The organism is Micromonospora sp. CPCC 206060 (assembly GCF_036906895.1).
GTDB lineage: Bacteria > Actinomycetota > Actinomycetes > Mycobacteriales > Micromonosporaceae > Micromonospora.
Map to the genome: position 1 here is coordinate 114,034 of NZ_JBAKHU010000005.1, position 57,126 is coordinate 171,159.

54 protein-coding genes (2 of these 54 cut by a window edge) are annotated in these 57,126 nt (G+C 72.3%); 31 read left to right on the forward strand and 23 right to left on the reverse strand.

Translation table 11 applies throughout. The features are described 5' to 3' along the window. The 4 genes in view from V6U90_RS07040 to V6U90_RS07055 are tightly spaced (at most 13 nt apart) and all read left to right on the forward strand, a layout consistent with a single transcriptional unit that may run on beyond the window. Positions 1–1,177: the 3' portion of a nitrite/sulfite reductase gene (locus tag V6U90_RS07040; RefSeq protein WP_334432350.1), read on the forward strand. Its footprint begins 545 nt before the window's first position; the window shows 1,177 of its 1,722 coding nt (coding positions 546–1,722); the start codon falls outside the window, past its left edge; its stop codon occupies positions 1,175–1,177. A gap of 13 nt (positions 1,178–1,190) precedes the next feature. Then, on the forward strand, positions 1,191–1,355 hold the full coding sequence (locus tag V6U90_RS07045) for a hypothetical protein (RefSeq protein WP_334432352.1): 165 nt from the start codon (positions 1,191–1,193) through the stop codon (positions 1,353–1,355). After that, the gene (locus V6U90_RS07050; RefSeq protein WP_334432354.1) at positions 1,352–2,116 is read left to right on the forward strand and encodes a phosphoadenylyl-sulfate reductase; all 765 of its coding nucleotides are present in this window, start codon (positions 1,352–1,354) and stop codon (positions 2,114–2,116) included. Before V6U90_RS07045 ends, V6U90_RS07050 begins: the two co-directional genes overlap by 4 nt. Continuing rightward, a complete protein-coding gene (locus V6U90_RS07055) occupies positions 2,098–2,883 on the forward strand; it encodes a sirohydrochlorin chelatase (RefSeq protein WP_334432356.1) in 786 nt (261 codons plus the stop codon). The genes V6U90_RS07050 and V6U90_RS07055 overlap by 19 nt, the downstream gene beginning before the upstream one ends. A 294-nt stretch (positions 2,884–3,177) precedes the next feature. On the opposite strand, the gene V6U90_RS07060 is transcribed toward V6U90_RS07055, so the two are convergent. Next, the gene (locus tag V6U90_RS07060) at positions 3,178–3,435 is read right to left on the reverse strand and encodes a WhiB family transcriptional regulator (protein ID WP_334432358.1); all 258 of its coding nucleotides are present in this window, start codon (positions 3,433–3,435) and stop codon (positions 3,178–3,180) included. Between the two features lie 425 nt (positions 3,436–3,860). Beyond that, complete coding sequence (locus V6U90_RS07065; RefSeq protein WP_334432360.1) at positions 3,861–4,811, reverse strand: diacylglycerol/lipid kinase family protein; 951 nt, start codon at positions 4,809–4,811, stop codon at positions 3,861–3,863. A 43-nt stretch (positions 4,812–4,854) separates the two neighbouring features. Here V6U90_RS07065 and V6U90_RS07070 point away from each other — a divergent pair, with 43 nt between their 5' ends. Then, the gene (locus tag V6U90_RS07070; protein WP_334432362.1) at positions 4,855–5,244 is read left to right on the forward strand and encodes a hypothetical protein; all 390 of its coding nucleotides are present in this window, start codon (positions 4,855–4,857) and stop codon (positions 5,242–5,244) included. 363 nt (positions 5,245–5,607) lie between these two features. Here the strand turns inward: V6U90_RS07070 and V6U90_RS07075 are convergent, their stop codons facing one another. The 3 genes from V6U90_RS07075 to sodN are packed head-to-tail and all read right to left on the reverse strand — an operon-like array spanning position 5,608 to position 6,973. After that, positions 5,608–6,015 carry an ATP-binding protein gene (locus V6U90_RS07075; RefSeq protein ID WP_334432364.1) on the reverse strand — a complete coding sequence of 136 codons (408 nt, stop codon included), beginning with the start codon at positions 6,013–6,015 and terminating at the stop codon, positions 5,608–5,610. Continuing rightward, complete coding sequence (locus V6U90_RS07080) at positions 6,012–6,572, reverse strand: GNAT family N-acetyltransferase (RefSeq protein ID WP_442933540.1); 561 nt, start codon at positions 6,570–6,572, stop codon at positions 6,012–6,014. The genes V6U90_RS07075 and V6U90_RS07080 overlap by 4 nt, the downstream gene beginning before the upstream one ends. Beyond that, positions 6,569–6,973, reverse strand: coding sequence for a superoxide dismutase, Ni (gene sodN / locus V6U90_RS07085; protein ID WP_334432365.1), 405 nt, complete (start codon positions 6,971–6,973; stop codon positions 6,569–6,571). The genes V6U90_RS07080 and sodN overlap by 4 nt, the downstream gene beginning before the upstream one ends. A gap of 84 nt (positions 6,974–7,057) precedes the next feature. Here sodN and V6U90_RS07090 point away from each other — a divergent pair, with 84 nt between their 5' ends. The 4 genes from V6U90_RS07090 (at position 7,058) to V6U90_RS07105 (ending at position 11,241) form a co-directional block, all read left to right on the forward strand. Beyond that, on the forward strand, positions 7,058–7,378 hold the full coding sequence (locus tag V6U90_RS07090; RefSeq protein WP_334432366.1) for a S26 family signal peptidase: 321 nt from the start codon (positions 7,058–7,060) through the stop codon (positions 7,376–7,378). 138 nt (positions 7,379–7,516) lie between these two features. Beyond that, positions 7,517–8,695: an NAD(P)-dependent malic enzyme gene (locus tag V6U90_RS07095; RefSeq protein ID WP_334432367.1), complete on the forward strand. Its 1,179-nt coding sequence runs from the start codon at positions 7,517–7,519 to the stop codon at positions 8,693–8,695. A 76-nt stretch (positions 8,696–8,771) separates the two neighbouring features. Continuing rightward, entirely contained in the window at positions 8,772–9,734 is a 963-nt protein-coding gene (locus V6U90_RS07100; protein ID WP_334432369.1) for a zinc-binding dehydrogenase, read from the forward strand. Between the two features lie 328 nt (positions 9,735–10,062). Then, positions 10,063–11,241 (forward strand): hypothetical protein, encoded by a 1,179-nt coding sequence (locus V6U90_RS07105; RefSeq protein ID WP_334432370.1) that lies wholly within the window; start codon positions 10,063–10,065, stop codon positions 11,239–11,241. A 114-nt stretch (positions 11,242–11,355) separates the two neighbouring features. On the opposite strand, the gene V6U90_RS07110 is transcribed toward V6U90_RS07105, so the two are convergent. Continuing rightward, positions 11,356–12,351, reverse strand: a complete 996-nt coding sequence (locus tag V6U90_RS07110; protein ID WP_334432372.1) for an alpha/beta hydrolase family protein — start codon at positions 12,349–12,351, stop codon at positions 11,356–11,358. 48 nt (positions 12,352–12,399) lie between these two features. Further along, the gene (locus V6U90_RS07115) at positions 12,400–13,416 is read right to left on the reverse strand and encodes an alpha/beta hydrolase (RefSeq protein ID WP_334432374.1); all 1,017 of its coding nucleotides are present in this window, start codon (positions 13,414–13,416) and stop codon (positions 12,400–12,402) included. Positions 13,417–13,661: 245 nt separating this feature from the next. Here V6U90_RS07115 and V6U90_RS07120 point away from each other — a divergent pair, with 245 nt between their 5' ends. Beyond that, a complete protein-coding gene (locus V6U90_RS07120) occupies positions 13,662–13,832 on the forward strand; it encodes a hypothetical protein (protein ID WP_334432376.1) in 171 nt (56 codons plus the stop codon). A 7-nt stretch (positions 13,833–13,839) separates the two neighbouring features. On the opposite strand, the gene V6U90_RS07125 is transcribed toward V6U90_RS07120, so the two are convergent. The 7 genes from V6U90_RS07125 to V6U90_RS07155 form a co-directional block, all read right to left on the reverse strand. Beyond that, positions 13,840–14,961, reverse strand: a complete 1,122-nt coding sequence (locus V6U90_RS07125; protein ID WP_334432495.1) for an acetate/propionate family kinase — start codon at positions 14,959–14,961, stop codon at positions 13,840–13,842. A 28-nt stretch (positions 14,962–14,989) separates the two neighbouring features. Further along, the gene (gene pta / locus V6U90_RS07130; RefSeq protein WP_334432378.1) at positions 14,990–17,056 is read right to left on the reverse strand and encodes a phosphate acetyltransferase; all 2,067 of its coding nucleotides are present in this window, start codon (positions 17,054–17,056) and stop codon (positions 14,990–14,992) included. A gap of 88 nt (positions 17,057–17,144) precedes the next feature. After that, entirely contained in the window at positions 17,145–17,324 is a 180-nt protein-coding gene (locus V6U90_RS07135; RefSeq protein ID WP_334432381.1) for a DUF6104 family protein, read from the reverse strand. Between the two features lie 69 nt (positions 17,325–17,393). Beyond that, the gene (locus V6U90_RS07140; protein WP_334432383.1) at positions 17,394–21,140 is read right to left on the reverse strand and encodes a multifunctional oxoglutarate decarboxylase/oxoglutarate dehydrogenase thiamine pyrophosphate-binding subunit/dihydrolipoyllysine-residue succinyltransferase subunit; all 3,747 of its coding nucleotides are present in this window, start codon (positions 21,138–21,140) and stop codon (positions 17,394–17,396) included. Between the two features lie 295 nt (positions 21,141–21,435). After that, positions 21,436–22,272: an ABC transporter permease gene (locus V6U90_RS07145; protein ID WP_334432385.1), complete on the reverse strand. Its 837-nt coding sequence runs from the start codon at positions 22,270–22,272 to the stop codon at positions 21,436–21,438. Next, positions 22,269–23,207, reverse strand: a complete 939-nt coding sequence (locus tag V6U90_RS07150) for an ABC transporter ATP-binding protein (protein ID WP_334432388.1) — start codon at positions 23,205–23,207, stop codon at positions 22,269–22,271. The genes V6U90_RS07145 and V6U90_RS07150 overlap by 4 nt, the downstream gene beginning before the upstream one ends. 188 nt (positions 23,208–23,395) lie before the next feature. Then, positions 23,396–24,055, reverse strand: a complete 660-nt coding sequence (locus V6U90_RS07155) for a hypothetical protein (protein ID WP_334432390.1) — start codon at positions 24,053–24,055, stop codon at positions 23,396–23,398. Positions 24,056–24,270: 215 nt separating this feature from the next. Here V6U90_RS07155 and V6U90_RS07160 point away from each other — a divergent pair, with 215 nt between their 5' ends. The 9 genes from V6U90_RS07160 to V6U90_RS07200 all read left to right on the forward strand — a co-directional run bounded on the left by V6U90_RS07160 (position 24,271) and on the right by V6U90_RS07200 (position 33,386). Then, positions 24,271–25,026 carry a GNAT family N-acetyltransferase gene (locus V6U90_RS07160; protein ID WP_442933543.1) on the forward strand — a complete coding sequence of 252 codons (756 nt, stop codon included), beginning with the start codon at positions 24,271–24,273 and terminating at the stop codon, positions 25,024–25,026. Continuing rightward, positions 25,023–25,868, forward strand: a complete 846-nt coding sequence (locus tag V6U90_RS07165) for a lysophospholipid acyltransferase family protein (protein WP_334432394.1) — start codon at positions 25,023–25,025, stop codon at positions 25,866–25,868. The genes V6U90_RS07160 and V6U90_RS07165 overlap by 4 nt, the downstream gene beginning before the upstream one ends. Before the next feature lie 113 nt (positions 25,869–25,981). Continuing rightward, positions 25,982–26,809, forward strand: a complete 828-nt coding sequence (locus V6U90_RS07170) for a DUF4097 family beta strand repeat-containing protein (protein WP_334432396.1) — start codon at positions 25,982–25,984, stop codon at positions 26,807–26,809. Beyond that, positions 26,806–27,429 (forward strand): PadR family transcriptional regulator, encoded by a 624-nt coding sequence (locus V6U90_RS07175; RefSeq protein ID WP_334432399.1) that lies wholly within the window; start codon positions 26,806–26,808, stop codon positions 27,427–27,429. Before V6U90_RS07170 ends, V6U90_RS07175 begins: the two co-directional genes overlap by 4 nt. Positions 27,430–27,506: 77 nt before the next feature. Further along, positions 27,507–28,208, forward strand: a complete 702-nt coding sequence (locus V6U90_RS07180) for a response regulator transcription factor (RefSeq protein WP_334432401.1) — start codon at positions 27,507–27,509, stop codon at positions 28,206–28,208. Then, the gene (locus V6U90_RS07185; RefSeq protein ID WP_334432403.1) at positions 28,205–29,752 is read left to right on the forward strand and encodes a sensor histidine kinase; all 1,548 of its coding nucleotides are present in this window, start codon (positions 28,205–28,207) and stop codon (positions 29,750–29,752) included. Before V6U90_RS07180 ends, V6U90_RS07185 begins: the two co-directional genes overlap by 4 nt. Before the next feature lie 62 nt (positions 29,753–29,814). Beyond that, the gene (locus V6U90_RS07190) at positions 29,815–31,341 is read left to right on the forward strand and encodes a S1C family serine protease (RefSeq protein ID WP_334432405.1); all 1,527 of its coding nucleotides are present in this window, start codon (positions 29,815–29,817) and stop codon (positions 31,339–31,341) included. Between the two features lie 185 nt (positions 31,342–31,526). Next, complete coding sequence (locus V6U90_RS07195; RefSeq protein WP_334432407.1) at positions 31,527–32,198, forward strand: BON domain-containing protein; 672 nt, start codon at positions 31,527–31,529, stop codon at positions 32,196–32,198. 135 nt (positions 32,199–32,333) lie between these two features. Then, a complete protein-coding gene (locus tag V6U90_RS07200; RefSeq protein ID WP_334432497.1) occupies positions 32,334–33,386 on the forward strand; it encodes a glycosyltransferase family 4 protein in 1,053 nt (350 codons plus the stop codon). Between the two features lie 12 nt (positions 33,387–33,398). Here V6U90_RS07200 and V6U90_RS07205 read toward each other — a convergent pair whose 3' ends face one another. Further along, positions 33,399–34,715 (reverse strand): protein kinase domain-containing protein, encoded by a 1,317-nt coding sequence (locus V6U90_RS07205; protein ID WP_334432409.1) that lies wholly within the window; start codon positions 34,713–34,715, stop codon positions 33,399–33,401. Beyond that, positions 34,673–35,029: a hypothetical protein gene (locus tag V6U90_RS07210; RefSeq protein WP_334432411.1), complete on the reverse strand. Its 357-nt coding sequence runs from the start codon at positions 35,027–35,029 to the stop codon at positions 34,673–34,675. Before V6U90_RS07210 ends, V6U90_RS07205 begins: the two co-directional genes overlap by 43 nt. Positions 35,030–35,167: 138 nt before the next feature. Between V6U90_RS07210 and V6U90_RS07215 the strand changes: the two genes are divergently transcribed. From V6U90_RS07215 to V6U90_RS07240, 6 genes are all read left to right on the forward strand, one after another. Continuing rightward, positions 35,168–36,001 (forward strand): patatin-like phospholipase family protein, encoded by an 834-nt coding sequence (locus V6U90_RS07215; protein ID WP_334432413.1) that lies wholly within the window; start codon positions 35,168–35,170, stop codon positions 35,999–36,001. Then, positions 36,001–37,056, forward strand: a complete 1,056-nt coding sequence (locus V6U90_RS07220; protein ID WP_334432415.1) for a 1-acyl-sn-glycerol-3-phosphate acyltransferase — start codon at positions 36,001–36,003, stop codon at positions 37,054–37,056. The genes V6U90_RS07215 and V6U90_RS07220 overlap by 1 nt, the downstream gene beginning before the upstream one ends. Positions 37,057–37,065: 9 nt before the next feature. Further along, positions 37,066–37,410, forward strand: coding sequence for a divalent-cation tolerance protein CutA (gene cutA / locus V6U90_RS07225; protein WP_334432417.1), 345 nt, complete (start codon positions 37,066–37,068; stop codon positions 37,408–37,410). Positions 37,411–37,488: 78 nt separating this feature from the next. Further along, positions 37,489–40,959: an SCO7613 C-terminal domain-containing membrane protein gene (locus V6U90_RS07230; protein WP_334432419.1), complete on the forward strand. Its 3,471-nt coding sequence runs from the start codon at positions 37,489–37,491 to the stop codon at positions 40,957–40,959. Positions 40,960–41,085: 126 nt separating this feature from the next. Beyond that, complete coding sequence (locus V6U90_RS07235) at positions 41,086–41,379, forward strand: 4a-hydroxytetrahydrobiopterin dehydratase (protein ID WP_334432421.1); 294 nt, start codon at positions 41,086–41,088, stop codon at positions 41,377–41,379. Further along, entirely contained in the window at positions 41,376–42,527 is a 1,152-nt protein-coding gene (locus V6U90_RS07240; RefSeq protein ID WP_334432423.1) for an FHA domain-containing protein, read from the forward strand. Before V6U90_RS07235 ends, V6U90_RS07240 begins: the two co-directional genes overlap by 4 nt. A gap of 71 nt (positions 42,528–42,598) precedes the next feature. Here the strand turns inward: V6U90_RS07240 and rocD are convergent, their stop codons facing one another. From rocD to V6U90_RS07255, 3 genes are all read right to left on the reverse strand, one after another. Continuing rightward, positions 42,599–43,807, reverse strand: a complete 1,209-nt coding sequence (gene rocD, locus V6U90_RS07245) for an ornithine--oxo-acid transaminase (RefSeq protein WP_442933544.1) — start codon at positions 43,805–43,807, stop codon at positions 42,599–42,601. Between the two features lie 11 nt (positions 43,808–43,818). Continuing rightward, positions 43,819–44,634 carry a dimethylargininase gene (gene ddaH / locus V6U90_RS07250; protein WP_334432502.1) on the reverse strand — a complete coding sequence of 272 codons (816 nt, stop codon included), beginning with the start codon at positions 44,632–44,634 and terminating at the stop codon, positions 43,819–43,821. A gap of 333 nt (positions 44,635–44,967) precedes the next feature. Continuing rightward, a complete protein-coding gene (locus V6U90_RS07255; protein WP_334432425.1) occupies positions 44,968–45,744 on the reverse strand; it encodes a DUF308 domain-containing protein in 777 nt (258 codons plus the stop codon). A gap of 123 nt (positions 45,745–45,867) precedes the next feature. Here V6U90_RS07255 and V6U90_RS07260 point away from each other — a divergent pair, with 123 nt between their 5' ends. Next, positions 45,868–46,677, forward strand: coding sequence for an Fpg/Nei family DNA glycosylase (locus tag V6U90_RS07260; protein WP_334432427.1), 810 nt, complete (start codon positions 45,868–45,870; stop codon positions 46,675–46,677). A gap of 139 nt (positions 46,678–46,816) precedes the next feature. Here V6U90_RS07260 and V6U90_RS07265 read toward each other — a convergent pair whose 3' ends face one another. From V6U90_RS07265 to V6U90_RS07280, 4 genes are all read right to left on the reverse strand, one after another. Beyond that, positions 46,817–47,695 carry an aminoglycoside phosphotransferase family protein gene (locus V6U90_RS07265; RefSeq protein WP_334432429.1) on the reverse strand — a complete coding sequence of 293 codons (879 nt, stop codon included), beginning with the start codon at positions 47,693–47,695 and terminating at the stop codon, positions 46,817–46,819. Between the two features lie 168 nt (positions 47,696–47,863). Continuing rightward, positions 47,864–49,285 (reverse strand): WGR domain-containing protein, encoded by a 1,422-nt coding sequence (locus V6U90_RS07270; RefSeq protein ID WP_334432431.1) that lies wholly within the window; start codon positions 49,283–49,285, stop codon positions 47,864–47,866. Positions 49,286–49,440: 155 nt separating this feature from the next. After that, positions 49,441–50,811: an FAD-dependent oxidoreductase gene (locus V6U90_RS07275; protein WP_334432433.1), complete on the reverse strand. Its 1,371-nt coding sequence runs from the start codon at positions 50,809–50,811 to the stop codon at positions 49,441–49,443. Positions 50,812–50,834: 23 nt separating this feature from the next. After that, positions 50,835–52,091: a carboxylate-amine ligase gene (locus V6U90_RS07280; protein WP_442933541.1), complete on the reverse strand. Its 1,257-nt coding sequence runs from the start codon at positions 52,089–52,091 to the stop codon at positions 50,835–50,837. A gap of 215 nt (positions 52,092–52,306) precedes the next feature. On the opposite strand from V6U90_RS07280, the gene V6U90_RS07285 reads away from it, so the two are divergent. The 5 genes from V6U90_RS07285 to V6U90_RS07305 all read left to right on the forward strand — a co-directional run. Beyond that, on the forward strand, positions 52,307–52,603 hold the full coding sequence (locus V6U90_RS07285) for a hypothetical protein (RefSeq protein WP_334432437.1): 297 nt from the start codon (positions 52,307–52,309) through the stop codon (positions 52,601–52,603). Positions 52,604–52,848: 245 nt separating this feature from the next. Continuing rightward, complete coding sequence (locus V6U90_RS07290; RefSeq protein ID WP_334432439.1) at positions 52,849–53,607, forward strand: YidC/Oxa1 family membrane protein insertase; 759 nt, start codon at positions 52,849–52,851, stop codon at positions 53,605–53,607. 40 nt (positions 53,608–53,647) lie between these two features. Next, the gene (locus V6U90_RS07295; protein WP_334432441.1) at positions 53,648–55,060 is read left to right on the forward strand and encodes a carbohydrate-binding protein; all 1,413 of its coding nucleotides are present in this window, start codon (positions 53,648–53,650) and stop codon (positions 55,058–55,060) included. Between the two features lie 195 nt (positions 55,061–55,255). Further along, positions 55,256–56,647: a chitinase gene (locus V6U90_RS07300; RefSeq protein ID WP_334432444.1), complete on the forward strand. Its 1,392-nt coding sequence runs from the start codon at positions 55,256–55,258 to the stop codon at positions 56,645–56,647. 51 nt (positions 56,648–56,698) lie between these two features. Next, positions 56,699–57,126: the 5' end (the start) of a cellulose binding domain-containing protein gene (locus V6U90_RS07305; RefSeq protein ID WP_334432446.1), read on the forward strand. It continues 1,126 nt past the right edge of the window; 428 of the gene's 1,554 nt are visible here — the first part of the coding sequence; it begins with the start codon at positions 56,699–56,701; its stop codon lies off the right edge, out of view.

Genomic DNA, 57,126 nt, shown 5'->3' on the forward strand with positions numbered 1-57,126 from the left:
TCCCCGGATCGTGCTCGGCAGCCCGGTCGCCGGGGTCGCCGAGGCGGAGGTGGTGGACCCGACCCCGGCGATCGACGAGATCATCCAGCGGTACGTCGGCGACCCCGAGTTCTCCAACCTGCCCCGCAAGTTCAAGTCGTCGATCTCCTGGCTGGTCGACACCCCGTACGAGGTCAACGACATCTCGTTCCTCGGCGTCGAGCACCCCGACCACGGTCCGGGTTTCGACCTCTGGGTCGGTGGCGGCCTGTCGACCAACCCGATGCTCGCCCAGCGGCTCGGGGTCTGGGTGCCGCTGGCCGAGATACCGGACGTCTGGGCCGGGGTGGTCGGAATCTTCCGGGACTACGGCTACCGCCGGCTGCGGCACCGCGCCCGGCTGAAGTTCCTGGTCGCCGACTGGGGCGTGGCGAAGTTCCGGGAGGTACTGGAGAAGGAGTACCTGGGCCGGGCCCTGCTGGACGGGCCGCCGCCGGCGCTGCCGGAGAAGCCGGTCGACCACATCGGGGTACACGCCCAGCGGGACGGCCGGTACTACGTCGGCGCCGCCCCGGTGGTCGGTCGGGTCTCCGGCGGGCAGCTCGCCCAGCTCGCCGACATCGTCGAGGCGCACGGCAGCGGCCGGGTCGCGCTCACCCCGTACCAGAAGCTGCTGGTGCTGGACGTGCCGGCGGACCGGACCGACTCGCTGGTCGGCGCGCTGCGCGGGATCGGACTGGAGGCGTTCCCGTCGGCCTGGCGGCGCGGCACCATGGCCTGCACCGGCATCGAGTACTGCAAGCTCGCCATCGTCGAGACCAAGGCGCGTGGCGAGGAGGTGGTGGCCCGGCTGGAGGAGCAGCTGCGCGGGTTCGACGCGGACATCTCCATCCACATCAACGGTTGCCCGAACGCCTGCGCCCGGACCCAGACCGCCGACATCGGTCTCAAGGGTCAGCTGGTGGTCGGCCCGGACGGCCGTCAGGTGGAGGGCTTCCAGGTCCACCTGGGTGGGGGACTGGGCATGGCGGCCGGCCAGAGCGCGGGCTTCGGCCGCAAGCTGCGCGGCCTGAAGACCACCGCAGAGGAGCTTCCCGGGTACGTCGAACGACTGGCCCGGCACTACCTGGCCGGTCGGACCGAGGGCGAGACGTTCGCCCAGTGGGTCCACCGGGCCGACGAGGAAGAGTTGCGATGAGCGAGGTGACGCGATGAGCGAGAACAGAGCCGCGCCGCTCTACTGCCCGTACTGCGGCGAGGAGGACCTGCGCCCCAACGAGCAGTCGCACGGCGCCTGGGAGTGTCACGCCTGCACCCGGGTCTTCACCGTGAAGTTCACCGGTCTGCTTGCCCGGGGGGCGGTGGTTTCGTCATGACCCGGGTTTCTGCGGTGGGCCTCGGTCTGGTCCAGCTCGGTGGCGCTCCCACCGGTGCCGACCCGGTCCGGCGCCCGGCCGACGAACTGCGCGCCCTGGCCGAGGCGGCCGGGCGGGACCTGGAGGGTGCGCCGGCTCTGGAGATCGCCCGCTGGGCGGCGGAGACGTTCGGCGACCGGTTCTGCGTCACGAGTTCGATGGCGGACGCGGTGGTGGCCCACCTGGTCTCCCGGGTGGCGCCCGGGGTCGACGTGGTCTTCCTCGACACCGGGCTGCATTTCCCGGAGACGCTGCGGGTACGCGACGAGGTGGCCCGCACCCTGCCGGTCAACGTGCGGTCCATCCGGCCCCGGATGACGGTGGGGCAGCAGGACGGCGAGTACGGTCCCCGGCTGTTCAACAAGTCCCCGGACAACTGCTGCCAGCTGCGCAAGGTCGAGCCGCTGGAGCGGGCGCTCGACGGGTACGACGCCTGGGCGGCGGGACTGCGCCGGGACGAGTCGCCGACCCGGGCCAACACGCCGGTGGTGGCGTTCGACACGCGGCGCGGCAAGGTCAAGGTCAACCCGATCGCGGCGTGGAGCCAGGCGGAGGTCGACGCGTACATCCGCCGGTGGAACGTGCCGGTCAACGATCTGTTCCGGCAGGGCTACAGCTCCATCGGGTGCTGGCCGTGCACCCGCCGTACGAAGGCCGGTGAGGACCCCCGGGCCGGCCGGTGGGCGATGTTCGAGAAGACCGAGTGCGGTCTGCACCTCTGACTGTCGGGTCGGGCGGCGCGCTGGTCCTGGTTGCCCACGGCAGCCGGGACCCGCGCGCCGCCGCGTCCACCCGGGCGCTGGCCCGGGCGGTCCGTACGGCCGTCACCGACCTCGCGGTTCGGGAGAGCTATCTCGACCACACCATTCCGGCGCCGGACGCCGTGCTCGGTGACCTGGAGGCCGGCGGGCACCCCTGTGCGGTACTGGTGCCCCTGCTGCTGACCGCGGCCTACCACGGTCGGGTGGATGTTCCGGCGGCCGTGGAGCAGGCCCGCTCGGCGGGTCTGCGGATCCCGGTCCGGGTCACCCGGGTCCTCGGGCCGGAACCCGGTCCGGCGGACGGGATGCCGGCCCGGTCCGGTCCGGTGCACGGTGCACTCCTCGCCGGGCTGCGCCGCCGGCTGACCGAGGCGGCGCCGGACGGCTTCGACGCGGTGGTGCTGGCGGCGGCCGGTACCCGGGATGCCGCCGCCCGGCTGACCGTGGAGCGGGTCGCGGAGAGGCTCGGGGCGGCGCTCGGGGTGCCCTGTGTCCCCGCGTACGCCTCAGCGGCCCCACCCACCGTCGATGTGGCGGTGCAGGGGCTCCGGGCGGCCGGTGCCCGCAGGGTGGCGGCAGCGGCCTACTTCCTCGCCCCTGGGCGGCTCTACGACGCCGCTGCCGTCGCGGCCCGGGACGCGGGTGCGGTGGCGGTGGCGGCGCCGCTCGGTGACGCTCCGGAGTTGGTGGAGTTGATCCTGAGTCGGGTCGGATCCGTAACCGGATGATGACTGTCGATAACGGCGATGATCGTCTTTCCGGATGTGAAGCAGCCACACTTATCGGAAAGTGATCGCCATCGCACTGTGGGAAGTGACCGGGGTCGCATCCGGGAGCCGATCGTCATCGCGTATTCGTTTAGTAACGACGATCGCAGCGCTTGGTAACGGCCATTTCCGCAGATGTGAGTGAGGCCATTCAAGTGGTGCGGGAGAGACTGACTGATCAGTTCGGTTGCTGCAGACGCAGAACGCCCCGGCGGGGGAAGACCGCCGGGGCGTTGATGCTTTGGTACGGATGGATCAGGCGGAGTGAGCGCGCAGTACCCGGAGGCCACCACGACGCTTGACGGCGCGCCGTTCCTCCTCGCTCATTCCGCCCCAGACGCCAGCGTCCTGACCGGATTCGAGCGCCCACTTCAGGCACTCGTCGGTCGCGGAGCAGCGCCGGCAGACGGCCTTGGCCTGCTCGACCTGCAGCAGTGCGGGGCCGGACGTCCCGATCGGGAAGAACAGCTCCGGGTCTTCGTCGCGGCAGGCAGCATGGTGACGCCAGTCCATGGCGGCAACACTCCTCAATCTGGTGGGTGGCAGTTGTTGCTCGATCTTCTTTTCCTATATGCATCCGCGGAGCCGATGGTGACGGTTCGCGTCCATCAATTCGGCAGCGCGTGAGCAAGCTGTTAGGCCAGGGGCCTGCTGGAACCCGCTCAACCCAGTAAGCATATCCAGGCAATGTCCCGGTAACTCAAGTTCGCTTGTGAATACTTTCACGAACTTTGCCGATGTCAAGAGTGGCGCTCAGAAAAACTCCGAACGGGTGAGCAAGCTCACGACCCTTTTGTCCGGGTTCCCGAGCGTCCTGGTGCCCGTCGTGCGACAGCCAAGAATCAATATAGTACAGTCCGTGCGACAATGCTGGCATTTCCGGCACCTACCCTTCGCTGCCGGATGCGGGGGGCCGACACCGAGGCAGTACCCCAGGGTCAGCAGATTACTCGTAGTGCGGCCGGTACGGATGTGAAACGCACCTTCTCCCGCTCCCCGAGGTAGTCCCCGTCCAGCTGGAAGGGCTGGGGACGGGACGAAACCAGGATGAACTCGTCCAGGTCATGCAGCCGGAACACCTGTCGGCCGTGCGGATCGGGCCGCCGGGAGAGGATCTGGGCCGCCGTCCGTGCCGTACTGGCCACCCGCAGCTGACGCAGCGCCATCACGTCGAGCCCCAGGTCGAACGAGGCCTCCGGGTTGGGATTGACCTCGCGCTCACCCAGATAGGTCCAGGGCGCGGTGTTCTGCACGATCACCGTGGCCAACTCGCCCTCGGCCGGCTCGTCGGGGCGCTCCAGTCGGATCGTCGGGTGCCGCCGGTCACTACCGACGAAGTAGTGGCTGATTGCGGACCGTAGATACAGCGCCGGAGTGGAGACCCGGCCCTTCCGCCGGGACGTCTCCACCCGGTGCACCACTGCGGCGTCCAGTCCGAAGCCGGCGCAGAAGGTGAAGTAGCGGTCGTCGGCCCGGCCGAGCCCGATGGTCCGGGACCGGCCCAGCCGCAGCCCTTCCAGGATCATGCTCGTCCCCTCCGGCCACTCCCGGGGCAGTCCCAGGGCACGGGCGAAGACGTTGGTGGAGCCACCGGGGACGGTGGCCAGTGCCGGCAGCCGCTCGGCCGACGGTCGGGCCGGGTCCATGGTCGCCGGCTGGGCGGTGAGCAGTCCGTTGACCACCTCGTTGACCGTGCCGTCGCCACCGAGGGTGACCACCAGGTCCACCCCCTGCTCGGCCGCCTCCCGGGCGAGGTCGGTCGCGTGTCCCCGGCGCCGGGTGTACCGCACGGTGAGGTCGACTTCGCTACGCAGCGCCCGGACGAGGACGTCCCGACTGCGCTCGCTGGTGGTGGTGGCTTTGGGATTGACCACCAGGACGGCCCGCATGGGCGGCACTGTACCGTGCGTGACCCCGGGTATCGTGGCGCCCGTGACGATCGACTCCGACCCGGTACCGCCGCCGTTGCACTGGGCAGTCCGGCTGCTCCGTGCCGAATCGGTCGGGCTCGGCCTGGTCGCCGCGTTCCTGATCTACGAGGACCTCACGGCGACCGCGGTGGACCTCCTCTCGGCCCTGCTGATCACCGCCTTCGCCATCGGCGGCGCGGTCGCCCTCTGGGCCCTGGGCGGCGCACTGGCCCGCCGTCGGGTCGGGGCCCGGGCGCCGGCGATCGTGCTGGAGCTGATGCTGCTGCCGGTCGGCTACTACATGGTGCAGGGCGGTCTGGGCTGGCTCGGCGTGCCACTGGCCCTGCTCGGGCTGCTGGTGGTGGGTCTCCTGGTGAGCGGCCCGACCAACCGGGCCCTCGGCTTCGAGTGATCCGCGCAAACGAGCCGATCAGGGGCTGTCCCTGTGGGTTTCGTCCCGCAGCGGACCTCCGGCGCAGACTCCGGGTCGCCGCCTGTCGAGTCGCTGCCTGTCGAGCTGCACCGTCTGTGCCGGCACACCAGGGCAGGCTATCCAGCCGGATGACACTGGCCACCTGTCTCCCTGCTCCGATCTGCCCCGACCGTCCAGCGATCCACTCGCTTACCTGGTAGTCGCGGTGTCAGCTTCGGCCAGACAGCCCGGTTTCCTGAAAACCGAGTGGATCAGGGGGCGTTCCTGAACCAGGGGCCCGGACAGGGCTGGGGCAGGTGGGTTCCCGGCTGGCGAGGTGCCGCGATGGCCTGGGTTGCCCGGTCAGCGGCCGGTGCCGCGCCGGGTCAGTAGCCCGATGGTGGCCCGACCGCCGGACATGGTCGCCGTCGCGGAGGTGGTCAGCGCGGTCAGCACCTTCCAGGCGAAGGACGACTCGGCGGGCAGCCGGGCGCCGGCCACGGTCGGCACCGTCACCTCGACGGTCAGCGCGTCCTCGGTCACCGCGAACCGGCAGTCCAGCTCGGCGTCGCGGGTGGCGACGGCGAGCAGCATGGCGCAGGCCTCGTCCACCGCGATTCGCAGATCCTCGATCTCGTCGAGGGCGAAGTGCAGCCGGGCAGCGAGCCCGGCGGTCGCGGTACGCAGCACGCCGAGGTAGCCGCCGTCTGCGGGCACGGTCAGCAGCACGACGTCGTCATCGATCGTCGACTGGCCGGTCAGTTGAGTCACGCCTCATCCCCCTGGACGGGGACTCTACCCTCTCGGACGCCCGCCGGGTCGGTCGCCGCCCCGGCGCGTCCGGCCAGCGCCCGCAGTGCCTCCCCGCTGAGCCGGTACGGCACCCACTCGGTCATCTGGACCGCCCCGATGGCCCGGTAGAACTCCGCCGCCGGGTTCCAGTGGATCATCCACCACTCCAGCCGCCGGTAGCCCCGCTCGACGCAGATCGCGGCGAGGGTGGCGAGCAGCAGCCGGCCGGCGCCGGTGCCCCGGGCCGCCGGGCGGACGTAGAGGTCCTCAAGGTAGATGCCGTGTACGCCGGCCCAGGTGGAGAAGTTGCGGAACCAGAGGGCGAAGCCGACCGGGGTGCCCGTCGCGTCCACCGCGACGTGGCCGAAGAGCGCGGGTGCCGGGCCGAAGAGCGCCGCGTGCAGCTGCTCCCCGGTCAGGTGGCACTCGTCCGGGGCCCGCTCGTACTCGGCCAGCTCGTGCACCATGGCGACGATGGCCGGCACGTCGGTCACCCGTGCCGGCCGGATCGTCGGTGCGTTGACCGCGTGGGTCACGCCTGCTTGGTCTCCCGGAAGATCTTCGCGATCTCGTCGATCTTCTGGAGCAGCTCGTCGGCCTTGGCCGGGTCGGCCGAGCCCTTGGCGCCGCTGGCCCCGGCCAGCTTGGTCGCCTCGTTGAAGAGCTGGTGCAGGTGCGGGTACTTCTCGAAGTGCGCCGGCTTGAAGTAGTCCGTCCACAGCACCCAGAGGTGGTGCTTGACGAGATCCGCCCGCTGCTCCTTGATGATCAGCGCCCGGGTACGGAACTCGGGGTCGGTGTTCGCCTGGTACTTCTCACAGATCGCCTTGACCGACTCGGCCTCGATCCGGGCCTGGGCCGGGTCGTAGACACCGCACGGCAGGTCGCAGTGGGCGCTGGCAACGACGCGTGGCGAAAGGATGCGGGGAAGTCGCATCAGGACCCTCCAAGGGAAGTTTGCGATGATCCAAGCCGACATTACTCCTGCACCACCCGCCCTACGGCCCGGAGGCCGAACTCGATGCCGTCCGCCCTGTACGCCGTGCTGGTGACCGGCCCGTCCATGTCACCGACGCTGCGGCACGGCGACGCGCTCCTGGTCCGGGGCGGCGGCCGGGCGGTCCGGCCCGGCGACATCGTGGTCGGGGTCTTTCGCAGCCGTCCCGATCTGCTGGTGGTCAAGCGGGCGGTCCGCGCCACCGACGGCGGCTGGTGGGTGCAGGGGGACAACGGGCTGGTCGCCGACGACTCCCGGGCCTACGGGGTGCTCGACGTACGGGGCCGGGTGGTGGCCCGCTACTGGCCCCGGCCCAGGTGGCGGTTCCGTTACCCCCGAGTATGACCCTGCTCACATCCGTGACCCACCCTCGGAACTATGCTCGGTAGGTGCCCGGGTGACCCCCGCACCGCTGTGCCCGCTCAGCGCCGACCGGGTGTCGAGCCGGCCATTCCAGCTGCTCGACAGACCCTGGAGTCACCGATGTCTGCGTCCACTGTGGATCCTGCTGATCCCGTCTTCCGTCTGCACGCCGGCGGCAAGCTCGCCGTCGCCTCGACCGTCCCGTTGGCCAGCCGGGAGGACCTCTCCCTGGCGTACACCCCCGGCGTGGCCCGGGTCTGTGAGGCGATCGCCGCCGAACCGGCCCTGGTGGACGACTACACCTGGGTAGGTCACACGGTCGCCGTGGTGACCGACGGCTCCGCCGTACTCGGCCTCGGCAACATCGGCCCCCGGGCCGCCATGCCGGTCATGGAGGGCAAGGCCGCCCTGTTCAAGCAGTTCGCCGATGTCGACGCGGTGCCGATCTGCCTGGACACCCAGGACGTGGACGAGATCGTCGCGGTGGTCACCGCGCTCGCCCCCTCGTTCGGGGGCATCAACCTGGAGGACATCAGCGCGCCCCGGTGCTTCGAGGTCGAGCGCCGACTGGACGAGGCCCTGCCCATCCCGATCTTCCACGACGACCAGCACGGCACCGCGATCGTCGTGCTGGCCGCCCTGCGCAACGCCGCCGCGCTGCTCAACCGCAAGCTCGGCGACCTGCGGGTGGTGGTCAGCGGGGCCGGTGCCGCCGGGGTGGCGGTGACCCGGATGCTGGTGGCCGGCGGGGTCAGCCCCGGCGACATGGTCATCTGCGACTCGCGCGGCATTCTCGGCCCGGACCGGACCGGCCTGACCGGGGCCAAGGCGGAGTTGGCCGCGACGACCAACGCCGCCGGGCGTACCGGCGACATCACCGTGGCGCTGCGCGACGCGGACGTGCTGATCGGGGTCTCCGGCGGGCAGATCCCCGAGGAGGCGGTCGCCGGGATGGCCCCCGGTGGCATCGTCTTCGCCCTGGCCAACCCGACCCCCGAGGTGCACCCCGAGGTGGCGGCGCGGCACGTGGCGGTGATCGCCACCGGGCGCAGCGACTTCCCCAACCAGATCAACAACGTGCTGGCCTTCCCCGGGATCTTCCGGGGCGCCCTGGACGCCCGCGCCACCCGGATCACCGACGGGATGAAGGTGGCGGCCGCCGACGCGATCGCCGCCGTGGTGGCCGACTCGCTGACCGTGGACGCGATCGTCCCCTCGGCACTGGACCCGCGCGTCGCGCCGGCGGTCGCCGAGGCCGTCGCCGAGGCGGCCCGCCGCGACGGCGTCGCCCGCCGCTGAGATGTAAGGAAGGGCCCCTTCTTATCGCTTTCTGTATAGGAAGGGGCCCTTCTTAACAGCTCCGCACGTTGCTAACGTGCGGATCATGCGTGCCGCCTATGCCTCCGCCTTCGACGCCGACAACCCGCTCGCCGCGCTGACCGTGGGGGAGCAGCCCGAGCCGGTCCACCCGGCGGACGACTGGGTGACGGTGGAGGTCCGGTCCAGTTCGCTCAACCACCACGACCTCTGGTCGCTGCGCGGGGTGGGCCTCGGCGCCGACCGGCTGCCGATGATCCTCGGCTGTGACGCGGCCGGCGTCGACCCGGACGGCAACGAGGTGGTCGTCTACCCGCTGATCGCCGACCCGGGCGACCCGCGTGGGATCTCCATCCTCTCCGAGCACTTCCCCGGGACCTTCGCCGAGCGGGTCGCCGTACCCCGGGAGAACCTGCTGCCCAAGCCGGCGGACCTCAGCTTCGCCGACGCGGCGTGCCTGCCCACGGCCTGGCTCACCGCGTGGCGGATGCTGACCACCAAGGGCCGGCTGGACGAGGCCGACGCGGTGCTGGTGCAGGGTGCCGGCGGGGGCGTGGCGACTGCGGCCGTGGTGCTGGCGGTCGCGTCCGGCAAGCGGGTCTACGCGACCAGCCGGGACGCCGCCAAGCGGGAACGGATCGCCGCACTCGGCGCCACCGCGCTGGAACCCGGCGCCCGGCTGCCCGAGCGGGTCGACCTGGTGATCGAGACGGTCGGGGCGGCGACCTTCGACCACTCGCTGAAGTCGGCTGCGCCGATGGCCCGGATCGTGGTGTCCGGCGCCACCGCCGGGCACGAGCCGAAGGTCAACCTGCGGCGGGTCTTCGCGATGCAACTGGAGATCCTCGGTACCTCGATGGGCACCCCGGACGAACTCCGCGACCTGATGGCGTTCTGCGCCGAGCGGAAGGTCCGGCCGGTGGTGGACGCGGTGTACCCGTTCACCGGGGTGACGCAGGCGTTCGAACGACTGCACTCCGGCGAGGTGTTCGGCAAGGTGGTGCTGGACCACACGGCGTGACCGGTACCGACCCCGGTGGCGGCGGGCGACGACCCGGACACGCCGGATACGCACTATGAAAATCCGGACTTTTTGTCTCCGGGTGGTGCCGGGTGGTATCCGGGCAGGCGTGCCGGATCGATTCCCTAAGTCCGTCCACATATGCACTTCATAATTGCTTAAGGTTGCCGGATCTGCGGTTCCGGCAATGCTCCGGCGTGATCCGGAAACCCCGTTACAGTCGTGCCGATCCGTCCTATTGAGAGGGCGGTACGCAGGTTGGAGGGGTTTGAACGTGAGTTCATCGGCAGCCAGGAACCGTCCCGTCGGTACGGTTCTCCGGCGCTGTGTGGCAGGGCTCGTCGTCGGTGCCGTGGCGGTCGCCGCCGGATACACCGGTACCGGTACGGCGGCCGCCGACGACACGGGTTCACTGGTCGTGACCAGGGACGGGACCGTGATCGAGGGCCGGGAAGTGGCCGGCTACATCCATGTCCGAGCCAACAACGTCACCATCCGGGACACCACCGTCCGCTACGGCGGAAGCCATGCCGTACGCGTCTTCGACGGCTACACCGGCACCACAATCGAACGCGCCAAAATCTACTGCACAGCGACCAAGACGAATGGAGTGGTGTTCGGCGCCTATGTCGCGCGCCAGGTCGACATCACCGGTTGCCGTAACGGTTTCATGTATTCGTCGACGCTGCCTGCAACAATTGTCGAATCCACCTGGAACGGTGCGGACGTGACCGTCGGGACCGACCCGGTCACCGGGCCGGACGGCACCCCGGACGAGTTCCCCGGCCCGGACAGCACCGGAGTCCCGGCCGGTACCTCCCTGCGGCGCAGCGGATCCCTCACCCTCGACCGGGACGGGCAGGTGGTCACCGGGCTGGACATCGTCGGTTGCGTGACGGTGACCGCCCGGAACGTGGTGATCCGCAAGTCCCGGATCACCTGCGCCGGGCCGTACTCGATCCGCACGATCGACGCGGTCGACCTGCTCGTCGAGGACGTCGAGATCGACGGTAAGGGCCGGAACTCGGCGGCGGTCTGCTGCGGCGACTACACGCTGCGCCGGGTGGACATCCACGACGTCATCGACGGTCCCCGGCTGGGTGACGACACCGTGGTCGAGGACTCCTGGATCCACCAACTGACCCGGGTGGACGGCTCGCACAACGACACGCTCCAGACCACCGGGGCGACCAACATCCTGGTCCGGGGCAACCGGCTGGAGGCGTACAACCCGGACACCCGGGACCCGCTCAACGCCTGCCTGATGATCGGATCCACCACCGCCCCGCTGGTGGCGGACCTGACCTTCGAGCGGAACTACTGCAACGGGGGGAACTACTCGCTCGGCGTGCGCGAAGACCTCAACGGCGAACGGATCGTCTTCCGGGACAACGTCTTCGGTCGCGACTACCGTTACGGCATCATCGCCCGGCCGAAGCAGGACGGTCTGTCCTGGGACCACGAGAGCAACATCTGGTTCGACAGCGAGTTGCCCGTGCTGCGGTGACCTTCGGTCGCCCGTGCCGGGTGACCCGTCGAGGGGCAGGGGGCGGTGCCCCGTCGAGGGGCAGGGGTGGCGACCGTCGAGGGGCAGGGAGCGGACCGCTCCCTGCCCCTCGACTCACAGCCGGTTGTCGAGGGTGGCCAGCCCGCCCCGGGCCGCGTCGGCCGGCAGCCGCCGCTTCGCCGCCGCGTCGCCGTACAGGGACCAGCGCAGGAACTCGGTCGTCGTGTCGGCCACCACGGTGAATGACCGGTCCGCACCGCTGAGCAGCGAGCGCCCGTGGTCACCGTCGGGCAGGCTGAGCATCGCCTTGGGCCACGGCACCGCCTCGTACGCCGCCCGGCCGGCGGAGTAGGAGACCACCTCGTCGCGCTCGCCGTGCACGAAGAGTTGCGGCGCACCGGTGCCGGCGAACGCGGTACCGACCCCGAGCGCGCTGCCGGCGAGCACGATCCCGGCATCCAACCGGTCGTCCCGCTCGATGGTGAACAACCCCACCGTGGTCACCCCGCCCGCCGAGTGACCGGTGGCCGCCACCCGGTCGGCGGCGAGCCTCCCCCGCAGCGGGTCACCGGCCCGTCCGTCCAGTGCGAGCACCCGGGTCAGCACGAACGACACATCCGCCGGCTGGTTGAGCACGTCCAGGACGTCGTAGCGGGCCGCACCCCGGCTGGTCCCGGGAAAGGTCGGCGCGGCGACCACGAACCCGGCCACCGCCCAGCGGGTCAGCAGCGCGGCATAGTCCGCCGGCCGGGCGGTCAGCCCGTGGCTGAACACCACCACCGGGAAACGTCCCGGGGCCGCCGGCCGGCCACGCCGGGGCGTACCGCCCGCCGAGCCGGTCGCCGGGTACCAGATCGTCACCGGTAGCGCGCGGTCAGCGTCCCGGGTCAGCTTCAGTTCGCGTACCCCGACCGCGAACGGCTCGGCCGGCGCGGAACCGGCGGGCACCGACGACCTGGCCGGCGGGGCCGCCTGGCCCGGCGCGGATGCGGCAGGGGCCGCCGGGCCGCCGTCGTCGCGCCACCGGGCGCCGTCGTCGGCGGAACACCCGGCGAGGGTCACCGTGAGCAGGGCGGCGGCGAGCAGAGCAGGGGTACGGCGTCGGCGCATGTCACCGATTGTGCCGCGCCGGCCTGGCGGGGCGGTCCGGCGATCCCCTCACCACCGCCGGACGAACTCGCTGATCCCCGGCCGGTACGCCGAACCGGGAATCCGGTCCCGGGCGGCCCGGTCGTCGCGCAGTCGCCAGCGGAGGAAGTCGGTGGTCACCGCGACCACCTGGTCGAACCCGGGTCGGCCCGGGGTGAGGTACTCGCCGTGCCCCTGGCCGGTGAAGGTGAGAAACCCCCGGGGCCACCGGGCCCGCTCGAAGGCCGCCCGACCCACCCCCACCGGGACGACCGCGTCGGCGTCGCCGTGTACGAAGAGCAGGTGCGCCGCCGGCCCTGCGTAGCTGCCGGGCAGCCCGCCCCCGGCGATCACGATGCCGGCCCGCAACCAGGCAGGGTGTCCCACGGTGAACATGCCCGAGGTGGTGAACCCGCCCGCCGAGTGGCCGGCGGCGGCCACCCGGCGCAGATCGAGGTGCCCGGCCAGCGGGTCGGCCGGGCCGAGCCGGCGCAGGTACCGGAGCACCTGCCACCCGTAACCGGGCTGGTGCCGGACGTCGGCGCGGGTGAAGTCGGTCGCGGTCAGGCTGGTACGCGGGTAGGTCGGCGCGGCGACCACGAACCCGGCCGCCGCCCAGCGAGCGGTCAGGGCGGCGTGGTACGCCGGCAGGCTGTGCAGACCGTGGCTGAACAGCACGACCGGGAAGTGACCCGGGGCAACCGGGGCGCCTGGCCCGTCGTGCCGGGCCGGGTACCAGACCGTGACGGCCAGCCGGCGGCGGTCGACCGGGACATCGAGGATGCGCACCCCGACCGGGTGGCCGTCGGGGGCCGCCGCGACCGGCTGGCCGTCGGCCGACGCCGCCGTACCGTCCGGGGCCACGGCCGCCGTCGGCGTACCGGGAAAAGCCGCCGGTGCCGTCGGATCCGGGCGCACCACGGCCGGCGCCGTCGGGCCGGGACGTACCGTCACCGGGTTCGGTACCGACACCGCCGGCCCGCATGCGGTGAGGATGGCCGGCAGCAGCCCGGCGACCATCCCGGTCACCAGCCGTCGACCGTCCACCTCTCGACGGTAGGGCGGACCAGGGGCATCCCGGTCCAGCCGACCGGGCGGGTGCGCCCACCGGCCGGCCGGAGTTGGCCGTCCGCTTCGGCCGGCCGGTGCCGCCCGGTCCGCCGGCCGCTGCCGCCCGGTCCGCCGGCCGCTGCCGCCCGGTCCGCCGGCCGCCGCCGCCCGGTCCGGTGGGAGCCGCTGACCTGCGCCGGACGGGACGGCGGCGGGACACCGGCTTCGCTACGCTCATCGCCATGTCGGACAAGTACGTGGACCCGAGCGGTGACACCGAGGCGTTCCGGGCCTTCGCCAACGACCCGCAGGCTCCATCGGCGAGCGGGCCGTCGAAGCTGCCCGTGATCATCGGGGCGGTGGTGGTGGCGGTGCTGCTGGTCCTGCTGGCCGCCTGGTTCCTGCTCGGCTGAACGCGGTTCAGGCCGCGGCGGTGACCGCCGCCCGGGTCTGTTGGGCGATCTCCAGTTCCTCGTCGGTGTGCACCACGCAGACCGCCACCGTGCCGTCCTGCGGTGAGATGACCCGGTCACCGCTGTCCGCGTTGCGCTCCGGGTCGACCCGCACCCCCCACTGCTCCAGCCCGTCCAGCGCCGCCGCGCGGACCGGTGCCGCGTGCTCGCCCACCCCCCCGGTGAAGGTGACCGCGTCCAGCCGGCCGAGCAGCGCGTGGTACGCCCCGACGTACCCCTTGATCCGCCGGCAGTACACGTCGAAGGCCAGGGTGGCCGCCGGGTCCCCGGCCGACCGGCGGTGCAGCACCTCGCGCATGTCGTTGACACCGGTCAGCCCGCGCAGCCCGCTGCGGTGGTTCAGCAGGTCGTCGATCTCGTCGACGGCCAGCCCGCCCTCCCGGCGCAGGTGGAAGATGATCGTCGGGTCCAGGTCACCGCTGCGGGTGCCCATCACCAACCCTTCCAGCGGGGACATCCCCATCGAGGTGGCGACACTCCGGCCACCCTGGATGGCGCACGCGCTGGCCCCGTTCCCCAGGTGCAGGGTGATCGTGTTCAGCTCGTCGTACCGCCGACCGAGCAGCTCCGCCGTGCGGCGCGAGACGTACGCGTGCGAGGTGCCGTGGAAGCCGTACCGCCGGATGCCGTACCGCTCGGCGGTGGCCTGCTCGATCGCGTAGGTCGCCGCCGCCTCCGGCAGGGTGCGGTGGAACGCGGTGTCGAAGATCGCGACCTGGGGGACGTCGGGCAGCAGTTCCCGGGTGACCCGGATGCCGGCCAGGTTGGCCGGGTTGTGCAGCGGCGCGAGCGGTACCAGGTCGGCGATCGCGTCGAGCACCGCGTCGTCGATCAGCGTGGGCTCGGCGAACCGGACACCACCGTGCACCACCCGGTGCCCGACCGCGGCCAGCCCGGTCAGCTCCAGCGAGCCGAGGATGCTGCGGACCGCCGCCTCGTGGTCGGCCGGCCCGCCGTCCGGCTCGCCGATCCGCTCCACGGTGCCGCCGTCGACCACCTCGGATCCGGCGTAGAGCCGGTACTTGACCGACGACGACCCACAGTTCAGCACCAGCACCCGGTCGGTCACGTCGTCGGTCCCGCTGCGCTCGTCCACGTCAGTCCTCCACCGCTGCCGCCTGGATCGCGGTGATCGCGACCGTGTTGACGATGTCGGCCACCGTGGCACCCCGGGACAGGTCGTTGACCGGCCGCCGCAGACCCTGCATCACCGGGCCGACCGCCACCGCGCCGGCCGAGCGCTGCACCGCCTTGTACGTGTTGTTGCCGGTGTTCAGGTCCGGGAAGATGAAGACCGTGGCCTGACCGGCGACCTGGCTCTCCGGCAGTTTGGTGGCCGCCACTGTCGGGTCGATCGCCGCGTCGTACTGGATCGGTCCCTCGACCAGCAGGTCCGGCCGGCGTTCCCGGACCAGTTTCGTGGCGGCGGCGACCTTCTCCACGTCGGCACCGGCGCCGGAGTTGCCGGTCGAGTAGGAGAGCATCGCCACCCGGGGCTCGATGCCGAAGCGGGCCGTGGTGTCCGCCGAGGAGATGGCGATGTCGGCGAGCTGCGCGGCGTCCGGGTCGGGATTGACCGCGCAGTCCCCGTAGACCAGCACCCGGTCGGCGAGGAGCATGAAGAAGACGCTGGAGGCGACCGAAACCCCCGGCACGGTGCGGATGATCTCGAACGCCGGCCGGATGGTGGCGGCGGTGGTGTGGGTGGCACCGGAGACCATCCCGTGCGCCCGCCCGGTGTGCACCATCAGGGTGCCGAAGTAGTTCGGCTGGGCCACCACGTCGTGGGCGTACTCCCGGCTGATCCCCCGGTGGGCGCGCAACCGGGCGTAGCTGTCGGCGAACTCCTCCCGCCATTCGCTGGTCGCCGGGTCGACCAGCTCGGCGCCGCTGATGTCGATGCCCAGCTCCCGGGTCCGCCGGGCGATGTCGTCCGGGCGCCCGAGCAGGGTCAGGTCGGCCACGCCCCGGCGGAGCAGGATCTCGGTGGCCCGCAGGATCCGGTCCTCGGTCCCCTCCGGCAGCACCAGATGCCGGCGCTGGGCGCGGGCCCGGTCGATCAGGTCGTACTCGAACATCAGCGGGGTGACCCGCTCGGAGCGGCTGACCCGCAGCCGTCGGGCCAGGTCGACGGTGTCCACCGCGGACTCGAAGGCACCGAGGGCCGCCTCCACCTTGCGGGCGTTGGCCGCGCTGGGCCGCCCCTCGATGCGGCTGGATGCCGCCACCGTGTCGTAGCTGTCGCTGGTCACCGAGAGCACCGCGAAACCGGTGTTCAACCCCTCCACCAGCCGCATCGCCCTCGGGTCGGGCTGCTCGCCGAGGGTGAGCACCACTCCGGCGACCGCGACCTGGCCGGCGACGTGCGCCGCGCTCGCGGCGACCAGCAGGTCGGCCCGGTCACCGGGTGTGATCACCAGGGATCCCTCGGTGAGGTGGTCGAGCAGGGTCGGCACGTGCGCCGCACCCACCACGTAGTCGAGCACGTCGCGGCCGAGGGCGTGCTCGTCCCCGGCGAGCAGGGTGGCGCCGAGCGCCGCCGCCACCTCGGCCACCGTCGGCGCCGACACGGTCGGCACCTCCTCGATGGCGTACGCCGGAACCGGCAGCTCGGGCAGCGTCATCGGCCCGGGGACCCGGTTGGCGACCACCGCCAGCACCGTCGCGCCCAGGTCCGCCAGATCGTGGTACGCGCTGCGGGCCGCTGCGGCGATCGTCTCCGCATCCTGGCCGAAGCCGTCGACGACCGGTACCACCACGCTGCCGAACTCGGTGGCGAGCCGGGCGTTGAAGGCCAGCTCCCGGGGGTTGCCGGGGTCGGCGGTGTCGTCGAAGTCGCTGCCGACCACCACCATTGCCGGACAGCGCCGCTCCACCGCCCGGTACCGCTCGACGATGCGGGAGATCAACTCCTCGCGTCGGCCGTCGGCGACCAGCGCGATCGCCTCGGCGTAGCTGGCCCCGTGCAGGTCGTCGTAGGGCAGGTGGATCCGGTACCGGTCGTGCAGCAGGGCAAGGATCGGGTCGGGGCCGTTCCCGGCGATCAGGGGTCGGAACGCGCCGATCCGCTCGACCTGCCGGGACAGCAGTTCGGCGAGTCCGAGTGCGACCGTCGACTTGCCGCCGCCGTGCCCGACACTGGTGAGATAGACACTGCGCGCCACGGCTTCAACCTACAAGATCGCACCCCCGGCCGCCCGGGTCCTTCGGCCCGGGCCGTGGTTCCCGTCCGTCGGCGTGGCCGTCGTCGCGTCAGTCCTCGTCCTCGTCGTCCAGTCGGGCCAGCCAGGTGGCGAAGCGCTCGATCGGCGTCTCGAACTCGGGGTTGAGATCGACGAAGTCGCGCAGCCGCTCGCCGAGCCACTCCAGGGTGACGCTCTCGTCGCCCCGCCGGTCGACCAGTTCCTCGATCCCACGATCGGTGAAGTACATGTGGTTTCTCCTCACGACACGGCAGGGCAGGCCCCACCGGGTGGGATCCTGCCCTGCCGACTCAGAGCATCAGGGCCGGGGGAGCGCCGCCTCGATCAGCGCGGTCTGCTCCACGTCGTGCATCTTCGCCGAACCGACCGCCGGGGCGGCCGCCGCCGGACGGGAGATGCGGCGCAGCCGGACGCCGTCCAGGTGCTCCAGCAGGTTGAGCGCGACGAACGACCAGGCGCCCTGGTTGGCCGGCTCCTCCTGCACCCAGGCGAAGTCCTCGGCGGCCGGGTACTCGGCCAGCGCGGCCCGGATCTCCTCGACCGGCAGCGGGTAGAGCTGCTCCATCCGGAGGATCGCGGTGTCGGTGATGCCGCGTTCGGTGCGGGCCTGGAGCAGGTCGTAGTAGATCTTGCCGGTGCAGAGCAGCACCCGCTTGACCGACGCCGGAGCCGGGCTCGCCGAGTCGCGTAGCACCGGCTGGAAGGTGCCGTTGGTGAACTCCTGCACCGAGGAGACACAGAGCTTGTGCCGCAGCAGCGACTTCGGGGTGAAGACGACCAGCGGCTTGCGCTTCGGCGACAGCGCCTGGCGGCGCAGCAGGTGGAAGTAGCTCGCCGGGGTGGTCGGAATAGCCACCCGCATGTTGTCCTCGGCGCACATCTGGAGGAAGCGCTCCGGGCGGCCCGAGGTGTGGTCCGGGCCCTGACCCTCGTGGCCGTGCGGCAGCAGCAGGGTCACCGACGAGCGCTGCCCCCACTTCACCTCGCCCGAGGAGATGAACTCGTCCAGCACCGACTGGGCACCGTTGACGAAGTCGCCGAACTGGGCCTCCCAGCAGACCAGCGCCTCCGGGTTCTCCACCGAGTAGCCGTACTCGAAGCCCATCGCGGCGTACTCGCTGAGCAGCGAGTCGTGCACGAAGAACCGGGAGCGCTCGCCGTCGGCGGTCAGCGACTTCAGCGGGATGTAGTCGTCACCGGTGACCGAGTCGACAATCGCCGCGTGTCGCTGCACGAAGGTACCCCGGCGGGAGTCCTGGCCGGCGAGCCGGACGGTGACCCCGTCCTGGAGCAGCGTGCCGAAGGCGATGATCTCGCCGAAGCCCCAGTCGATACCGCCCTCGACGGCCATCTTGGCCCGCCGGTCGAGCAGTTGCTGGATGCGCTTGTGCGGGGTGAAACCCTCCGGAAGGGTGACGTGCGCCTCGCCGACCGCACCGACCGCGGCGGCGTCCACCGCCGTGTCGACCTGCGGCTCGGGCTCCTCCTGGCGCCGGGGGCGGGCCGGCACGCTGGGCTTGGTGGCGGCGTCCCGGGTGGCCTTGAAGACCCGCTCCAGCTGCGCCTGGTAGTCGCGCAGCAGTTCCTCCGCGTCCTCCACGGTGATGTCCCCGCGCCCGATCAGCTCCTCGGTGTAGAGCTTGCGCACCGAACGCTTCGAGTCGATGATCTTGTACATCTGGGGGTTCGACATCGACGGGTCGTCACCCTCGTTGTGGCCGCGCCGGCGGTAGCAGACCATGTCGATGACGACGTCCTTGTTGAACGCCTGGCGGTACTCGAAGGCGAGCCGGGCGACCCGGACCACGGCCTCGGGGTCGTCCCCGTTGACGTGGAAGATCGGCGCCTGGATCATCCGGGCCACGTCGGTGCTGTAGAGGCTGGAGCGGGAGTACTCCGGGGCGGTGGTGAAGCCGACCTGGTTGTTGACCACCACGTGCACGGTGCCGCCGGTGCGGTACCCGCGCAGCTGGGAGAGGTTGAGCGTCTCGGCCACCACGCCCTGACCGGCGAAGGCCGCGTCACCGTGCACCGCCAGCGGCAGCACGGTGTACCCCTCCAGCTTGAGGTCGATCCGGTCCTGCTTGGCCCGGACGATGCCCTCCAGCACCGGGTCGACCGCCTCCAGGTGGGACGGGTTGGCCACCACCGAGACCTTGACCGAGTGCTCGCCGTCCGGCGTGCTGAACTTGCCGTTCTGGCCGAGGTGGTACTTCACGTCGCCGGAGCCCTGGGTGGAGCGCGGGTCCAGGTGCCCCTCGAACTCGGAGAAGATCTTCTCGTACGGCTTGCCGACGATGTTGGCCAGCACGTTCAGCCGGCCCCGGTGGGCCATGCCGATGACGACCTCGTCCAGCCCGCTCTCGGCGGACGCCTCCAGCACCTCACCGAGGAGCGGGATCAGCGACTCGCCGCCCTCCAGCGAGAAGCGCTTCTGGCCGACGTACTTGGTCTGCAGGAAGGTCTCGAACGCCTCGGCCGCGTTGAGCCGGTTGAGCACGTGCTTCTGCTCGTCGGCGGCCGGCTTCTCGTACTTGCGCTCGATCCGCTCCTGGATCCAGCGGCGCTCCTCCGGGTCCTGGATGTGCATGTACTCGATGCCGACCCGGCGGCAGTACGAGTCGCGCAGCACGCCGAGGATCTCCCGCAGCTTCATCCGCTGCTTGCCGGCGAAGCCGTTGACCGGGAACTCCCGGTCCAGGTCCCACAGGGTCAGCCCGTGCTGGAGCACGTCCAGGTCCGGGTGCTTGCGGATCTTGAACTCCAGCGGGTCGGTGTCGGCCATCAGGTGGCCGCGCACCCGGTACGCGTGGATCAACTCGTGCACCCGGGCGGTCTTGTTGATCTGCCCCTCGTTGCTGACCGCGACGTCGCGCATCCAGCGCACCGGCTCGTACGGGATGCGCAGCGCGGTGAAGATCTGGTCGTAGAAGCCGTGCTCGCCGAGCAGCAGCTCGTGCATGACCTTGAGGAACTCGCCGGACTGGGCACCCTGGATGATCCGGTGGTCGTACGTGCTGGTCAGCGTGATGATCTTGCTGACCGCCAGTTCGGCCAGGGTGGCCTCGGACATGCCCTGGTACGGCGCCGGGTACTCCATGGCGCCGACGCCGATGATCGCGCTCTGCCCCTGCATGAGCCGCGGGATCGAGTGCACGGTGCCGATCCCGCCCGGGTTGGTCAGCGAGATCGTGGTGCCGCCGTAGTCCTCCATGGTCAGCTCGTTGCGGCGGGCGCGCCGGACGACGTCCTCGTACGCCTGCCAGAACTGCCGGAAGTCCATCTGCTCGCAGGCCTTGATCGACGGCACCACCAGGTTGCGGGAGCCGTCCGGCTTGGTCAGGTCGATGGCGATGCCGAGGTTGACGTGCTCCGGCCGGACCATCACCGGCTTGCCGTCGGCCTCGGCGTAGGAGTTGTTCATCTCCGGGTGCTCGGCGAGCGCCCGGATCATCGCGTACCCGATCAGGTGGGTGAAGCTGACCTTGCCACCCCGGCCACGGGCCAGGTGGTTGTTGATTACGATCCGGTTGTCGACCAGCAGCTTGGCCGGGACGGCGCGGACGCTCGTGGCGGTCGGCACGGCCAGCGACGCGTCCATGTTCTGCACGATCTTGGCGGCCACGCCGCGCAGCGGCACGTTCTGGGTACCACCGGCGGTCGGCTTGGGGGCGGCGGCCTTGGCCGGAGCCGGCTTCGTCGTAGCGGCCCGGGCTGCCGGGGCCTGCGCGGCCTTGGCCGGGGCCGGCTTCTCCTTCGCCGGCGCGACGGCGGTCTGCGGGGCGGGCGTCGGCGGTGCCGCTGCGGTGGTGGCCGGCGGCTGCTCAGCGGCCGGCTTCGCCGCAGCGGTGGCCCCGGCGGTCTTCGTCGCCCCGCCGTTCGCCCCGGCCCCCGGCGCCGGCCGGTAGTCGGCGAAGAAGTCGTGCCAGGCCGAATCGACGCTGGTGGGATCGGCGAGGTAACGCTGGTACATCTCCTCGACGATCCACTCGTTCGGGCCGAAACCCGCCAGTGGGTTCTCCTGCGAAGTCTGCTGGGTCGACACGGCCGGTAATCGCCTCTTTCACGCGGGTTTGTGTGTCACGCGGGGTCCGCTGCGGCCCGTGCGGGCTCCGACAGAAGACGGTCCAAGGCTACGCCGTGTGCCGGGGCGGAGCATTTCCACCTCCACCCCGTGTCATGTTTCACAGAAGACGACAGAAAACCCCGAACCGCTGCGCCGCACCGGCACCCTGCCCGCCCCGGGCAGGTACCCGCAGATCGTGGGGTCGGCGGCGGCCCCGGAACCGCAGGCCGCCGCCAACCTCATGATCAACAATTCAGGATGCCCTGCCCGACGGTCAGGAGATGTCCCGCCGCCGCATGATCATCGTGCCGACCGTGCCGGTCACCGCGGCGTACGCGATCAGGACCGCCGCGCCGAGCCACTGCGGCGGGCTGCCGGGCAGTTCGGTGCCGCTGATCATCAGCGTGGACGCGATCGACGGCACGATGACCTGGAGGTTGTCGATCCAGTCCCAGCCCAGCCACTGCTGGAGGACCGTGAAGATGATGCTCGCGGCGGTCGTACCGACCAGGTAGAGCACCACGGCGGTCACGGTCGCGCCGATCTGGCTGCGGATCAGCACCCCGAAGCCGACGCCGAAGATCCCCCAGAGCAGGTACGCGAGCAGGTTGAGCAGGATCGCCCGGATCACCCCACCGTCGCCGAGCTGACTGCCCAGGTCCTTGCTGGCCAGGTAGAGCGCCGTTGCGGGGATGGTCAGCACGGTGGTGACCAACCAGAAGGCGGCACCGATCCCGGTGGCCGCGACCAGCTTCGCAACCACCACCCGGGTCCGCTGCGGGGTGGTGAGGAAGGTGGTGGTCGCGGTCTGGTGGTAGTACTCGTTGGTCACCACGATGATGCCCAGCAGCATCACGAAGAGCAGCCCGAAGAACTGCCCCGAGGTGTAGAGGTTCGCCGCCTGGTAGACCACGTCCGTCTGGGCCCGGATCTGCTCCGCCTGCTCCGCGGGGATCCCCTCCAGGTTCCCCATGCCGCCGTCGAGCATGGCGTTCGCGGTGAGCATGTTGAACAGGAAGGCCAGTGCGGTCATCAGCAGGGTGCCGAGACCGAAGAGCCACCAGGTGTTGGTGGTACGGATCTTGAGCAGTTCGGCACGGACGAGGTTCATCGGATGCCCGCCTTTCCGGCCGTCAGTTCGAGGAAGACCCCTTCGAGATCGGGGCGTTCGGTGGTCAGCTCGTGCAGCTCCACCTGGGCGGCGAGCGCGGCGCGCCCCACCGCAGGGGCGTCCACCCCGGTGACCAGGAGGACACCGTGCCCGTCCGGCTGCACGGTGGCGGACAGCTCGGTCAGCGCCTTGACCAGCTCGTCGGCCTGCGGGGTACGCACCCGGACCCGGCCGCCCTCGGCCATCGAACCGATCACCTGCTCGACCGGCCCCTGCCGGATTAGCTGCCCGGCCGCGATGATCACCACGTCGTCGGCGAGTAGCTGCATCTCGGAGAGCAGGTGGCTGGAGACCAGCACGGTACGGCCCTCGGTGGCGAGCGTCTTGAGGAAACCACGCATCCAGCGGATGCCCTCCGGGTCGAGCCCGTTCGCCGGCTCGTCCAGAATCAGCACGTTCGGGTCGCCGAGCATCGCGGCGGCGATGCCCAGCCGCTGCTTCATGCCCAGCGAGTAGCCCTTGAACTTGCGGTTCGCCGCCGGGGTCAGCCCGACCAGGGCGAGCACCTCGTCGGCCCGCTGCGCCGGCAGTCCGGCGGCGGCGGCGATCACCCGCAGGTGGTTGAGCCCGGTCCGGCCCTTGTGCGCGCTGGAGGCCTCCAGCACCGCGCCCACGTGCCGGCTCGGCTCGGGCAGGTCGGCGTACCGGTACCCGCTGATGGTGGCCGTACCCGAGGTGGGGGTGACCAGGTTCAGCAGCATCCGCAGGGTGGTGGTCTTACCGGCGCCGTTCGGGCCGAGGAAGCCGGTCACCCGTCCCGGTTCGACGGTGAACGACAGATCGTTGACAGCCCGGACGCTGCGGTACTGCTTCGTCAATCCGGAAACCACGATCTGGCCGGTCCCGGTGGCGGGGCTTCGCTGCCCGTCGGACATCCTTCTCCTCACTTGGTGCGGTGGTGCGCCGGTGGTACCCGGCACGCCGTAGCCCAGCGTGACGGGTGGCCGGGGCGGTTTCCATCAGACCGGCTCCCGAGATCCGTCTCCTCCTCAGGCAGGAGGCGGTCCTACCCAGGATCGATCAGGACCGCCCCAGGATCGATCAGAACTGGCCCGGGGGCGAGTCACCCGGCCGGGGGCAGGGCGATCCAGGTGGCCCGGGCCCGGGCCAGCAGCATGCCGTCCGGGGCGTAAAGGGTGGAGTGCACCAGTGCCTTGCGCCCCTCGGTGCCGATCAGCGCGCCGACCACGATGCACTCCGTACCGGGCGTGGGCAGGTCGAACACCTCGGCGGCGATCCGGCCGAGCACGTACGGCCGGCCGGGGGCGATGACCGCCCAGCCGCCCGGGCAGTCCAGGGCGGCCCAGACCACGGCCGGCCCGACCGCCTCCGGCACCACGAAGGGCGCGGCGGTCCGGGCGTCGGGCAGTGGACCGGGGAAGATCCGTAACCCGGCCGGGGCCTGCGGACCGCAGACGTAGCAGGTCGGGAAGGGGTGGTCGACGAAACCCCGGTACCCGGTCGATGCCGTGACCGCGGTGGCCCGGTCCACCCCGGGCACGGTCGCGTCGACCGGTCCGGCGGAGCGTACCCGGGCGATGACCGTGCCTTCCGGGTCACGGATCTCGTCGTTGACGGCGGTCAGCGGCACGTCCAGCGGGGGCGGCCGGAGCAGGGTGACCTCGGCGGGATCGTCGCCGGTCAGGGCGGCCGCGAACCGGCCGGCGCAGTAGCCGCCGTTACCCGAACCGGGCGGCCCGTTGAACCGTGCCTCGATGATCACCTGGTGGTACCTCCCGTGCGGCGGGGCCGGCGCCGGCCCCGCGTACCCCGGCAGCCTGCCACGCCCGCGCCACCCGTCAGCAGGCCGCCATCCCCGGCGGGTGGCGTTCCGCGCGCCGGGGCGCGACCACCGGCGTTCACCGGATCGACACCGGACGAATCGTCAGGCGAGCGTCGGTGGCAACCCGCCACCCCTACACAATGCCCATGACTGTTCTGCACACCGTCGACGTACCGATCACCACCAGCGGGTACACGCTGCTCATCGCGGACGACCCGAGCCAGGTCGCCGCCGCGCAACGACTGCGGCACGAGGTCTTCGGCGCCGAACTCGGCGCGACCCTGCGCCCGACCACCGAGGGGCTCGACACCGACGAGTTCGACGCCCACTGCGACCACCTGCTGGTCTGCGAGAACGCCACCGGGACGGTGGTCGGGACGTACCGGCTGCTGCCACCCGGCCGGACCGACCGCTGGTACGCGGAGAGCGAGTTCGACCTGGGCGGGCTCGCCGCCCTCCGCGACAACCTGGTGGAGGTGGGCCGGTCCTGCGTCCACCCCGACCACCGGACCGGGGCGGTGATCAACCTGATGTGGGCCGGCATCACCCGGTACCTGCACCTGCGGGGTCTGCGCTGGCTGGGTGGCTGCGCGTCCGTGCCACTGGCCGACGGCGGGGCCACCGCGGCGGAGGTCTGGGCGCAGGTCAGCGCCCGGCACCTGGGTCCGCCGCCGCTGCGGGTCCGCCCGGTGCTGCCCTGGCTGTCCGGGGCGCCACCGGTCGGGCCCGGGACCGGAGCCCGGCCGGCGGTCCCGCCGCTGCTGCGCGGGTACCTGCGCCTGGGTGCCTGGGTCTGCGGGGAACCGGCGTACGACCCGGACTTCAACTGCGCCGACTTCTACGTGCTGCTCTCGATGGACCGGATCCACCCGCGCTACCTGCGGCACTTCCTCGGGGAGCCGGCCCGGTGAGCGGGCTGTGGCGGCCCGTCTCGACCTGCGGGCCGGCCTGTCTACCGGCGGCCACCGGGGGCGGGGTACCCCTGCGTCGGCAGGTGGCCCGGTTGGTGGCACTGCTCGGCGTGCTCGCCGGTGGCGTCGCGCTGCTGGCCGTACTCCCGGTGCTGACCCGGCGGGCGCGGCGGGCCGCCGGTCGGCGGTGGGCCCGGACGGCGCTCGCCGCGCTGGGGGTCCGACCGGCGGTGCGGGGGCGGTTGCCGCGTGGCGCGGTGCTGCTGGTCGCGAATCACATCTCCTGGCTGGACGTGGTCGCGGTGCTGGCGGTCACCCCGGCGCGGATGGTTGCCAAGACCGAGGTGCGGGGCTGGCCGCTGCTCGGCCCGCTGGCCCGGGCCGCCGGGACGATCTTCGTGGACCGGGCCCGGCCCCGGGCGCTGCCGTCGACGGTGGTCGAGGTGGCGAGCGCGCTGCGCGCCGGTCGGTCGGTCGCGGTCTTTCCGGAGGGTACGACCTGGTGCGGCGCGGTCGGGGCGACGCCCTGTCCGGCGGGCGGGTCGTTCCGCCCGGCGTTGTTCCAGGCCGCGATCGACGTCGGGGTGCCGGTGGTGCCACTGCGGATCGGGTACGGGTCGGGTGCGGGGGCCACCGGGACGACGGCACCCGCGTTCCTCGGCGACGAGACCCTGTGGTGCTCGTTGCGCCGGGTGCTCGCGCTGGACGGGCTGACGGTGTCGGTGACGGTGGGGGACGCCCTGTATCCGCAGCCCGGTGCCGACCGGCGGCCGCTGTCCCGGGCGGCCGCCTCGACCGTCCGGCTCGGTACGCCACCGACCGTTTGGCTCGGCGTGGCCTAGACAGACCGCCCGGAGCCGGGGTGTCGGGGAGCCGACCTTGTCATATCGCGATGTATCGCGTTAGCGTTTGGTTGCCGGTCGATGGCCGGCACCGACCCTGACGAGGAGCGACGATGACCAACTGGACGGTCGACAGCCCGCAGCGGATCAACCTGGACGGAGCGGTGACCCGGCTCGACGTGGACCTCGTCACCGGGCGGCTGAACGTGGTCGCCACCGACGGTCCCGCCCGGGTGGAGGTCACCCGGGTCGGTCGCCGGCCGGTCCTCGTCGAGTACGCCGACGGCCGGCTGCGGGTCCGCCAGGAGCACCCCCGTGGCTGGCGCGAGTTTTTCCGGAGCGCGCTCGCCCGCTGGCCGAAGGTCGACGTGTCGGTAGCGGTCCCCGCCGGGGTGCCGGCCGACCTGCGGCTGGTGGACGGCGCGGTGGTCGCCTCGGGACTGCGCCACGAGACCCGGGTCGACGTCACCTCCGGGCAGGTCACCCTGATGGGGCTCGGCGGCCGAAGCACGGTGAAGCTGGTCGACGGCTCGGTCGAGGCACTCGGCGTGGCCGGGGACCTGGCCATGGAGACCGTCTCCGGTGAGCTGACCCTCGCCGACAGTCCGGCCGACCGGGTCCGGGCCACCGCCGTCTCCGGCGCGATCACCTGCGACCTGGACAACCCCGCCGGCAGTGACATCCAGCTCGACACGATCTCCGGCAGCATCACGGTCCGGGTCCGCGAGGACAGCAACCTGGACGTCCGGCTGCACACCACCTCCGGACGGATCACCAGCAGTTTCCCCGAGGTGCGGAGCGACCGGCGGATCGGCTCGGTGGCCGACAGCGCGGGGATCCTCGGTACCGGCGACGGTAGACTCTCCGCGTCCGCCACCTCCGGGAGCATCGCGCTGCTCGCCCGACCGGCGGTCGACGCCGATCCCGAGGAGCTGCCGTGACCGCCGTGTTCAGCCACGGGCGGCTCCGGCTCTACCTGCTCAAGCTGCTCGACGACGGTCCCCGGCACGGCTACGAGCTGATCCGGCTCCTGGAGAACCGCTTCCTCGGCCTGTACGCCCCGAGCGCCGGCACCATCTATCCCCGGCTGCAACGGCTGGAGGTCGAAGGGCTGGTCACCCACACTGCAGCCGGTGGACGGAAGGTCTACGAGATCACCGAGGCGGGGCGGGCCGAGCTGCGGCAGCGTTCCGCCGAGTTGGCGACCCTGGAGTCGGACATCAACGCCTCGGTGCAGGACCTGTCCGGACTGGCCGGCCGGATCCAGGACGAGGTCCGGGGCTCGGTCCGCGACCTCAAGCGGGAGCTGCGTGCGGTCGCCCGGTCCAGCCGGCGGGCCAGTCGCCCGGCCCCGACTCCGGCCACCCCTGCGCCCGGGCCCGTGCCACCCCGCAACTCGGAGCAGGCCGAGCTGGTCGCCGAAATCGACCAGCGGCTGGTCGACTTCGTCTTCGAGGTGGGCAACCTGGTCCGGGCCGCCCGGTTCACCGACAACCAGCTGCGTACCGTGGTCCGGCTGCTCGACGGCACCCTGGACGGACTGCGGCGCCTGCTGCGCTGACCACCCTGAGTGATCTCACAGCTACCTTTCAGCCGATCTCCAGCGCGGACGCAGCCGGGATGGGGATGATGGGTGCCATGGCAGCACCGCAGACCGAGGCCCGACTGCTCGTCGTCGAGGATGACCCCAACATCCTCGAACTGCTCTCCGCGAGCCTGCGGTTCGCCGGGTTCGACGTGACAACCGCGACGAGTGGCAGCGCGGCGGTCAGCGCGGCCAAGGACCGCCGCCCCGACCTCGTGGTGCTCGACGTGATGCTGCCCGACCTCGACGGGTTCGAGGTGATCCGGTTGATGCGCGAGGGCGGTACCCGCACCCCGGTCGTCTTCCTCACCGCGCGGGACGCCACCGACGACAAGATCCGGGGCCTCACCCTCGGCGGCGACGACTACGTCACCAAGCCGTTCAGCCTGGAGGAGCTGACCGCCCGGATCCGGGCGGTACTGCGCCGGACCACCTCCGGGGAACACGCGCCCTCCCGGCTCACCTTCGCCGACCTGGAACTGGACGAGGAGACCCACGAAGTGCACCGGGCCGGGCAGCGGGTCCAGCTCTCGCCGACCGAGTTCAAACTGCTGCGCTACCTGATGCTCAACGCCAACCGGGTGCTGTCCAAGGCGCAGATCCTCGACCACGTCTGGAACTACGACTTCCGTGGCGACGACAACATCGTCGAGTCGTACATCTCGTACCTGCGACGCAAGGTGGACAACACCCAGCCACGACTGATCCACACCCTGCGGGGCGTCGGATACGTGCTGCGCAAGCCGGCGGCGTGAACCCGCAACTGAAAGGGCGGTTACGGAGCGTGCCGCTGCGGATCAAGCTGGTCGCCTCGGTACTGACCCTGGTCGCCGTCGCGCTGGTGGTGATCAGCGCGCTGACCGCGTTCTTCCTGCACAGCTACCTGGTCGGTCGGGTCGACGGTGAGTTGGAGGCGTACCTGGCCCGGGCCCAGCAGACCCGGCCGAGTGAGACCAGCCCGAACAGCCTGCCCAGCGACTACATGCTGGTGGTCACCCGGCGCAGCATCGGCCTGGCGTTCATCACCCGCGACAGTTCCCTGTCGGAGCAGGACCTGCCCGGGGCGCTGAAACAACTCTCCTGGTACGAGGAGCACGCCGACGGCAAGGCGTTCACCACCGACGCGGCGGACAAGCGACTGCGCTGGCGGGTGATCATCCGGCAGGTCAGCGACGACGAGTTCATCGCGGTCGGGCAGAACATGGTCGACATCGACCAGGCGGTCAAGCAACTGGTCTGGATCGACGTCCTGGTCGGCGGGGCGGTGCTGATCCTGCTCGCCTCGCTCGGCGCGGCGATCGTCCGGGCCAGCCTGAAGCCCCTGGTGCAGATCGAGCAGACCGCGGCGGCCATCGCCGGGGGCGACCTGACCCGCCGGGTACCCGACCCGGAGTACGGCGAACCCGAGCCGAGATCCGAGCTGGGCCGGCTCTCCCGGGCGCTGAACACCATGCTCACCCAGATCGAGGCGGCGTTCACCGCGCGGGCGGCCTCAGAGACCGCAGCCCGTTCCGCCGAGTCGGCGGCCCGGGACGCGGCCCACGCGGCGCAGTTCTCCGAGGCCCGGGCCCGGCGTTCCGAGGAACGGATGCGGCAGTTCATCGCGGACGCCTCACACGAGCTGCGTACCCCGCTGACCACCATCCGTGGCTTCGCCGAGCTGTACCGGCAGGGGGCCGTCGCCTCGCCCGAGGACACCGCCCGGCTGCTGCGCCGGATCGAGGACGAGGCCGCCCGGATGGGACTGCTCGTCGAGGACCTGCTGCTGCTGGCCCGACTGGACCGGGAACGGCCACTGGCGCTGGCCCCGGTGGAACTGCCGGTACTCGCCGCCGACGCCGTCCAGGCCGCCCAGGCGGTCGCCCCGGACCGGGACATCACCCTGGAGGTCGAGCCCGGCGCCGGTCCGCTGGTGGTCTACGGCGACGACGCCCGGCTACGCCAGGTGCTGGGCAACCTGGTGACCAACGCGATCACCCACACCCCGCCGGACGCCTCGGTCACCCTGCGGCTGCGCGGCGAGTCCGGGAACACGGCCGTGGTGGAGGTCGTCGACACCGGCCCGGGGCTCTCACCCGAGCAGGCCGAACGGGTCTTCGAGCGGTTCTACCGGGCGGACGCCGCGCGTACCCGCCGGGCCGGTGGCGCCACCGGGACCGGTCTCGGACTGGCCATCGTCGCCGCCCTGGTCGCGGCCCACCACGGCAGTGTCGAGGTGCTGCCCACCCCGGGCGGCGGGGCCACCTTCCGGGTCCGGCTGCCACTGGTCGTGGACGACAACGAGACGCACGGTGACTGATTCTCAGGAAAGTTCCAGCCGGAACACAGGCGGACCGCATGGCGGAGAGGGAAGGTAGGGACATGAGCGAGCACGAGACCGACCCGCAGCGGCGGCCGGCTGACACCGGCGCTGAGCCGTCGTACCCCACTGCCGAGCTGCCCCAGGTTGAGCGCGGGCCGTCGGACTCCACGATGCCACCGGTGTCCGACGCTCCGGCAGCACCCGCAGCGTCCACCCCCGGGCCGACCGCCACCCCGACGGCTGAGCCCCCGGCCTCCGGGCCCACAGCATCCCCGGCTTCCGAGCCGACGGTCACCGTCGCCCCGGTCTCCGGACCGGCGGCCACCCCGGGCCCCGCGCCCGCTGCCGTGCCGGCCTCCGGCTATCCGCAGCCCGCGCAGTACCCGGGGTACCACCCGTACCCGGGCAACACCTGGCAGCCGGGCCAGCCCGGCTGGCCGACCAACCCCGGCTACCCCGGGCAGCCCGGCCCGCTGGGCGCCCCCCCGCAGTCGACGTACCCCGGTGCTGTACCGGCCTGGGCAACCGGGCCGGCACCGGCCCGCGCACCCGGCCGGTTCGCGAAGTTCGCGGCGGCGGGGGTCGCGGCGCTGGCGCTGATGGCCGGTTCCGGCATTGCCGGCGGCGCGATCGCGCTGGCACTGGACGGTGACTCCGGTGGTCGGACGTTCACCGCCGCGCCGATCATCAACAGTGCCGACCTGCCGGGGATCGCCGCGAAGGTGGCGAACAGCGTGGTCTCGATCAGCACCGGCAACGGTGAGGGCTCGGGTGTGGTGCTGACCGCCGACGGTTACGTGCTGACCAACAACCACGTCATCGCCAGCGCCGAGGGGGACACCGTGCGGGTGGTCTTCGCCGACGGCAAGAACGTCCGGGCGAAGATCGTCGGCACCGACCCGAAGACCGATCTCGCGGTGATCAAGGCGGACGGCGTCTCCGGGCTGAGCCCGGCGACCTTCGGCGACAGCGACGGCATGCGGGTCGGGGACACGGTGCTCGCCCTGGGCAGCCCGCTCGGACTCCAGGGCTCGGTCACCGCCGGCATCATCAGCGCCCGGGACCGGACCATCCAGGCCGGTTCGGAGAACCAGCGCCCGCAGCAGGGGGCCAGCTCGATCTCCGGCCTGTTGCAGACCGACGCCCCGATCAACCCCGGCAACTCGGGTGGTGCGTTGATCAACACCCGGGGCGAGGTGATCGGTATCAACACCGCCATCGCCACCGCCGGGCAGGGCAGCGGCAACATCGGGGTCGGGTTCGCCATCCCCAGCAACAAGGCCAAGAGCGTCGCCGAGCAGCTCCAGCGGGGCCAGAAGGTCAGCCACCCGTCGCTCGGTGTGGCGGTGAACACCGCTGAGAACGGCGGGGCGTTGATCGGCCAGATCAACCCGGACAGCCCGGCGGCCCGGGCCGGTCTGCGGGAGGGCGACATCATCACCCGCTTCGGTGACAAGGTGATCAGCGAGTCGAACGATCTCGTCGCCGCGGTACAGGCCGGTCGGGTCGGTGACCGGGTCGAGCTGACCTACGTCCGTAACGGTGCCGAGGCGAAGGCAACCGTGACGCTCGCCGAGACGTCGTAACACCGAGAGCTTGCCTCCTCCCGGCAGCGGGCGGTGCGACCAAGGGGTTGGTCGTGCCGCCCGCCGTCACCTTTTCCGCCTCAGCCCCACCCCGGCCGGCTCACCCCGGCCGGGTGAGTGGACCTCACCCGGTCCGGAGCCATCATCGGGGCGTAGGACCAGGCACCGATCGCAGGAGGCGGAGCATGGCCACGGGACCGGGGCGCCGCGCGGATGCGGACATCCAACGGGACGTACTGGACGAGTTGAACTGGGACGCCCGGATGCAGCCACACGAGGTGGCCGCGGTGGTCTCCGACGGCGTGGTCAGCCTCACCGGCTGGGTGGACAGCTACGCGCGGAAGTGGGCCGCCGAGCGGGACGCCCACCGGGTCCGGGGGGTCCGGGCGGTCGCCAACGACATCGAGGTACGACTGCCCGGCCAGGACGGGTACGCCGACGCGGAGATCGCCCTGGCGGTCAGCCGGTCCCTGGAATGGGACAGTTTCGTGCCGGCCGACCAACTCGACGTGACCGTGGCCAACGGCTGGGTGATGCTGCGGGGCGTGGTCGACTGGGCGTACCAGCGCCGGGCCGCGGAGCGGGAGGTGCGCCGGCTGCGCGGGGTCCGTGGGGTCACCAACCTGATCGAGGTACGCCCGAGGCGGCGGAGCGGGGGCGACGTGGCGCGGGAGATCCGGCGGGCGCTGGCCCGGCGGACCGGGGGCGACCGGATCCGGGTCACCGTCGAGGGGCACGACGTGGTGCTGACCGGTTCGGTCCGCTCCTGGCGGGAGCGGAACGAGGCGGAGCGGGTGGCGTGCTCCGCGCCGGGCGTCTGGTCGGTGGACGACCGGCTCACCGTGACGGCGGAGTGACCGGCCCGGGTTTACTACCGACCGCAACGGGAAAAACCCCGAACCGGGGCAAAAGTACGCCGAACCGGGGGAGGATCCGTCGCTGTGAACCGGTATTCGTCCGACCATCCGGCACCCCGGCCGCTGCGGGTCGCCATGGTGGTGCCGCCCTGGTACGAGGTTCCACCGCCCGGTTACGGCGGGCTCGAACAGGTGGTCGCGGGGCTGGTGGACGTCCTCGTCGAGCAGGGACACGCGGTGACCCTCTTCGGCGCGGGTACCGGCAGCGGCACCAGGGCACGGTTCGTCAGCACCATGCCCGAGTTGCAGCACCACCGGCTCGGCGAGGCGATCCCCGAGCTGGCCCACCTGGCCCGGGTCGAGCGCCTGGTCACCGCGGACGAATTCGACCTCGTCCACGACCACAGCACGATCGGCCCGGTGGTCGCCGGCCGCCGGTCGGTGCCGACCGTGGCCACCGTGCACGGCAACCCGCTCGGTGAGTACCGCGACGTCCTGCGCCAGGCCGACCCGGGCGTCGGTCTGGTGGCCATCTCGCACGCCCAACGGCGGCTCGCCCCGGAACTGAACTGGATCGGTACCGTGCACAACGGCATGGAGGTCGGTCAACTCCCGCGCAAGACGGTGGCCGGTACCGGGCCGGTGCTCTGGCTGGCCCGGTTCAACGCGGACAAGGGCCCGGACCTGGCGATCGACGCCTGCCGGGCCGCCGGGCTACCGCTGGTGCTGGTCGGCAAGTGCAACGAGCCCGCCGAGCAGCGCTACTACGCCGAGGTGATCGAGCCGATGCTCGGTCCCGACGTTCGGGTGCTCATCAACGCCGACCGGGACACCTGCCTGCGACTGCTGGTCGACGCGCGCTGCCTGATCATGCCGATCCAGTGGGAGGAGCCGTTCGGCATGGTGATGGTCGAGGCGATGGCCACCGGGACGCCGGTGGTGGCGCTGGCCCGGGGGGCCGTGCCCGAGCTGGTCCGTTCCGGTACCACCGGGTTGATCTGCGACGACCCTGCCGAGCTGCCCCGGGCGTTGCACGAGGTCACCCGGCTCTCCCCGGCCGCCTGCATCGACCACGTCACGCGGACCTTCTCCAACCAGCAGACGGCGCTCGGCTACGAGTCCGTCTACCGGCAGTTCACCCGGGACGTGGCGCCGCGCCGGCAGATGGTGCCGACCGGGGCGCGCTGACCGGCGGGTGGATCAGGCCTGGGTGGCGGCGAGCTGGACCAGCGCCTCGTCGAGCTGCCGGGCGTAGCCCGCGCTGATGGCCTCCTCGCCGGCCCGTTGGACGACCTTCTGCCGTAGTTTGGCGACCTCCGCGTCCAGGTCCGCCGCGGTCGACAGCCCGCGGATCAGGTTGCGCAGGTCGTTACCGACGTCGCTGCGGATCTCGCCGCTGGACGTCCCGGTGTCGATCAACTGCACCACGCGGGCGAGCCGGGCGTCGAAGTCGTCCACCGGCGGGGCGGCCGGAGCGCTGACGCTCGGCGCGATGGCCGCCGGTGCGGTCGTCGACCTTTGCGGCCGTGGCGTGGCGGACGCGGCCGACGCCGGCCGCGTACCGGTCGGCGACGCCGTGACGGACGAGGGGGACGGTTCGGGCGCCGCTGCGGCGGTCGGCAGCACCTGCGGTGTCGGCGGCGGGGAGGGTCGCAGCTCGGACAGGGCCCAGGCGATGAGCGCCAGCGCCACCACCGGGCCGGCCACCAGCACGGCCCGGCCACGGCGTCGGGCGGGGCGGCCGTGGCCCGGACTCCGTCGGCGCCGTCCGCTGCCCGGTGCCCCGTCCGGTGTCGTCGGCTCGGCAGCGGGAGCCGCGCCGGACTCCGCAGCGGGAACCGCGTCGGCCGTCGGGGCTGTGCCGGAGCCTCCGGCAGCCGGTGTACCCGCCAGAACGGCGGTGGTGGCCGGAGACTCGGCGACGACCGGTGGCGGGACGACCGGGACGATCCGGGGCAGGGTGACCGTCGGCGAGAGCATCGTGGCGGCCTGCGGATCGCCGGGGAGCAACTGGTCGCGGAGCATCTCTGCCACCTGCCGGGCGCTCGGTCGCTCGGTGGGACTCCGGGCGAGGCAGCGCAGACAGATCGACGCCACCAGCGGCGGTAGATCCGGCACGTCGGCCAGGGACGGCGGCTCGTCCGTGGCCAGCGCGTCGCTCAGCTCGTCCCAGGTCTCGGCGGGGTACGGCGGGTGCCCGGTCAACGTCTCGAAGAGCAGCACACCGAGGGAGTACACGTCGGTGGCGGGCTGCGCCGGCGCGCCGTCCAACCGCTCCGGCGCCACGTACGCCGGGGTGCCGAAGGTACCGCCGTCCTCGTCCTCGTCCGGTGCCCCGATCTGGGTGGCGATGCCGAAGTCCAGCACCTTCGCGCCGGTCGCGGTCATCATGATGTTCGCCGGGGTGACGTCCCGGTGCACGATGCCGAGCCGGTGCGCCGCAGCCAGCGCCTCGGCGACCTCGGCACACACCTTCACGGCCTCCGGCCAGGGCAGCGCCCCTCGGTCAGCCGCCACTCCAGCGCCTCGCCGGTGAGCATCTCCATCACCACGAACGCGGTGACCCGGCCGTCCGGTGCCACCGTCTCGCCGTAGTCGTGCACCGAGGTCACGTGCGGGTGGATGAGCTGCGCGGCGGACCGGGCCTCCTCGCGCACCATGTCCCGGAACCGGGCGTCGGCGGCCAGCGACGGGGCCAGCACCTTGAGGGCGACGATCCGGTCGAGCACCTCGTCCCGGGCCCGCCAGATCACCGACATCCCACCGGCACCGATCTGGTCGATGAGTCGATACCTGCGGGCCAGCAGCCCGCTGGCTTGCAGTGTTGCCATCGGGCTCGCACCTGCCTGGGGGTGGGGGGTCGTATCAGGTTGCGCGAATGTGAACCCGGTGTCAACGAATGTCCCGTACCGCGATGATCACCTACCACCCGTCGGGCCTGCTCGCAGGCGCGTGCCAGGATGAACGCCATGGCAGGCGGTCCGGTGGCGTTCGTACTCGGTGGTGGCGGGGTACTCGGCGCCGTCGAGGTCGGCATGCTCCGGGCGCTGTTCCGTGCCGACCTCCGTCCCGATCTGGTGCTCGGTACCTCGATCGGGGCGGTCAACGGTGCGCTGGTCGCCGCCGACCCCACCGAGGCCGTCACCGACCGGCTGGTCCGGCTCTGGGCCTCACCCGAGGCGAGCGAGGTCTACGGCGACTCGGTGGCCCGGCAACTGCGCCGTTTCGCCGCCCGCACCCACCTGCACTCGCCCCGTCCGCTGCGCCGGCTGCTGGAGTCCGAGCTGGGTGCCGACACCACCTTCGCCGACCTGCGGATCCCGTTCCGATGCTGCGCCGCGAGCATCGAACGGGCCGCCGAGCACTGGTTCAGCGAGGGACCCGTGGTCGACGCGGTACTCGCCTCGGCCTCCGTACCGGGACTGCTGCCCCCGGCCCAGATCGACGGGGAGCACTACGTCGACGGCGGCATCGTCAACTCGATCCCGATCGGCGAGGCGGTGGCGGCCGGCGCCCGGCAGATCTTCGTCCTCCAGGTGGGGCGGATCGAACGTCCGCTGACGCCACCCCGCCGGCCCTGGGAGATCGCCCAGGTCGCGTTCGAGATCGCCCGCCGGCACCGGTTCGCCCGGGAGCTGGCCGCGCTCCCCGCCGACGTGCAGGTGCACGTGCTGCCCACCGGGGGGCTGGAGCCACGCGACGACACCCCGTGGGCGTACCGGGACATGGCCGCGGTGGGGCGGCGGATCAGCCGTGCCTACACCGCCTCCCGGCGCTACCTGGCCACCAACCTGGAGCGGTGATGCCGCTGCCGCCGCGCTGGGTACGCCGTACCGTGCTGGCCCCGGCGGTGGTGCTGCTCGCGGTCGTGCTGGTCACCACCCTGCCGGCCTGGCTGCTGCTGGCCGCAGCGGCGTCCCCCCTGGTCCCCGGCTGGTTACGGCCGCTGCGGCTGCTCTGGATCGGCACGGCCTACCTGGTCTGGGACGCGGCGGCGGTGCTGGCGCTCGGCGCGCTCTGGATCGCCTCCGGATTCGGCTGGCGGAAACGGTCCCCGGCCTTCCAGCGGGCCCACTACCGGCTCGCCGGCTGGTTCCTCGCGGTCCTGTTCCGGCATGCCCGGTGGGCGCTGCGGTTGCGGATCGCCGTGGTCGGTACGGACCCGGACACCGCGTTGCCCGGCCGGCCGGAGCTGGTGCTCTGCCGGCACGCCGGACCGGGTAACTCGTTCATCCTGATCCACGCCCTGGTCAACTGGTTCGCCCGGGAGCCGCGCATCGTGCTGAAGGAGAGCCTCCAGTGGGATCCGGCGATCGACGTGCTGCTCAACCGGCTGCCCAACCGGTTCCTCGCCCCGCGCCCGCAGCCCGGCGAGTCGGTCACCGACCAGATTCGCCACCTGGCCACCGGGCTCGACGCCGACGACGCGTTCGTCATCTTCCCCGAGGGGGGTAACTTCACGCCCCGGCGGCGGCTGCGGGCCATCGACCGGCTGCGCTCCCGGGGCCTGGAGTCGATGGCACTGCGTGCCGAGGCGATGCGGCACGTGCTCGCCCCGCAACCCGGCGGAATGCTGGCCGCCCTGGACGCCGCACCGGACGCCGGGGTCATCTTCGTCGCGCACACCGGGTTGGACCGGATGCTGACCGTCGCCGACGTGTGGCGGGAGCTGCCGATGGACAAGCGGATCGTCATGCGGTTCTGGTCGGTACCGCCGGAGGAGATCCCGGCCGGCCGGCAGGACCGGATCGACTGGCTCTACGACTGGTGGGCGCGGATCGACGAGTGGATCGCCGCGAACCGCGACGAACCGGGAGAGTGGATCACCGCCGACCCCGACGGGCCGGACGGGGCGTAGGGTGCGCACGTGGATGAGATCTGCGTCGTGACGACGGTGGTGGACGCGCGCCCGGTGGCGGACGTGCTCGCCGCGGCAGCGGTCGCCGGCCGCCTGGCGGCCTGTGCCCAGGTGGGTGCCCAGGTGGACAGCACCTACTGGTGGCAGTCGGCCATTCAGACCACCCCGGAGTGGTCGGTGCAGTTCAAGACCGCACCGGACCGGGTCGCAGCCCTCGTCGACCACGTACGCGCCGCGCACCCCTACGACGTACCGGAGATCCTGGTCGGCCGGGTGGGCAGCGGCAACCCGGACTACGCGGCCTGGGTGTACGCGCAGACCCGGCCCTATCCGGCCCAGACCCCACCGGAGTGACCGCCGGGTCGGGCTGCCGCGCCGCGACTAGGTACGCGCACTCTGCCCGGTCCCGACCGGCCGGACGATGATGGCGCGGTGACCACCCCGACCAGCCGTTATCCCTGCCCGATCTGCGGGTCCCCGGCGACCCTCGGCACCGGCTGTCCGGGCTGCGGTGCGCCCGGGGACCAGGCGGCCGCCGAGGTGATCCACCTCGACGGTGAGATCGCGGCGCTCGGCCCCCGGGTCGAGCAGGCCCGTCAGACGTACCTCGCACTCGCCGCCGACCTGCACGTCCGGCAGGCCCGTCGGGCCGAGCTGGCCGCCCGGGTCCGGGCCCGCGTCGGGGCGGCCCGCCGACCGGCGGTAGCGCCGGTACCAGCGGCGGTGCCGGTACCAGCGGTGGCGCCCGGTCCGTCCGCCGCCGCGGCACCGGAGACCTCCACCCGTACCGTGCAGAACCTGCTCTTCGTCCTGGGTGGACTGCTCCTCGGCACAGCGGCGATCGTGTTCACCGCAGTCGCCTGGGCGTCGGTCGGGATCGTCGGCCGGGCCGCGATCCTGGCCGGGCTGACCGGCCTCACCCTCGCCGTGCCGCTGCTGGCGGTACGCCGCCAGTTGACCGGTACCGCCGAGACCTTCGCCGCGGTCGGGCTGCTCCTGGTGGTGCTCGACGGGTACGCGGCCTGGACCGTGGACCTGGCCGGGGTGGCCGGCTGGCCGGGCACCCGGTACGCCGCGCTGGTCGGTGCGGTCACCGTGGCGGTCGCCGTCGGCTACGCCCGGCTCAGCCGGCTCCGGGTGCCGTGGTTCGCGGCGCTGCTCGCCGGACAGCCGGTACTACCGCTGGCCGTGGCGGACGCCCGTCCGAGCGCGGCCGGCTGGGCGTTGACCCTCGTCGGGGTCGCCCTGGCCGACCTGCTGGTGGCAGCCCGGCTCGCCCGCCGCTCCACCTCGCCCGCCGGTACCGCCGGGCGGGTCCTCGCCTGGCTGGGCTATGGCTCGGCGCTGGTCACCGCGGCAGTCTGCGCCCTGGTGGCGCTCGCCGTCGGCGAGGTGTCCGGGACGCCACTGCTCGCCGGGGTGCCCCTGCTGGTGGTGGTGCTGGCGCTGGCGGGTGCCGGGTACGTCACCCGGCTGGGCGGGCTCGGTGGCCTGGCCGGTGCGCTGCTGGCGCTGGCCGCCGGAGCGGCGGTGCTCCGGCCCCTCGGTGAACTGCGCCCGTCGGTGCTGCTGGTGGGCGCCGGGGTGACCGTCGCGCTGCTCACCCTCGCCGTCCTCGGTACCGGTCGGTGGCTGCCCGCCCCGGTCGGGCTGGGTACCCGGGTCGGCGCGCTGATCAGCGCCGGGCTGCTCGCCCAGGTCGGTCTCGCCATCGCCGGGACCCTGGCCGCGATGGCGGTGGCCCGCTCGGTACCGCCCTGGCAGGGGGCCACGGCCGGTCCGGAGCTGGACTTCGGCTGGCAGGTGCCGGTGACCCTGGCACTGGTCACCGCCGCGCTGGTGGTGCTGCTGCCCCGGGCCGCCCGGGAGCCGGTGGGCACCGTCGGTGCGGCGGTCGTCGTCCTCGCCGCGCCGGCCGTCGGGCCGACGCCGTGGCCGGTGCTGGTCACCGGGGAACTCGTCGCCGGGATCGTCCTGCTGTTGCTCGCCGTGGCCCGGCCGGCCCGCTCGGCGGTGACCGCGCTGCTCCGGGCGGCCGCCGGTGCCCTGCTCGCCGGACACGCGCTGCTGGTCGGTCTCGCCGCGCCCGGCGCGGCGGCAGCCGTACTCGGGGCGCTGCTGCTCGCCGGGGTCACGGCGGTGCTCCTGCCCGACCCGGCCGACCGGGTACGGCGCCGGATCGGGGGAGTGCTCTTCGCCGGGGGGCTGCTCGCCGGCCAGGTAGGGACGGGGGTGACGCTCTTCGCGCTGGGGGCGGCGCCCTGGTGGCAGGTGCGTGGGGTGCTGGGTGCCGCCGTCGTCCTGCTCGGCGCGTTGCTCGCGGTCCGCCGGTGGCGGCCGGCCGGCACGGGGTACGCGGCGGGCGCGCTGGCCGGTGCCGTGCTGGTGGCCGGACTGCTGCCGCTCGCCCCCGGTACGGCCGAACCAGTGGTGCTGTACGCGTCGGCCGGGGTGCTGCTGGTCAGCCTGGGGCTGGTACGACCACGGCGGTTGTCCGACCCGGTGCGGCTGCCGGGGATGCCCGCACTGCTGGTCGCCGGTGGGCTGCTCCTGCCGGTCGTCGGGGTGGCCGTCCTGCCCGATGTCTGGCGGGTGCTCGTCGGTCCGTACGGCTGGATCACCGCGATCTGGTCGGGCGTACCCGCCGGGGTCGGGTTGACGCCCGGAGCGGTGGGCCCGGTCGGGCTGCCCACCGGGGTGGCGTTGCTCCTGCTCGCGGCGGCCACCGCCGGTACGACCCACGGACCGTGGACGCTCCGGTCCGGACACCGGCCGGCACTGGCGCTGGCGGCGGTGGCACTCCCGGTCCTGCTGTCCGGGGCCGGTGCGGGCTGGCCGGTCGTACCGGTGGTGCTGCTGGTCGACGGCCTGGCGCTGCTGCTCGCCGTCGCGCTGCTGCGACCCGGCGGCTGGCTGGTACCGGTCGGCCTGGCGCTGGCCGCACCGGGTCTGGCCGGGCTGCTCGCGACGCGGGCCGGGTCGCTGGGTGGGTTGGGGTTGACCGTCGCCGTCGCGGTGACCGTGGCGCTCGCCGGTCGCCTGCCGGCCGCGCGGGTGGCCGGCTGGGGTACGGCTGTGGCGGCTGGCGCGGCGCTCGCGGTCACCGCGGTACGTGCCGCCGACCTGCCGCTCCGCCTCGCCGGGTTCGCGGTGCTCGGGGTGGCGGTGCTGGCGCTGGCCGGTGCGGCGGTGCTGGGTTGCCGCCGCTCTGCCGACGCCGGCGGAGTTGTCGGGCGCCGGCGGGTCGAGGCGCGGGCCCTGGACGCCGCCGGCCACGGCACCGCCGTGGTCGCCCTGCTGCTGACCCTGGCCTCGGCCCGGCACGCGGCGGCGGTCTGCACCCTCTGGGGCATCGCGGTCGGGCTCCGGGCGTTGTGGCCGGGGGAGCGTGCCGGAAAACGGTGGCGGCTGGCCGCAGTCGCCGGGGTCAGTGAGCTGGCCGCGCTCTGGCTGCTGCTCTCCGCCGAGCGGGTGGCCCTGCTGGAGGCGTACACCGTGCCGGCGGCACTGGTTGTGCTCGGTGCCGGCTGGTTGGCCCTGCGTACCCGGCCGGCGCTGGGCAGTTGGCTGGCCTACGGTCCGGGACTCGCGGCGGCCCTGCTGCCCAGCCTGGCCTCGGTGCTGGTCTCCGGGGACCAGGTGCCGCGGCGGCTGCTGCTCGGTGCGGGGGCCCTGGTGGTGGTGCTGATCGGCGCGGTCCGGCGGCAGCAGGCCCCGGTGCTGCTCGGTGGGGCGACCCTGGCCGTGCTTGCGCTGGTCGAGGCGGTACGGAGTTGGGACCTGCTGCCCCGGTGGATCTACCTCGCCGTCGGCGGGTTCGCGCTGATCGGCCTCGCCACCAGCTACGAACGGCGCCGCCGGGACCTGCGCCGGTTGCGGTCGGCGGTCGGCCGGATGAGCTGACGGCGGGAGGAACCGGTCGTTTCGTTGAGCCGGGTCACCGGCGGAGGGAACCGGTCCGCCGGCCGGCCGGGCGACCGGCGGGTGGCTGAGCAGGACCGGCGTGGCTTCCGGCGGTAGGGTCTCGGCATGGTAGAGGTGCTCACCGCGGAGGCGGTGCGGGACGGGCTGACCGGGCTGGACGACTGGACGGGCGATCCGTCCGGTCTCCGCCGCACGGTCGAACTGCGGGACTTCCTCGGAGCGATCGAGGTGGTGAACCGGGTCGCGGCGGTCGCCGAGGAACTGGACCACCACCCCGACATCGACATCCGGTGGCGTTCGCTCACCTTCCGGTGCAGCACCCACTCCGCCGGGGGTGTCACCCACCGTGACCTGGACCTCGCCCGGCGGATCGACGAGATCATCCGGAGTGCGCGGTGAGATTCGAGATCAGCAAGGTCATGGACGCCATCGAGGGACGGGTCTGCACCGACCCCAACCTCGCCCGTGCCGTACTGGATCTGGCCGAGGTGGTGCGCTACCAGGACCTCGACGGCGGCCGGCCGGCCAACCTGCTCCGGCTCGGCATGGTCATCGACGCCCTGGTACGCCACCTGGAGGAGGACAACGTCCCGGTCTACGCGGTGGTGCACCGGGCGTTGCTCTCCGACGCCGACCTGACCTCCAACGAGCGGATGGTGGTCCGCCGGTGGGCCGACGACGGACTGGTGGAGGTGCTGGACAACCCTGGTGACCGGATGCTGGAGGTGGCCGACCTGCTCGGGCTGCCGGTGCTCACCCGGGCCCGGCTCGACGGGCTGCGCGGGCGGTACCCGTGGGTGGCCGAGCAGCCCGGGCGGGTGCTGGCCCCGGTGGCGGGCGCGGGCGGACCGACGCTCACCGCACACGTGGGTGGCGGGACCGTACCGGTCAGCGGTACGCCGTCACTGGCCGGTGCGCAACTACTCGCCCGCCTCTGGCGCTGCGCCGAGCCCGGCTGCGCGCTCTTCGGCGGCGGGGGAGGCGGCGGTGCCTTCGCCGACCTGGCCCGGGTGGAACGCTCGCCCAGCGGGCAGGCACCGCCGACGCTGCGGCCCGGCGCCCCCACCTGCCCCCGGCACGGCAGCCGGCTCAACGACGCCGGGGCCCGCCCGCGTACCCAGGTGCTCGCGGTACGCATCGGCGGGCTGACCCGGCGCCGGTTCGTGCTGACCAGCGACGAGCCGGTGCTGGTCGGGCGGGCGCCCGAACAGTCCGGCGGGATCATGCTCGGCCAGTGGCTGAACGACGAGGCCCGGCGGTGGATCAGCCGCTCGCACCTCCAGTTCGAGCTGCGGGTCGGCGAGGTGATCGTCACCGACCTGAGCACCAACGGCTCCGGTATCCGTCCCGGCGGCTCGATGGACGAGGCGGAGCGCATCCCGTTGGCGCCGCGGCAGAGCCGGGTGCTCGGCCCCGGCGACATGGTGGAGCTCTACCCGGGGGTGCAGGTCGGCCGGGCCGGCGAACTGCCCACCGGTGCCGCCTTCAACCCGACGTCGGTGATGGCCGAGGCGCCCACCATGGCCATGCGGCTGCCCCGACCCTGACCCGGTTCTGGACGGGACCGCCCCGCCACCGGAGTGTCCGGGGGCGGGGCGGTCGCCGGTCTGCAGTACGTTCAGCGGGCGCCGGCCAGTACGGCGGCGAGCTGCGCCACCGCGTGGTCCAACTCCTCGGCGGTGACCACCAGGGGCGGGGCCAGCCGGATCGTGGAGCCGTGGGTGTCCTTGGCGAGCACCCCCCGCTCGGCCAGCCGCTCGCACGCCTCGCGGCCGGTCATCAGCGCCGGGTCGATGTCGATGCCGGCCCAGAGACCCCGGCCGCGTACCGCGACCAGACCCTGGCCGATCAGGGCCCGCAGCGACTCGTGCAGCCGTGCCCCCAGCTCGGCCGAACGGTGCTGGAACTCCCCGGTGGCCAGCAGCCGGACCACCTCGGTGGCCACTGCGCAGGCCAGCGGGTTACCGCCGAAGGTGGAACCGTGCTGGCCGGGACGGAGCACGCCGAGCACGTCGGCGTCCGCCACCACCGCGGAGACCGGCACGATGCCGCCGCCGAGCGCCTTGCCGAGCAGGTACATGTCCGGGGTGACGCCCTCGTGGTCACAGGCGAACGTCTCCCCGGTGCGGCCGAGCCCGGACTGGATCTCGTCGGCCACGAAGAGCACGTTCCGCTCGGTGCAGACCCGGCGTACCCCCGGCAGGTAGCCCTCCGGCGGCACCACGACGCCCTGCTCACCCTGGATGGGCTCGATCAGGACGGCCACCGTGGTGTCGTCGATCGCCGCCTCCAACGCGGCCAGGTCACCGTAGGGGACGATCCGGAACCCCGGGGTGTACGGGCCGAAGTCGTCCCGGGCGTCGGTGTCGGTGGAGAAGCTGACGATGGTGGTGGTCCGGCCGTGGAAGTTGCCCTCGGCGACCACGATGGTCGCCTGGCCGGCCGGTACGCCCTTGACCTGGTAGCCCCACTTGCGGGCCACCTTGATCGCGGTCTCCACCGCCTCGGCGCCGGTGTTCATCGGCAGGACCAGCTCCTTGCCGCACAGCTCGGCCAGCTCCCGGCAGAAGTCGGCGAACTGGTCGTGGATGAACGCGCGGCTGGTCAGGGTGAGCCGGTCGAGTTGGGCGTGCGCCGCCGCGATGAGCTGCGGGTGCCGGTGCCCGAAGTTCAGCGCGGAGTAGCCGGCGAGGCAGTCGAGGTACCGCCGCCCGTCCACGTCGGTGAGCCAGGCCCCCTCGGCGGACGAGATCACCACCGGCAGTGGGTGGTAGTTGTGCGCCGTCCAGCGCTCGGCGTCCCGTACCGCAGCCGGGGTCCGCACCATGTCGTCGACGATCACTTGCCTGCCTTTCCCTGACGGAGTCGCAACGTGCAGCACTTCGGTCCGCCCCCAGCCTTGCGCAGCTCGGAGAGGTCGACCCCGATGATCTCGTACCCCCGGTCGCGCAGCGCGGCGGCGAGGTCGGTGGCCTGCGCCGGCAGCACCACGTGCCGGCCGTCGCTGACCGCGTTCAGGCCGAGCACCTCGGCGTCGGCGGCGGTGGCGAGCACCGCGTCCGGGAAGAGTCGACGCAGCGCGGCCTGGCTGCCGGGCGAGAACGCCTCCGGGAGGTAGGCCACGGTGCGCTCGTCGAGCACGGTCAGCGCGGTGTCCAGGTGGTAGAAACGCGGGTCGACCAGTTGGAGGGTGATCACCGGATACCCGAAGATCTCCTGCAACTGGGCGTGCGAGGCGTGCGCGGTGCGGAACCCGGTGCCGGCCAGCAGCAGCTCACCGGCGAGCAGGATGTCGCCCTCACCCTCGTTGACGTGCTTCGGGTCGTGCATCTCGAAGCCGGCCGACTCGAACCAGGCCCGGTAGGCGGGGGCCTCGTCGGCGCGCTGCGGGTCGCGGAACTGCACGGCCAGGGCGCGGCCGTCGATGACCGTCCCGCCGTTGGCGGCGAAGACCATGTCCGGCAGGCCGGGAACCGGGTCGATCAACTCGACGGTGTGGCCGAGGTCCAGGTAGACCTGGCGCAGCGTCTCCCACTGCCGGACGGCCAGCGCCGTGTCGACCGGCGCGGTCGGGTCCATCCAGGGGTTGATCGCGTAGTCGACGGCGAAGTACGTCGGCCGGCACATCAGATAGCGCTGGCTGGTGGCGTCCATCGTCATTGTCCTGCTCCCAGGGAAATCGGGCGCGCCCGGCCACCTGCGGCCCACGGGCTGGCGCCGGTACCCAACGCTATGTGGGCATAGCGGCAGAATCCACTGGTGAGGATTGCGCAATGCGGCAGTTCATTGCGTCTATCAGCAATGGAACCAACGAAACGTTGCGTGAAGGCAGGGGGCGGTGTGCGCTGGTGACCCGGCCCACCCTCCGGACACGCTTCGGGGGCGGCGCATCGCCGCCCCCGAAAGAGAATCGCGTCAGCCGGTGAACCACCAGCGGTGCCGCGGGACCAGGCCGGTGAACCACCGACCCGGCCGCTGCACTACCCGTCAGAACCGGTTCACAAACTGTGTGTCAAGCCACTCCCGGAACCGGAGCACCCAGTCGCCGTCCGTGGTCGGCCAGACGAACTGCCCGGTCATGGCCAGCACCCCGACCACCACCGCGCCCAGCCCGAGCAGCACGCCGATCAGGGCGTCGGTCGTACCGGCCACGTGCCGGCGGCGGGTCGCCATCATGCCGAAGACCGAGAGGACCACCGCCAGGGCGCCCAGGGCGATGCCGTACCCGGCGAGGGTGCCGGTGAGGACGAAGAGCGCCGCGGCCACCCCGGCGATCAGCCCGAGGGTGGCGAGCAGGCTGGCCCGGGGCTTCGGCCCGGCGGGTACGACCGGTTCCGGCCCGGCCGTGCCGTCCGGGTGGGCGTCCGGGTCGAGCCGACTGTCCCGCTCCAGGACGGTATCCGCCCGACCGTCCCGGTCCGGCACGATGTCGGTACGACCGTGCCGGTCCAGGTCGGCGGCGTGGTCGAGGGCCGGGTCGGGGGCGGTTACCGTCGAGCGGCGCGAATCGGTGGCGGTAGCGCCGGTGGCGCCAGTGGCGGCGCGGGCGACCGCCGCGCGCCGGGCTGCCGCCCGCTCGGCCGGTCTCCCCGGGTCGCCGGGGACCGCACCGTCCATCCGCCGGTCCGCCCCGTCGATCCGACCGTCCCGGTCCGTGTCCCCGGTCGGGTTGGTGGCTCCGGTCGCGTTGGTGTCCCGGGCCGGGTCGGTGTCCCCGGCCGGGGTCGTCTCCGTCCGGCGCATGAGCGAAGGAATCTTGACCACACCACACCTCCTGTGAATGCGTGGTGGCCGATGTCTACAGGTGGCATCCACGCGGTACGTGTGTCCTAGCCGTACCCAACCGGCCGGATCGCCAATCAGCCGGCCCGGCTACGCTTGGCGGTCGTGCCAGAGGGACACACCATCCACCGGCTGGCGGCACGGCACGCCGAGCTGTTCGCCGGCGACAAACTGCTCGCCGCCAGCCCGCAGGGCCGCTTCGCCGAGGGCGCCGCCCGGCTCTCCGGCGCGGTTCTCGACGGCACCGAGGCGTACGGCAAGCATCTGCTGCACCACTATTCGGGTGAGCTGACCCTGCACGTGCACCTCGGCCTGTACGGGAAGTTCACCGACGGGTCGGGGGAGCCGCCGCCCCCGGTGGGGCAGGTCCGGCTCCGGCTGACCAGCGACCGGCACTGGCTCGACCTGCGCGGGCCCACCGCCTGCGACCTGCTCGACCCGCCCGAGGTGCAGGCGCTGCGGGACCGGCTCGGCCCCGACCCGCTCCGTGACGACACCGATCCGGCACGGGCGTACGCCCGGATCTCCCGGAGCCCGACCCCGCTCGGCGCCCTGCTGCTCGACCAGTCCGTGGTGGCCGGCACCGGCCTGATCTTCGTCACCGAGGCGCTGTTCCGCGCCGGCCTGCCGCCGACGCTGCCCGGCCGGGAGCTGACCCCGGCCGCCTGGCGGAACCTCTGGGCCGACCTGGTCGACCTGATGGGGGTGGCGGTGACCGTCGGCCGGATCGACACGGTCCGACCGGCCCACCTGCCCGAGGCGATGGGCCGGGCACCCCGGGTGGACCGGCACGGCGGTGAGGTGTACGTCTACCGCCGCCCGGACACCCCCTGCCACGTCTGCGGTACCACCATCCGTCGTGGCGACCTCGCCGGCCGGAACTTCTACTGGTGCCCGACCTGCCAGCCGGTCTGACGCAGGCCGGGCTCAAGCCGGTCTGACGCAGGCCGGGCTCAAGCTGGTCTGACTCAGGCCGGTCTCAAGCCGGTCTGACTCAAGCCGGGCCGGTCTGACGCAGGCCGGGCCGGTCCGGCTCAGCCCCGGTTGGTCCGGCTCAGCCCGGGCCCAGTAGCCAGCGGATCACGTCGACGTGCGGCGGGAAGACCGTGCCGGTGCCGAAACACCAGCTCGCGGTCTGACACACGGTCCACCCACGGACCCGCTCCCGGTCCAGCCCCAGCTCCGCGCTGAGCCGGTCCAGCCGGTACCGCACGGCGACTGCGGAATGCCCCAACTCGGTGCCCCGGACCGCCGGCACCACGCTGAACTCCCGCTCACCGACCAGCGGTTTCGGGTCGATGACCAGCCACGGTTCCCGCTCGGCGGCCAGCACGTTCCCGGTGTGCAGGTCCTGGTTGACCAGCACCTGTTCGCCCTGGCTGGCGGCCAGCGCGGGCAGCAGCTCCAGGATCGCGTCCACGTCCCGCCGTGGGAACGGCCGGCCGGCCCGCTCCCAGTGGTCCGGCAGCCGGGCCGCCCAACCGGCCGCCTGCTCGGCCAGCGTGGTGAACGGGGCACCCTCCGGCCGCCAGAGCCGGGGCAACAGCCCGACCAGTACTCCGACCGCCTCCGGCGCCGGCCGGGAGAACAGCGGTTCCCCCGGTACACACCGCTCGATCAGCAGTGCCCGGCGGACCGGGTCGTGCGCCAGCAGCCGGACCGCGCCGTCGCCGGCCCAGTGGGCCAGTGCGTCCGCCTCGTGCCGGCTCTCGGCTTCCGGGTACTGGAGCTTCAGTACCGCGCGGGTGCCGTCGGCGCGTACCGCCGGTACCGCGAGGGACGCGAAGCTGTCCCGGTACGGCGGACCGGTACGTAGCTCCCAGCGCTCGGCGCACTCCGCGAGTCGGGCCGGCAGGGCCGCCAACCAGTCCCGCCCGTCCGGCAGGTTACGGAGGGCACTGAGCCGGTCCGGTACCGTCCAATCGGCGCTCACCCGGCCATCGTCGGTCGTCGACCGTCCGGTCGTACAACCGGTTTTCCTGCCGTTGTCGCGTCCGGACCGGTCGGTTCCCTGCCGCCGTTACGGCCGGACGGGCCGGTTCCCTGCCGCCGTTACGGCCGGACGGGCCGGTTCCCTGCGTTCCTGCGTTCGTCGCTGCGTTCAGACCAGCCGGCGGATGTCGCCGTAGGCCCGGTAGAAACCGCCCCGGCCGGCCTCGCGGACCTCGGTGACCAGGTAACGCGCCCCGCGCTCCCGGATGCCCTTGGGGAACTGCACCGACCAGTCCTGGTGGTAACCGTTGGCGAGCACCCGTACCCGCAGCCGGCCGCCCACCTCCACGCACTCCACCAGCACCCCGCCGGAGGAGGCGTCGCTGGTCACCTCGACCGTGGTGGACGCGGCCACCGGCGGCTTCGGCGGGGCCTTGACGTCCACCACGGTCGGCACGGTGCCGGCCTGGGCCGCCGCGATCGCCGCGTCGCTGGCGTCGATGCAGGCCAGGTGCCCGCTGGTGGTGACCACGTAGAGCCGCTCGTCGTGGTACTGCATGGAATACGCCGAGCCGCAGCCGGTGCCCAGCTTCCACAGCCGGGTGCCGTCCGCCGCGAAGCAGTAGACCGAGGAGTGGGAGTCCCCGGCGAAGACGTACCGGCCGTCGGCGGCGGCCGCGCAGGAGAAGACCGGGGCGTCACACTGGTAGGTGGCCTCCCGGCGGCCACTCTTGGCCATCCGGACCACCTCCCGGCTGGCGGTGCCGGCGAACACGCTGTCCCGCTCCTGCCAGCCGAAGAGCACCGACCCGGTGCGGCTGTGCCACAGCTCCTGGCCGGTCCGCCAGTCGTAGCTGGTGACGCCCTGCGAGTGGCCGTGGTACATCGCGTCGGCGTCGCAGCGCACCATCCAGCCGGACTGGCCCCGACCCTTGCGTCGCCAGAGGAATTCGTCCTCGTGGTCGATCGCGGCGATCCCACCACCGGCGTCGGAGACCCCGAGCACCCCGTCGTGGATGTCCAGCCAGTAGATGTCGATGTCCGGCGCGATCCGGTACGCCAGCCGGGGCACCTTGCCGGAGAGGTCGTACACGTTGCCGTCGTCGCAGCCGGCGTAGATCCAGTCGTCGTCGGCGACGATGCACTTCACCCCGTCCGGGAGGCGGAACTGCTGCACCACCTGTGCGTCGTGGGTCAGCGTGCTGATCACCCCGTGCTCGTTGCCGACCATGCAGTGCTGGCCGTCGACGAAGATGCCGAACGCCGGGGCACCCGAGTCGTACCGCCAGAGCACCGGGGCGGTGCGGGCGGTGGAGCGGGTGCTGACGATCTGCCGCCGGGAGACCGGACGGGCCTGGCGTACCCCGGGCACCGCCGGGGCGTACCCCTTGCGGACCTTTTCCCCGATCTTCTTGGCCGCCTCGGCGCGCGCCCGGGCGTTGTCCGGGTAGCTGGCGGTCTTGACCTGCCCGCTGCCGCCGATCCGGCCGTACCGGACGGTCAGCTTGGCGTCGTCGACGGTCACCTCGTAGAACTTGTGCGCTCCACCGTCCGCTTCGGACAGTTCGAGGTACGTCGTCTCCTGGGACATCTGGGGAACCTCCGGCGCGGGGGATGGCTGCCGGCGGCTCGATCCGACCGGCGCAGCGACTGAAGGGGAGGTTAGCCGCACCCTCCGACAAGGGCCGGTCGTGGTGTTAAGAAGGGGCCCTTCCTCTACCGAAAACGTTAAGAAGGGGCCCTTCCTTACGTGCGGAGCGCGTCGACGGCCTTGCGGGCCGCGATCAGCACCGGATCCCAGACCGGCGCGTACGGCGGCGCGTATCCCAGGTCCAGGGCGGTCATGTCGTCCACGGTCATGCCGTTCCACAGTGCCACGGCCAGCGGGTCGATCCGCTTCGCCGCCTCCGACCGGCCGACGATCTGCGCACCGAGCAGCCGGCCGCTCGGCCGTTCGGCGATCAGCTTCACCGTCATCGTCTCCGCGCCCGGGAAGTACCCGGCCCGGTTGGTCGACTCCACGACCGTGCTGACGAACTCGAAACCGGCCGCGCTGGCGTCCCGCTCCCGTAGGCCGGTCCGCCCCACCTCCAGGTCACAGACCTTGGTCACGGCCGTGCCGACCACGCCGGGGAAGGTGGCGTACCCGCCACCGATGTTGATGCCGGCCACCCGGCCCTGCTTGTTGGCGTGCGTACCGAGTGGCACGTGGGCTGGCTGTCCGCTGACCCGGTGCACGGTCTCCACGCAGTCGCCCGCCGCCCACACCCCCGGGGTGTCCATTACCCGCATCCGCAGGTCCACCCGGATTCCGCCGGTCGGACCGAGCGGCAGGCCGGCGTCGGCGGCGAGGGCGGTGTTCGGGCGTACGCCCAGACCCAGCACCACCACGTCGGCCGGTACCCGACCGCTGGTGGTCCGTACGCCCCGGACCCGCCCGTCCCCGGTCTCCAGCCCGGTCACCGCCACTCCGGCGCGTATGTCGATGCCGAGGTTGCGCATCGCGTCGGCGACCAACGCGGCCATGTCCGGATCGACGGTCGACATGGGTTGCTGCGCCCGCTCGACCAGGGTGACCGACAGCCCTCGGCGCAGCATCGCCTCGGCCATCTCCACCCCGATGTAGCCGCCCCCGACCACCACCGCCCGGGACGGCCCCGGGTCCTGGTCCAGCCACTCCCGCAGGGCCGAGCCGTCGTCCAGGGTCTGCACCCCGAACACCCCGAGCGCGTCGGTCTGCGCCCAGTCCGGCGTCACCGGCACCGCCCCGGTGGCGTACACCAACTGGTCGAACGGTTCGCGGACCTCGGCACCGCTGTCCAGGCTCCGGGCGTGGACCTCACGGCGTTCGAGGTCGATCCGGGTCACCTCGTGCCGCAGCCGGACGTCGATGTCGAACGTCTCGCGGAAGGTCGCCGGGTCGCGGGCGATCAGGTCGTCCCGGTCGGTGACCACGCCGCTGATCCAGTAGGGAATGCCGCATGCCGAGTACGAGGTGAAGTGGCCCCGCTCGAACGTGACGATCTCCAGATCCGTGCCGTCTCGGCGGCGCCGGGCCTGGGAGGCCGCCGCCATCCCGGCGGCGTCGCCACCCACCACGATCAACCGCTCCGCCATGGGATCAGTCTTCCACCCCACGATCAGCTCCGCGCCCGGTCGTGCTGCGTGATCTGTCCGGGTTGGGTGGTCTGTCCGCGCTGCGTGACCCGGCCGGGCTCTCCTGGCGGGCGGTCGCCCCGGGTCTGCTCCGCCAGGGCGGTCAGGACGTCGACCAGCCGGCCGGTCCGTGCGAAGGTGGCCCGCTGCCGGGCCGCGCCGCTGCCGCGCCGACGCAGCCGGTCGAGCAGACCGGTGACCTCGGTCAGGTCCCCGTGCCGGTCCAGTTCCGGGGTGACCCGCCCGACCAGGCGGTCCAGCAGGTGCCAGGCCGGCCGGACACCGCCGTCGAAGAGGTCGAAACCGTTGCCCTCCAGCCCCTCGTGGGCGGCCTGCCAGTGCGCGGCCACCAACAGGTGGTGGTCGACCCGGACCGGTGGCCGGCCCGCCTCGATGTCGGCGACCAGCGTCGCCACCAGGGCGCGCAACAGGGCCGCGACGAGGAGGGTGTCGTCCAGGCTCGGGCAGACGTCGCCGATGCGGATCTCCACCGTCGGGTAGTTCGCGGAGAGCCGGGCGTACCAGTAGAGCATCCCCTCGTCCAGCATCATCCCGGTGTCGATGAGCTGGTCGATCAGGCGTTCGTAGTGGGCGTACGAGTCCAGCACCGGGCTCGGGGCCACCGACGGCCACCGTTCCCACTCCACCGACCGCCAACTGGCGTACCCGGTGTCCGCCCCGGCGAAGAACGGTGAGTTGGTGGTGGCCGCGTGCAGTACCGGCAGCCAGGGACGCAGGTGGTTGAGGACCTGCACCCCGGTCTCCGGGTCGGGGATGCCGACGTGCACGTGCATCCCGTTGTTGCCCGGTCCGGGTACCAGCAGCCCGTAGCGGTCGACCATCTCGTGGAAGCGGGGCTTGTCGACCACCGGCGGCACCGGGCCGTCCACCGGACCGGTACCGACCGCGACCAGCCGTACCCCGGCTGCCTCGGCGGCGTCGGCCAGCCCGGTCCGCAGCAGCCCCAGCGAGTGCCGCAGTGCGGACAGTTCCAGCCCCGGCGGACTGCCGATCTCGATCTGACTGGTCTGGAACTCGTGCTGGACCTGCCCGCGCAACTCCGCCGGGACCTGCTCCATCACCTGGTGCACGGCGGGCACCGCAACCCCGGTGTGCGGGTCGGTGAGCAGGAACTCCTCCTCGATGCCCACGGTCCGCAGGTCGGTACCGGTCAGCTCCGCGTCGCCGGGCGCCGGCCGTACCTCGTCCGCTGCCGCGACCCCGCCGGCCATCGCCACCACCGTCCGTTCCGTTGCGCCCGCGGCCGTCCGCCGCCCGGTCGACGCCGGATTACCCACGGTGGCCATCGCCGGAAACGCCGCCGGCCCGGTGTCGCCGCCACTGTCGCCGGGTGCCGGACGGTGGGTCCCGGTCCCGGGTGCTGGGCATCGGGCGCCGGGTGCTGGGCATCGGGTGTCGGGCGGTGGGGGATGACAGCGGGGACTAGCCTGGGGGCGTGCCGGGGATGCCGCTGATCGCGCTGTGCGTGTGGTGGCACGTCCTCGTGCAGTTCGGCGCGCTCGCCGGCAACCCGGGGGAGCTGGTCGCCGGGGCCACCGTCGCGGTGACTGCGATGCTCGCCGTCGCGCTGGTGGTCCTGCTCTTCACCATCCCCGGCGGTACCCGCCCGGCCGGCTGGGTCAGGTTCCACCGGCTGCATGCCGCAGGTCATCCGGTACCCCGCAGTGGTGACCCGGACGCCGCCGGTCGTCCCCGTCCCCGCGCACCGGGCTGGCTTCCCTCGGCCGGGTGACCCGGCACGTCCCGTTCCGGGAGGTGCCTGCCGGCCGGTTCCCGTCGCGTTCCTCCACGTAGCCGCCGGCAGCTCCCGCGTTCCATCGTGGTTGCCGCCCGGTCACGTCGCCGCGTGCGGTCGCCGGCCCGACGTCGGGGTCCCTGTAGCCGATTCCGTCGCTTCCCGACCGAAGAGGACGCCGCTCCCGGTCGGCGCCGTCGTGCGCCCAGCGGCCGTCCCGGAATCGAACCGAGGTACCTGTCATGCCCGCTTTCGCCCCGCTCGACGGTGTCGTGGGCGCCGCGTCCCATGCGGTCACCGCCCTCGCCGCCGTACTGGCCCCGATCGCCGGTGGCTCCGCCGCCGCGCTCGCCATCGTGCTCTTCACGATCGCCGTCCGCCTGCTGATCTCCCCGCTCACCATCGCCCAGATCCGGGGTGAACGGCGCCGCGCGGCGCTCGCGCCGCAGATCCGTCAACTCCAGCAGCGGTACGCCACCGATCCGGCCCGGCTCCGGATCGAACTGCTCGCCCTGTACCGGCAGGCCGGTGCGAGCCCGCTCGCCGGCTGCCTGCCGGCCCTGTTGCAGGCGCCGTTCTTCCTGGTCATGTACCAGCTTTTCAGCACCGCCGACCCGGGCCGGGGCCTGCTGGCCGAACGGCTGGCCGGAGTTCCGCTCGGCCAGCAGGTCACCGACGGGCTGGCCGGCGCGGCAGGGCCGCTGTTCGGTGTACTCCTACTGGTCCTGCTGCTGCTGGCCTGGCTCACCTCGCGCCGGATGCGCCGGGCGGCGGCCGGCGGTGGAACCGGCCCGGCCAGCGGGGACGTCGCCGCCGGTCTGGCCCGGGTGCTGCCGCTGCTGCCGTACGGCACGGTGCTGGTGGCACTGGTGGTACCGCTGGCCGGGGTGCTGTACCTGGTCACCACGACCGCCTGGACGGCCGGGGAGCAGATGCTGCTCCGCCGGGAGCGGACATCGACAAACGTTGACAACTGCCCGGACGGCACGTACAACTCCTGAGAGAGCGCTCTCTCGACCGTCCCCGTAGAGAGGCAGATCGATGCCACCTGCCCTGGCGCCCACCACCAGCCTGTCCCGGAGAGGCCGCCTGATCCTGCTCGCGGCCGTGCTCACCACCAGCACCACCGCACTCGCGGCGGTCGACCTGACCGCCCGGGCCGCTGTGCCGGCCCCGCCACCCGGTTGGAGCCTGATGTGGAGCGACGACTTCACCGGTGCCGCCAACACCCTGCCCAGCGCCACGAACTGGATCATCGACACCGGCACCAGCTACCCGGGTGGCCCGCCCAACTGGGGCACCGGTGAGATCCAGACCTACACCAACAGCACGGCCAACGTCCGGCACGACGGTGCCGGCAATCTGGTGATCACCCCGTTGCGGGACGCCAGCAACAACTGGACCTCGGCCCGGATCGAGACGGTGCGTACCGACTTCAAGCCGGCTGCCGGGGGAGTGCTGGCGATCGAGGGGCGGATCCAGATGCCCAACGTCACCGGTGCCGCGGCGGCCGGCTACTGGCCGGCGTTCTGGGCGCTCGGCTCGCCGTACCGGGGCAACTACCAGAACTGGCCGGGCATCGGCGAGTTCGACGTGATGGAGAACGTCAACGGGATCAACTCGGTCTGGGGCGTCCTGCACTGCGGGGTGGCGCCGGGCGGGCCCTGCGACGAGTTCAACGGGATCGGGGACTCCACCACCTGCCCCGGCGCCACCTGCCAGTCGGCGTTCCACACCTACCGCTTCGAGTGGGACACCTCGGTCAGTCCCCAGCAACTGCGCTGGTACGTCGACGGGCAGCACTACCACACGGTCACCCAGACCCGGGTCGGTGAGCCGTACTGGACCCAGATGACCAGCCACGGCGGCTACTTCCTGCTGCTCAACGTCGCCATGGGCGGGGCCTTCCCGAACGGCGTCGCCGGGGGCACCACGCCGACCGCCGCCACCGTGCCCGGCCGTCCGATGCTGGTCGACTACGTCGCGGTCTACCGCAGGGGTGGTGGCAGTACCCCACCGCCGACCACCACCCCGCCGCCGGGTGGCGTCATCGACGCGTACTCGACGATTCAGGCCGAGGCGTTCTCCGGGCAGAACGGTGTCCTGGTCGAGGCGTGCAGCGAGGGTGGGCAGAACCTCGGCGCGCTGCGCAACGGGGACTGGGCCCGGTACGACAACGTCGACTTCGGGGCCACTCCGCCGCGTGACTTCGTCGCCCGGGTCGCCTCCGGCGCGGCGGGCGGGGTGAGCGGCCTGGTGGAGGTGCGCCTGGACAGCCCGACCAGCCCGCCGATCGGCAGTTTCGCCATCGCCAACACCGGCGGCTGGCAGAGCTGGCGCTCGGTACCGGGCAACGTGTCCACGGTGACCGGTCGGCGGACCGTCTACCTCACCTTCACCAGCGGCCAGCCGAACGACTTCGTCAACGTCAACTGGTTCACCTTCCGCCGCTGAGCTTGTAAGGAAGGGCCCCCGGTTAACGCTTTCGGTAGAGGAAGGGCCCCTTCTTAACAGCAGCGAGCGTTAAGAAGGGGCCCTTCCTTGCACGAGGCCCAGATCCGGCGACCCCCTGGACAGAAACAGTTAACAGTCCTAATAATTAACCAACCTTGTTGATGCCCATGGATGCCTCCGGGCGTGGAGGAGCGCATGACGCGATCCAGAAGCCTTGTCCTGTCCCTGGTGACCGCGCTGGTCGGCGCGGTCGCCGCGATCTGGGTCGCGGTGCCGGCCCTGGCTGCCGGACCCACCGCCACCTTCGTGAAGACCGCCGACTGGGGTGCCGGGTGGGAGGGGAAGTACACGATCACCAACGGCGGCGGCAGCACCATCTCGTCCTGGAGCGTCGCCTTCGACCTGCCGACCGGCACCACCCTCGGCAGCTACTGGGACGCCCTGTTGACCTCTTCCGGTCAGCGGCACACCTTCACCAACCGGTCCTGGAACGGCACCATCGCGCCCGGGGCCTCGGTGTCGTTGGGGTTCCTGGCCACCGGGTCCGGCTCGCCCACCAACTGCACGCTGAACGGCGCGCCGTGCGGTGGCGGTCCGACCCCGACCACGCCACCCACCACCACCGCACCCCCGACCACGCCACCCCCGACGACGCCGCCGCCGACCACGACCCCGCCGCCGACCAGTGGCCTGCCGAAGCACTTCCTCACCGGGTACTGGCACAACTTCGACAACCCGGCGGTCGAGCTGCGGCTGCGCGACGTGCCGACCGAGTACGACCTGGTCGCCGTCGCCTTCGCCGAGGCGACCAGCACCCCGGGCGCGGTCACCTTCGCGGTCGACCCCGGTCTCTCCGCCGCGCTGGGTGGCTACACCGACGCGGACTTCGCCGCCGACGTGCAGGCCCTGAAGGCCCGGGGCAAGAAGGTGATCATCTCGGTGGGCGGGGAGACCGGCCGGGTGGCGGTCAACGACGCGGCCTCCGCGACGAACTTCAGCAACACCGTTCACGCCCTCATCCAGCGGTACGGCTTCGACGGCGTCGACATCGACCTGGAGAACGGGCTGAACCCGACCTACATGGCGCAGGCACTACGCGCCCTGCGGGCGAGGGTCGGCGCCGGCCTGATCATCACGATGGCCCCGCAGACCATCGACATGCAGTCCCCGTCTACCAGCTACTTCAAGCTGGCCCTGGACATCCGGGACATCCTCACCGTCGTCCACACCCAGTACTACAACTCCGGCGCGATGCTCGGCTGCGACCAGAACGCCGCCTACAGCCAGGGCACGGTCAACTTCATCGTCGCGCTCGCCTGCATCCAGTTGGAGGCCGGGCTGCGCCCGGACCAGGTCGCGCTCGGCCTGCCCGCCGGAGCCGGGGCGGCCGGGGGCGGGATCGTCCCGCCCAGCGTGGTCAACGCCGCTCTCGACTGCCTGGCCCGGGGCGCCAACTGCGGCAGCTTCCGCCCACCGCGTACCTACCCGGGCATCCGGGGCGCGATGACCTGGTCGGTCAACTGGGACGTCACGAACGGCAACGGCTTCGCCCGCACGGTACGCCCGCACCTGAACACCCTGCCCTGAGTCCCACCAACCCACCCCACCACCCCACCACCGCTCGTCCGGGAGGACAGCATGAGACTCCGACCCCTGGCGCTCGCCGCCGGCCTGGCCGCCGCGCTGGTCGCGGCGACCCTCGTGGCCGCGCCGCCCGCGTCCGCCGCCACCGCCGCCTTCGTCCGCACCGCGAGCTGGAGCAGCGGGTACGAGGCGAAGTTCACCGTCACCAACGACACGTCCACCACGATCACCTCGTGGAACGTCCAGTTCGACCTGCCCGCCGGCAGTTCGCTCAGCTCCTATTGGGACGCCCGGCTGAGCACCTCCGGGCAGCACGTCACGGCGCTCAACCAGTCCTGGAACGGCACCCTGGCCCCGGGGGCCAGCACCTCGTTCGGCTTCATCGTCAGCGGTACCGGTGACCCGGTGAACTGCACGGTCAACGGGTCGGCCTGCTCCGGTGGCGGCGGCAACCCGTCGGCACCGGGGGTACCCGGTGGGCT

Excerpts from the sequence above, each read along its gene's own strand:
- rocD (WP_442933544.1), bottom strand. The coding sequence starts at position 43,807 with ATGGTGCGGACCCCGGCTGCGGTACGGGACGCCGAGCGCTGGACGGCG.
- V6U90_RS07235 (WP_334432421.1), top strand. The coding sequence starts at position 41,086 with ATGGTAGAGGTGCTCACCGCGGAGGCGGTGCGGGACGGGCTGACCGGG.
- V6U90_RS07300 (WP_334432444.1), top strand. The coding sequence starts at position 55,256 with ATGACGCGATCCAGAAGCCTTGTCCTGTCCCTGGTGACCGCGCTGGTC.
- V6U90_RS07150 (WP_334432388.1), bottom strand. The coding sequence starts at position 23,207 with ATGTCCGACGGGCAGCGAAGCCCCGCCACCGGGACCGGCCAGATCGTG.
- V6U90_RS07145 (WP_334432385.1), bottom strand. The coding sequence starts at position 22,272 with ATGAACCTCGTCCGTGCCGAACTGCTCAAGATCCGTACCACCAACACC.
- V6U90_RS07135 (WP_334432381.1), bottom strand. The coding sequence starts at position 17,324 with ATGTACTTCACCGATCGTGGGATCGAGGAACTGGTCGACCGGCGGGGC.
- V6U90_RS07270 (WP_334432431.1), bottom strand. The coding sequence starts at position 49,285 with ATGTCCCAGGAGACGACGTACCTCGAACTGTCCGAAGCGGACGGTGGA.
- V6U90_RS07295 (WP_334432441.1), top strand. The coding sequence starts at position 53,648 with ATGCCACCTGCCCTGGCGCCCACCACCAGCCTGTCCCGGAGAGGCCGC.
- V6U90_RS07275 (WP_334432433.1), bottom strand. The coding sequence starts at position 50,811 with ATGGCGGAGCGGTTGATCGTGGTGGGTGGCGACGCCGCCGGGATGGCG.
- V6U90_RS07290 (WP_334432439.1), top strand. The coding sequence starts at position 52,849 with ATGCCCGCTTTCGCCCCGCTCGACGGTGTCGTGGGCGCCGCGTCCCAT.
- V6U90_RS07200 (WP_334432497.1), top strand. The coding sequence starts at position 32,334 with ATGGTGGTGCCGCCCTGGTACGAGGTTCCACCGCCCGGTTACGGCGGG.
- V6U90_RS07045 (WP_334432352.1), top strand. The coding sequence starts at position 1,191 with ATGAGCGAGAACAGAGCCGCGCCGCTCTACTGCCCGTACTGCGGCGAG.
- V6U90_RS07215 (WP_334432413.1), top strand. The coding sequence starts at position 35,168 with ATGGCAGGCGGTCCGGTGGCGTTCGTACTCGGTGGTGGCGGGGTACTC.
- V6U90_RS07110 (WP_334432372.1), bottom strand. The coding sequence starts at position 12,351 with ATGCGCCGACGCCGTACCCCTGCTCTGCTCGCCGCCGCCCTGCTCACG.
- V6U90_RS07095 (WP_334432367.1), top strand. The coding sequence starts at position 7,517 with ATGTCTGCGTCCACTGTGGATCCTGCTGATCCCGTCTTCCGTCTGCAC.
- ddaH (WP_334432502.1), bottom strand. The coding sequence starts at position 44,634 with ATGGACGCCACCAGCCAGCGCTATCTGATGTGCCGGCCGACGTACTTC.
- V6U90_RS07220 (WP_334432415.1), top strand. The coding sequence starts at position 36,001 with ATGCCGCTGCCGCCGCGCTGGGTACGCCGTACCGTGCTGGCCCCGGCG.
- V6U90_RS07190 (WP_334432405.1), top strand. The coding sequence starts at position 29,815 with ATGAGCGAGCACGAGACCGACCCGCAGCGGCGGCCGGCTGACACCGGC.
- V6U90_RS07060 (WP_334432358.1), bottom strand. The coding sequence starts at position 3,435 with ATGGACTGGCGTCACCATGCTGCCTGCCGCGACGAAGACCCGGAGCTG.
- V6U90_RS07180 (WP_334432401.1), top strand. The coding sequence starts at position 27,507 with ATGGCAGCACCGCAGACCGAGGCCCGACTGCTCGTCGTCGAGGATGAC.
- V6U90_RS07090 (WP_334432366.1), top strand. The coding sequence starts at position 7,058 with ATGCCGTCCGCCCTGTACGCCGTGCTGGTGACCGGCCCGTCCATGTCA.
- V6U90_RS07065 (WP_334432360.1), bottom strand. The coding sequence starts at position 4,811 with ATGCGGGCCGTCCTGGTGGTCAATCCCAAAGCCACCACCACCAGCGAG.
- V6U90_RS07170 (WP_334432396.1), top strand. The coding sequence starts at position 25,982 with ATGACCAACTGGACGGTCGACAGCCCGCAGCGGATCAACCTGGACGGA.
- V6U90_RS07195 (WP_334432407.1), top strand. The coding sequence starts at position 31,527 with ATGGCCACGGGACCGGGGCGCCGCGCGGATGCGGACATCCAACGGGAC.
- V6U90_RS07210 (WP_334432411.1), bottom strand. The coding sequence starts at position 35,029 with ATGGCAACACTGCAAGCCAGCGGGCTGCTGGCCCGCAGGTATCGACTC.
- sodN (WP_334432365.1), bottom strand. The coding sequence starts at position 6,973 with ATGCGACTTCCCCGCATCCTTTCGCCACGCGTCGTTGCCAGCGCCCAC.
- V6U90_RS07120 (WP_334432376.1), top strand. The coding sequence starts at position 13,662 with ATGTCGGACAAGTACGTGGACCCGAGCGGTGACACCGAGGCGTTCCGG.
- V6U90_RS07050 (WP_334432354.1), top strand. The coding sequence starts at position 1,352 with ATGACCCGGGTTTCTGCGGTGGGCCTCGGTCTGGTCCAGCTCGGTGGC.